At 67.7% G+C, this 57332-nt stretch carries 55 protein-coding genes (2 of these 55 cut by a window edge); 34 read left to right on the forward strand and 21 right to left on the reverse strand.

Going from position 1 to position 57332, the window contains the following annotated elements:
• Positions 1-439, forward strand: the 3' portion of a protein-coding gene (locus HDA44_RS02665) for a hypothetical protein (RefSeq protein WP_184831012.1). The gene continues 236 nt to the left of window position 1, outside the view; 439 of the gene's 675 nt are visible here — the last part of the coding sequence; its start codon lies off the left edge, out of view; the stop codon is at positions 437-439.
• Here the strand turns inward: HDA44_RS02665 and HDA44_RS02670 are convergent.
• Complete coding sequence (locus tag HDA44_RS02670) at positions 327-1274, reverse strand: EamA family transporter (protein WP_202887084.1); 948 nt, start codon at positions 1272-1274, stop codon at positions 327-329. The genes HDA44_RS02665 and HDA44_RS02670 overlap by 113 nt on opposite strands.
• 110 nt (positions 1275-1384) lie before the next feature.
• Between HDA44_RS02670 and HDA44_RS02675 the strand changes: the two genes are divergently transcribed.
• Positions 1385-2341 (forward strand): LysR substrate-binding domain-containing protein, encoded by a 957-nt coding sequence (locus HDA44_RS02675; protein WP_184831014.1) that lies wholly within the window; start codon positions 1385-1387, stop codon positions 2339-2341.
• 410 nt (positions 2342-2751) lie between these two features.
• Entirely contained in the window at positions 2752-4116 is a 1365-nt protein-coding gene (locus HDA44_RS02680; RefSeq protein WP_184831016.1) for an FAD-binding oxidoreductase, read from the forward strand.
• A 46-nt stretch (positions 4117-4162) separates the two neighbouring features.
• Here the strand turns inward: HDA44_RS02680 and HDA44_RS02685 are convergent, their stop codons facing one another.
• Complete coding sequence (locus HDA44_RS02685) at positions 4163-4702, reverse strand: dihydrofolate reductase family protein (RefSeq protein ID WP_184831018.1); 540 nt, start codon at positions 4700-4702, stop codon at positions 4163-4165.
• A 30-nt stretch (positions 4703-4732) separates the two neighbouring features.
• A complete protein-coding gene (locus HDA44_RS02690) occupies positions 4733-5299 on the reverse strand; it encodes an NADPH-dependent FMN reductase (RefSeq protein ID WP_184831019.1) in 567 nt (188 codons plus the stop codon).
• Positions 5300-5390: 91 nt separating this feature from the next.
• Here HDA44_RS02690 and HDA44_RS02695 point away from each other — a divergent pair, with 91 nt between their 5' ends.
• Both HDA44_RS02695 and HDA44_RS02700 read left to right on the forward strand, forming a co-directional pair.
• The gene (locus HDA44_RS02695; protein WP_184831021.1) at positions 5391-8390 is read left to right on the forward strand and encodes an AfsR/SARP family transcriptional regulator; all 3000 of its coding nucleotides are present in this window, start codon (positions 5391-5393) and stop codon (positions 8388-8390) included.
• Between the two features lie 137 nt (positions 8391-8527).
• Positions 8528-10036 carry an LLM class flavin-dependent oxidoreductase gene (locus tag HDA44_RS02700; protein ID WP_184831023.1) on the forward strand — a complete coding sequence of 503 codons (1509 nt, stop codon included), beginning with the start codon at positions 8528-8530 and terminating at the stop codon, positions 10034-10036.
• Between the two features lie 47 nt (positions 10037-10083).
• Here the strand turns inward: HDA44_RS02700 and HDA44_RS02705 are convergent, their stop codons facing one another.
• Complete coding sequence (locus HDA44_RS02705) at positions 10084-10710, reverse strand: DUF6308 family protein (RefSeq protein WP_184831025.1); 627 nt, start codon at positions 10708-10710, stop codon at positions 10084-10086.
• A gap of 358 nt (positions 10711-11068) precedes the next feature.
• Here HDA44_RS02705 and HDA44_RS02710 point away from each other — a divergent pair, with 358 nt between their 5' ends.
• Positions 11069-11800: a LysE family transporter gene (locus HDA44_RS02710; protein ID WP_337905600.1), complete on the forward strand. Its 732-nt coding sequence runs from the start codon at positions 11069-11071 to the stop codon at positions 11798-11800.
• A 33-nt stretch (positions 11801-11833) separates the two neighbouring features.
• Here HDA44_RS02710 and HDA44_RS02715 read toward each other — a convergent pair whose 3' ends face one another.
• Together HDA44_RS02715 and HDA44_RS02720 are read right to left on the reverse strand one after the other, a co-directional pair.
• Complete coding sequence (locus HDA44_RS02715; RefSeq protein WP_184831027.1) at positions 11834-15568, reverse strand: UvrD-helicase domain-containing protein; 3735 nt, start codon at positions 15566-15568, stop codon at positions 11834-11836.
• Positions 15561-18719 carry a PD-(D/E)XK nuclease family protein gene (locus tag HDA44_RS02720; RefSeq protein ID WP_184831028.1) on the reverse strand — a complete coding sequence of 1053 codons (3159 nt, stop codon included), beginning with the start codon at positions 18717-18719 and terminating at the stop codon, positions 15561-15563. The genes HDA44_RS02715 and HDA44_RS02720 overlap by 8 nt, the downstream gene beginning before the upstream one ends.
• 141 nt (positions 18720-18860) lie before the next feature.
• Here HDA44_RS02720 and HDA44_RS02725 point away from each other — a divergent pair, with 141 nt between their 5' ends.
• The 10 genes from HDA44_RS02725 (at position 18861) to HDA44_RS36895 (ending at position 27058) form a co-directional block, all read left to right on the forward strand.
• Positions 18861-19058 carry a hypothetical protein gene (locus HDA44_RS02725; RefSeq protein ID WP_184831029.1) on the forward strand — a complete coding sequence of 66 codons (198 nt, stop codon included), beginning with the start codon at positions 18861-18863 and terminating at the stop codon, positions 19056-19058.
• Positions 19059-19065: 7 nt separating this feature from the next.
• On the forward strand, positions 19066-19458 hold the full coding sequence (locus HDA44_RS02730) for a VOC family protein (protein ID WP_184831030.1): 393 nt from the start codon (positions 19066-19068) through the stop codon (positions 19456-19458).
• 128 nt (positions 19459-19586) lie between these two features.
• Positions 19587-22439, forward strand: coding sequence for an FtsK/SpoIIIE domain-containing protein (locus HDA44_RS02735; RefSeq protein ID WP_337905601.1), 2853 nt, complete (start codon positions 19587-19589; stop codon positions 22437-22439).
• A complete protein-coding gene (locus tag HDA44_RS02740) occupies positions 22436-23113 on the forward strand; it encodes a hypothetical protein (RefSeq protein WP_184831031.1) in 678 nt (225 codons plus the stop codon). The genes HDA44_RS02735 and HDA44_RS02740 overlap by 4 nt, the downstream gene beginning before the upstream one ends.
• Positions 23114-23130: 17 nt before the next feature.
• Positions 23131-23391 (forward strand): hypothetical protein, encoded by a 261-nt coding sequence (locus HDA44_RS02745; RefSeq protein ID WP_184831033.1) that lies wholly within the window; start codon positions 23131-23133, stop codon positions 23389-23391.
• Positions 23392-23437: 46 nt separating this feature from the next.
• On the forward strand, positions 23438-24724 hold the full coding sequence (locus HDA44_RS02750; protein ID WP_184831035.1) for a hypothetical protein: 1287 nt from the start codon (positions 23438-23440) through the stop codon (positions 24722-24724).
• A complete protein-coding gene (locus tag HDA44_RS02755) occupies positions 24724-25209 on the forward strand; it encodes a hypothetical protein (protein ID WP_184831037.1) in 486 nt (161 codons plus the stop codon). Before HDA44_RS02750 ends, HDA44_RS02755 begins: the two co-directional genes overlap by 1 nt.
• Positions 25210-25265: 56 nt before the next feature.
• Positions 25266-25727 (forward strand): hypothetical protein, encoded by a 462-nt coding sequence (locus HDA44_RS02760; RefSeq protein WP_184831039.1) that lies wholly within the window; start codon positions 25266-25268, stop codon positions 25725-25727.
• 471 nt (positions 25728-26198) lie between these two features.
• Positions 26199-26444 carry a hypothetical protein gene (locus HDA44_RS02765; protein ID WP_184831041.1) on the forward strand — a complete coding sequence of 82 codons (246 nt, stop codon included), beginning with the start codon at positions 26199-26201 and terminating at the stop codon, positions 26442-26444.
• The gene (locus HDA44_RS36895; RefSeq protein ID WP_238352343.1) at positions 26441-27058 is read left to right on the forward strand and encodes a hypothetical protein; all 618 of its coding nucleotides are present in this window, start codon (positions 26441-26443) and stop codon (positions 27056-27058) included. Before HDA44_RS02765 ends, HDA44_RS36895 begins: the two co-directional genes overlap by 4 nt.
• 137 nt (positions 27059-27195) lie before the next feature.
• Here the strand turns inward: HDA44_RS36895 and HDA44_RS02775 are convergent, their stop codons facing one another.
• A complete protein-coding gene (locus HDA44_RS02775) occupies positions 27196-27507 on the reverse strand; it encodes a hypothetical protein (RefSeq protein ID WP_184831043.1) in 312 nt (103 codons plus the stop codon).
• Positions 27508-27790: 283 nt separating this feature from the next.
• Here HDA44_RS02775 and HDA44_RS02780 point away from each other — a divergent pair, with 283 nt between their 5' ends.
• Complete coding sequence (locus HDA44_RS02780; RefSeq protein WP_184831045.1) at positions 27791-28780, forward strand: Rossmann-fold NAD(P)-binding domain-containing protein; 990 nt, start codon at positions 27791-27793, stop codon at positions 28778-28780.
• Positions 28781-28853: 73 nt separating this feature from the next.
• Entirely contained in the window at positions 28854-29345 is a 492-nt protein-coding gene (locus tag HDA44_RS02785; RefSeq protein ID WP_184831047.1) for a metallophosphoesterase family protein, read from the forward strand.
• 186 nt (positions 29346-29531) lie between these two features.
• On the opposite strand, the gene HDA44_RS02790 is transcribed toward HDA44_RS02785, so the two are convergent.
• Positions 29532-29687 carry a hypothetical protein gene (locus tag HDA44_RS02790; RefSeq protein WP_166677970.1) on the reverse strand — a complete coding sequence of 52 codons (156 nt, stop codon included), beginning with the start codon at positions 29685-29687 and terminating at the stop codon, positions 29532-29534.
• A gap of 18 nt (positions 29688-29705) precedes the next feature.
• Between HDA44_RS02790 and HDA44_RS02795 the strand changes: the two genes are divergently transcribed.
• Together HDA44_RS02795 and HDA44_RS02800 are read left to right on the forward strand one after the other, a co-directional pair.
• Positions 29706-30455 carry a hypothetical protein gene (locus tag HDA44_RS02795; protein WP_337905602.1) on the forward strand — a complete coding sequence of 250 codons (750 nt, stop codon included), beginning with the start codon at positions 29706-29708 and terminating at the stop codon, positions 30453-30455.
• A gap of 70 nt (positions 30456-30525) precedes the next feature.
• Complete coding sequence (locus HDA44_RS02800; protein ID WP_184831048.1) at positions 30526-31755, forward strand: exonuclease domain-containing protein; 1230 nt, start codon at positions 30526-30528, stop codon at positions 31753-31755.
• A gap of 178 nt (positions 31756-31933) precedes the next feature.
• On the opposite strand, the gene HDA44_RS02805 is transcribed toward HDA44_RS02800, so the two are convergent.
• The 5 genes from HDA44_RS02805 to HDA44_RS02825 all read right to left on the reverse strand — a co-directional run bounded on the left by HDA44_RS02805 (position 31934) and on the right by HDA44_RS02825 (position 36104).
• Entirely contained in the window at positions 31934-33268 is a 1335-nt protein-coding gene (locus tag HDA44_RS02805; protein ID WP_184831050.1) for a ferredoxin reductase domain-containing protein, read from the reverse strand.
• Between the two features lie 921 nt (positions 33269-34189).
• On the reverse strand, positions 34190-34723 hold the full coding sequence (locus HDA44_RS02810) for an orotate phosphoribosyltransferase (protein WP_337905603.1): 534 nt from the start codon (positions 34721-34723) through the stop codon (positions 34190-34192).
• A gap of 95 nt (positions 34724-34818) precedes the next feature.
• Positions 34819-35073 (reverse strand): hypothetical protein, encoded by a 255-nt coding sequence (locus tag HDA44_RS02815; protein WP_184831052.1) that lies wholly within the window; start codon positions 35071-35073, stop codon positions 34819-34821.
• A gap of 66 nt (positions 35074-35139) precedes the next feature.
• Positions 35140-35628, reverse strand: a complete 489-nt coding sequence (locus tag HDA44_RS02820; protein ID WP_184831054.1) for an FBP domain-containing protein — start codon at positions 35626-35628, stop codon at positions 35140-35142.
• 86 nt (positions 35629-35714) lie between these two features.
• On the reverse strand, positions 35715-36104 hold the full coding sequence (locus HDA44_RS02825; RefSeq protein WP_184831056.1) for a hypothetical protein: 390 nt from the start codon (positions 36102-36104) through the stop codon (positions 35715-35717).
• A 102-nt stretch (positions 36105-36206) separates the two neighbouring features.
• Between HDA44_RS02825 and HDA44_RS02830 the strand changes: the two genes are divergently transcribed.
• Positions 36207-36809, forward strand: coding sequence for a YceI family protein (locus HDA44_RS02830; protein WP_425557126.1), 603 nt, complete (start codon positions 36207-36209; stop codon positions 36807-36809).
• A gap of 51 nt (positions 36810-36860) precedes the next feature.
• Here HDA44_RS02830 and HDA44_RS02835 read toward each other — a convergent pair whose 3' ends face one another.
• A complete protein-coding gene (locus HDA44_RS02835) occupies positions 36861-37346 on the reverse strand; it encodes a hypothetical protein (RefSeq protein ID WP_184831058.1) in 486 nt (161 codons plus the stop codon).
• A 130-nt stretch (positions 37347-37476) separates the two neighbouring features.
• Entirely contained in the window at positions 37477-38007 is a 531-nt protein-coding gene (locus tag HDA44_RS02840; RefSeq protein WP_184831060.1) for a hypothetical protein, read from the reverse strand.
• Between the two features lie 252 nt (positions 38008-38259).
• On the opposite strand from HDA44_RS02840, the gene HDA44_RS02845 reads away from it, so the two are divergent.
• The 6 genes from HDA44_RS02845 to pgm are packed head-to-tail and all read left to right on the forward strand — an operon-like array spanning position 38260 to position 44201.
• The gene (locus HDA44_RS02845; protein WP_184831062.1) at positions 38260-38811 is read left to right on the forward strand and encodes a hypothetical protein; all 552 of its coding nucleotides are present in this window, start codon (positions 38260-38262) and stop codon (positions 38809-38811) included.
• Between the two features lie 16 nt (positions 38812-38827).
• Positions 38828-40036 (forward strand): sensor histidine kinase, encoded by a 1209-nt coding sequence (locus tag HDA44_RS38370; protein ID WP_184831065.1) that lies wholly within the window; start codon positions 38828-38830, stop codon positions 40034-40036.
• Positions 40011-40676 (forward strand): response regulator, encoded by a 666-nt coding sequence (locus tag HDA44_RS02855; protein WP_184831067.1) that lies wholly within the window; start codon positions 40011-40013, stop codon positions 40674-40676. Before HDA44_RS38370 ends, HDA44_RS02855 begins: the two co-directional genes overlap by 26 nt.
• A gap of 12 nt (positions 40677-40688) precedes the next feature.
• A complete protein-coding gene (locus tag HDA44_RS02860; protein WP_184831069.1) occupies positions 40689-41045 on the forward strand; it encodes an MmcQ/YjbR family DNA-binding protein in 357 nt (118 codons plus the stop codon).
• A gap of 34 nt (positions 41046-41079) precedes the next feature.
• On the forward strand, positions 41080-42555 hold the full coding sequence (locus HDA44_RS02865) for a fused MFS/spermidine synthase (protein WP_337905604.1): 1476 nt from the start codon (positions 41080-41082) through the stop codon (positions 42553-42555).
• Positions 42556-42578: 23 nt separating this feature from the next.
• Positions 42579-44201 (forward strand): phosphoglucomutase (alpha-D-glucose-1,6-bisphosphate-dependent), encoded by a 1623-nt coding sequence (gene pgm / locus HDA44_RS02870; protein WP_184831071.1) that lies wholly within the window; start codon positions 42579-42581, stop codon positions 44199-44201.
• On the opposite strand, the gene HDA44_RS02875 is transcribed toward pgm, so the two are convergent.
• Entirely contained in the window at positions 44198-44578 is a 381-nt protein-coding gene (locus tag HDA44_RS02875; protein WP_184831073.1) for a DUF3037 domain-containing protein, read from the reverse strand. The two genes, pgm and HDA44_RS02875, sit on opposite strands and share 4 nt — an antisense overlap.
• Complete coding sequence (locus tag HDA44_RS02880; protein ID WP_184831076.1) at positions 44575-45312, reverse strand: HipA family kinase; 738 nt, start codon at positions 45310-45312, stop codon at positions 44575-44577. The genes HDA44_RS02875 and HDA44_RS02880 overlap by 4 nt, the downstream gene beginning before the upstream one ends.
• A gap of 35 nt (positions 45313-45347) precedes the next feature.
• Between HDA44_RS02880 and HDA44_RS02885 the strand changes: the two genes are divergently transcribed.
• Positions 45348-46112: a glutamate-cysteine ligase family protein gene (locus HDA44_RS02885; protein ID WP_184831078.1), complete on the forward strand. Its 765-nt coding sequence runs from the start codon at positions 45348-45350 to the stop codon at positions 46110-46112.
• Here HDA44_RS02885 and HDA44_RS02890 read toward each other — a convergent pair.
• Together HDA44_RS02890 and HDA44_RS02895 are read right to left on the reverse strand one after the other, a co-directional pair.
• Positions 46109-47887: a glycerophosphodiester phosphodiesterase family protein gene (locus HDA44_RS02890; protein WP_184831079.1), complete on the reverse strand. Its 1779-nt coding sequence runs from the start codon at positions 47885-47887 to the stop codon at positions 46109-46111. The genes HDA44_RS02885 and HDA44_RS02890 overlap by 4 nt on opposite strands.
• A 327-nt stretch (positions 47888-48214) precedes the next feature.
• Complete coding sequence (locus tag HDA44_RS02895) at positions 48215-48856, reverse strand: hypothetical protein (protein WP_238352344.1); 642 nt, start codon at positions 48854-48856, stop codon at positions 48215-48217.
• A 56-nt stretch (positions 48857-48912) separates the two neighbouring features.
• Here HDA44_RS02895 and HDA44_RS02900 point away from each other — a divergent pair, with 56 nt between their 5' ends.
• The 5 genes from HDA44_RS02900 to HDA44_RS02920 all read left to right on the forward strand — a co-directional run bounded on the left by HDA44_RS02900 (position 48913) and on the right by HDA44_RS02920 (position 54270).
• Entirely contained in the window at positions 48913-49713 is an 801-nt protein-coding gene (locus HDA44_RS02900) for a GNAT family N-acetyltransferase (RefSeq protein WP_202887104.1), read from the forward strand.
• Positions 49714-49738: 25 nt separating this feature from the next.
• Positions 49739-50149, forward strand: a complete 411-nt coding sequence (locus tag HDA44_RS02905; protein WP_238352345.1) for a hypothetical protein — start codon at positions 49739-49741, stop codon at positions 50147-50149.
• Positions 50150-50230: 81 nt separating this feature from the next.
• Positions 50231-51361 carry a GNAT family N-acetyltransferase gene (locus tag HDA44_RS02910; RefSeq protein WP_202887106.1) on the forward strand — a complete coding sequence of 377 codons (1131 nt, stop codon included), beginning with the start codon at positions 50231-50233 and terminating at the stop codon, positions 51359-51361.
• The gene (locus tag HDA44_RS02915; RefSeq protein ID WP_202887113.1) at positions 51312-52262 is read left to right on the forward strand and encodes a potassium channel family protein; all 951 of its coding nucleotides are present in this window, start codon (positions 51312-51314) and stop codon (positions 52260-52262) included. Before HDA44_RS02910 ends, HDA44_RS02915 begins: the two co-directional genes overlap by 50 nt.
• Before the next feature lie 268 nt (positions 52263-52530).
• Entirely contained in the window at positions 52531-54270 is a 1740-nt protein-coding gene (locus HDA44_RS02920) for a hypothetical protein (protein ID WP_184831082.1), read from the forward strand.
• A gap of 71 nt (positions 54271-54341) precedes the next feature.
• Here the strand turns inward: HDA44_RS02920 and HDA44_RS02925 are convergent, their stop codons facing one another.
• Together HDA44_RS02925 and HDA44_RS02930 are read right to left on the reverse strand one after the other, a co-directional pair.
• Positions 54342-56132, reverse strand: coding sequence for a hypothetical protein (locus HDA44_RS02925; RefSeq protein ID WP_184831083.1), 1791 nt, complete (start codon positions 56130-56132; stop codon positions 54342-54344).
• On the reverse strand, positions 56129-56620 hold the full coding sequence (locus HDA44_RS02930) for a hypothetical protein (protein ID WP_184831084.1): 492 nt from the start codon (positions 56618-56620) through the stop codon (positions 56129-56131). Before HDA44_RS02930 ends, HDA44_RS02925 begins: the two co-directional genes overlap by 4 nt.
• A gap of 456 nt (positions 56621-57076) precedes the next feature.
• On the opposite strand from HDA44_RS02930, the gene HDA44_RS02935 reads away from it, so the two are divergent.
• Positions 57077-57332, forward strand: the beginning of a protein-coding gene (locus HDA44_RS02935; RefSeq protein WP_184831086.1) for a hypothetical protein. The gene runs 1121 nt beyond the window's last position; 256 of the gene's 1377 nt are visible here — the first part of the coding sequence; it begins with the start codon at positions 57077-57079; its stop codon lies off the right edge, out of view.

Consider the following 57332-nt stretch of genomic DNA (forward strand, 5'->3'; position numbering starts at 1 on the left):
TCGCCTGACCCGCCGCGGTACGCCCTGGCTCACCGGCATCGCGCTCTTCCTGATGGTCCCCGGCTACCTGTCCTTGCCGTGGACCGCGTCGAGCGATGTCCTCACCTGGTCGGCGGGTACCGTGGGGCTCGATCCGGCCATGATCACGAAGGCGGCCGAGGCCACGCATGGCTCGACCGACGTGGCCGGGCTGGTGTTCGTGGTCGGGCATGTGATCGGCACTGTCCTGCTCGGGATCGCGATCTGGCGTTCCCGGATCGTCGGCCGCTGGGCGGCGCTGGCGGTCGCGGTCTCGCAGCCGGTCCACTTCGTCGCCGCGGTCGTCGTCAGTAGTCACCTGCTGGACCTGATCGGCTGGGGACTGCAGGCTGTGGGGTTCGCCGCGGTGGGGTGGGCGATCCTCCGGATGCGCGACGACGAGTGGCAGCCGTCGTCCTGACCGACACGATCAGGACGGCGGACAGGACAAGCGCCCCACCGAGCCATTGCGGCCCGGTGAGGTGCTCGCCGAACACCACGGTCGCGGCGACCACCGTCACCACCGGTTCGAAGATCGACAGGATCGAGGTGACGGACGGTCCGACCCGGGCCATCCCGGCGAAAAACAACAGGATCGCGGCGACCGTACTGATCAACGCCACCCCGAGCAGCCACACCCAGCCGATCGGCGCGAAGCCGAAACTGGTGCCACCACGGACGAAACTCAGCAGTACGTACGTCCCGAACGCGCCGGTGCAGACCAATGCGGTGAGGGCCAGCGGCGGCAGCTTGAGTGAATCGCCGACGAGGATGTACGCGGTGTAAACGATTGGTGCACCCAACGCCAAAAGTACGCCCTGCAAGTCGAATCGCGCGCCGAGCGCTCCGCTGAGTACGAGACCGATGCCGAGCAACGCGGTCGCCAGCGCGAGCACTCGGCGGCGTGACGCGGTCTCGCGGCGGAGCAGGATAGCCGTACCCATGACGAGGATCGGGTACAGGTACAGGATCAGTGCGACGAGTGAAGCGTCGATTCGGGCGAGGGCGGAGAAGTACAGCGCGGACTGGGCGGCGTACCCGATCGCGCCCATGCCGATGCCGGTGAGTACTGCCCGGCGGGGCAGACCGCGCAGGGCGCCGCGGGCCAGCGCGATTGTCAGGAGGAGCGCGCCGGCCACGCCGAAGCGGACGAGTAACAGCGCGTCGACCGACACCCCCGCGTCGTACGCGAGTTTGCCGAAGACGGCCATCACCCCGAAGGCGGCGGCGGAGAACAGACAGAAGAGGCGTCCCACGAAATAGATGGTCGGACCAGTAGAACGTTCACGTCTATCGCAGCTTCTCGGACGATATTGTGAAGCTAAGCTGAACAACCAGCCGAACTGGAGCCGGGAGAGGTGCGGCGGTGATTGATCTGCATCGGTTGCGGTTGCTTCGGGAAGTGCACGGGCGTGGGACCGTGCATGGCGCGGCGCGGGCGCTCGGGTACTCGCCGAGTGCGATCTCGCAGCAGTTGGCCGTTCTCGAGCGGGAGGCTGGTACGCGGCTGCTGGAACGCGTTGGCCGGAATGTGCGGCTGACGGCGGCCGGTGAGGTGCTGGTACGGCATGCGAGCGTGCTCTTGGAGGGGGTTGAGGCGGCCGAGGCGGAGCTTGCCGCGGTGGCGGCGGGGCGGGTGGCGGGGGTGGTGCGGATCGCGTCGTTCCAGTCGGCGTTCATTCGGGTGGTCGCGCCGGCGATTCGTAGGTTGGCCGGTACGCATCCGGAGATCCGGGTCGAGGCGTCGGAGCTGGAGGTCGAGCAGGCGGCGCCGGCGTTGCGGTTGCAGCAGCTGGACGTGATGGTCGGCGACGAGTACGACGGGCAGCCGCGTGCTGTTCATGCGGATCTGCGGCGGGAACAACTGCTTCGGGAACAGATTCGGATCGTGCTGCCTGCGGATCATCCGGAGGCGACGGCGGAGCGGGTGCCGCTCGTGAACCTGCGTGAGCTTGCTTGGGCCGCGTGTCAGCCGGGGACGGGGCATCGTGAGATGACCGTGCGGGTGTGCCGGGAGCTCGGTGGTTTCGAGCCGGACGTGCGGTACAGCTCGGACGACTTCCTGATCCTGCTGGAGCTGGTGCGTACGACCGGCGCCGTTGCGCTGCTGCCGGATCTCGTTATCGGTGCCGGTGGTGAACGCGCGTCCGGGGCCAAGCAGGTGCGGCACGAGCCGGGCATCGCCGTACGCCGGCCGGCCGAAGGGGAGGTCGCCAGAGGAGTGTTCCTGCTGACCCGCCGAACCCGAACCCCAGCCGTCGCCGCGGTAGCCGACGCCCTGACCGCGGCCGCCCGGCCCGCACCACCAGAGCCGACGCCTTAACCACAGTGCACTGGCCAGACCACCAGAGCCGACGCGCTTGACCGAGTGCACTGGTCAGACCATGAGATCCGACGCGCTTGACTGCGGTGCACTGGTCAGACGGCCCAGGGCCCGCGCGCTTGACCGAGTGCACTGGTCGGACCACGGGAGCGGGCCGGCTTGGCCGCGGTGCACTGGTCGGACCCCCGGGTTGATGGGCGGGTCGCTCCTCGCCGGGGATTGACGAAAGGGGGTGGGCTTGGGAAGGTCAAGGTGAACGGGCGAGTCTGGGGGGAGGGCTGGGTGCCCGTCGGGGATTCAGACGCTCTGGGGTGACGTTTTCGCGCTGCACTCGACGGCGGTCACCGGTCTGCACGGCGTGCGGCGTACGCACGGCCGGTCTGCGACAGGCGACGGTTCGGGGAGCGGACATGAGCGCGATCGAGAGCCTCCGGGAACGGGTCCGGGGTCAGGTTCTGACGGTGGGTGACGAGGGGTACGACGTGGCGCGCCACGTCAACAACGCGATGCACGACAAGCGGCCGCAGGTGATCATCCGGTGCGAGAACGCCGGTGACGTGATGGCCGGGATCGACTACGCGCGGCAGCACGAGCTGGAGCTTGCGGTCCGTGGTGGCGGGCACAGCGTGCCCGGGTTCGGCACCGTCGACGACGGTCTGGTGATCGACCTGAGCGGGATGCGGTTCGTCCGCGTCGATCCGACCACCCGGACGGCACGGGCCGGCGGCGGCGCGACCTGGGGCGACTTCAACGCGGCGACGCATGCCTTCGGGCTGGCGACGACCGGCGGGATCATTTCGACCACCGGTGTCGGTGGGCTGACGCTGGGCGGCGGGATCGGCTACCTGGCCCGCGGGCTCGGGCTGTCCTGCGACAACCTGGTCTCCGCGGACGTGGTGACCGCGGACGGGAAGTTCGTGATCGCGAGCGAGAAGGAGCACGAGGACCTGTTCTGGGCCTTGCGCGGTGGCGGCGGCAACTTCGGCGTGGCGACCGCGCTGGAATTCCGGCTGGCGCCGTTGTCGATGGTGTACGGCGGGCCGATGTTCTTCGAGTTGTCCGACGCGACCGCCGTACTCACCGGGTTCCGGGAGTTGATCAAGGACGCGCCGGAGCAACTCGGCGGTTTCCCGGCGTTCCAGATCGCGCCGCCGCTGCCGTTCATTCCGGAGAATCGGCACGGTGAACCGTTCGTGGCGATCGTCGGTTGCTGGGCCGGTGATCTGGACGCGGGCGAGGCACAGCTGTCGAAGTTCCGGGAGTTCGCGCCGGTGGTCGCGGAGATGATCGGCCCGATGCCGTACCCGGCGATCAACTGTGCGTTCGACGCGCTCGTACCGCCTGGGCTGCAGCACTACTGGAAGGCGAACTTCGTCACCGAGCTGACCGACGACGCGATCCAGGCGCATCTGCGGCACGCGCCCGGCCTGCCGGCGGTGAACTCGACCGTGCACATCTACCCGATCAGCGGCGCCTGCCACCGGGTCACCGCCGACGGCACCGCGTTCGCGTACCGGGACGCGAACTTCGCGACCGTGATCGCCGGCATGTGGCCGGATCCGGCCGACAACGAGTCGGCGATCTCGTGGGTACGGTCGTACTACGACGACATCGCGCCGCACTCCGAGGCCGGTGGCTACATCAACTTCATGGCCGGTGACGATCAGGGCCGGATCCGGGACAACTACCGGCAGAACTACGACCGGCTGGCGGAGGTCAAGCGCCGGTACGACCCGGACAACCTGTTCCACCTGAACCAGAACATCGTGCCTTAGGCAACTACCTGTGCGGCCGGTACGACGTCGTACCGGCCGCGCCAGGTCATGCCTTCGGCGCGAGCTTGTGCACGACGATGCCGGACTTGAACGTCGTCGTTCCGAGCAGCTCGAGGTGGGTCGGTTCGATGCCGGAACCCTGCAGCATGGTCTCGCCGTCGGCGAGTACCGGAAAGATCCAGAAGTGGTACTCGTCGACCAGCTTGTGCTCCAGCAGCGTCTTGGAGAACTCGCCGGTGCCGTACTTGATCAGGTCGCCGCCGTCGGACGCCTTGAGCTTCCGGACCGCCTCGGCCGCGTCGCCTTCGAGCGGCTGCGCGTTCCACTTGAACTCGGTGAGCGTACGAGTGGCGACGTACTTGGGCATCGCGTTGAACTGGTCGGCGAACGGGTCACCGGCGCGGGAAAGCCAGGCGTCGGCGAATCCCTCGTAGGTGACCCGGCCGAGTACCTGTGCCTCGACGCCCTCCATCAGGGCGGCGTTGTAGGCCATGTGCTCGTCGTCCCAGTACGGCGGGCTCCAGTTCTGCGGTGCGTCGATGGCGCCGTTCAGGGTCATGAAGGTGGACTCGATCAGCTTCCTCATGGTGCTTTCCTCTCAGGTTTTTCTACGGCTTCAAGGTCGGTACGGGCGCCGGGTGCGGGCGTCCTGTAGTGCTGCCGCCCACCAGACGAGCTGGTCGAGCATGACTTTGGCTTCCGCCTCGTACCCGGCGGACGGTTTGGGCCAGCCGCCGTCGGCGGTGAACTGCTCCCAGTAGCAGGGCAGGGTCACGGTGTTCCGGATGGTGACGGCCTGGAGCTCGGTGAAGATCTGGCGCAGCTGGGCGGTGGCCAGGCAGCCGCCGCCTTCCCGGCCGTAGCTGATGATCGCGACCGGCTTGGCGTGCCACTCCTCGTAGTACCAGTCCAGTGCGGTCTTGAGCGCTGCCGGGAAGCTGCTGTTGATCTCCGGTGTGACCACGGCGAACGCGTCCGCCGCCGCCAGCCTCGGTGCAAGTAGCTCGACGCTGCGGGGCACCTCGTCGTCGGTGTCGGGCAGGGTGGCCGGGAGGCCTGCCGTGGCCAGGTCGACCAGGTCGACGTCGAACTGCTTCGCGGCCTGGTGTGCGAGCCAGTGCGCCACTGTCGGGCCGAACCGGCCACGCCGGGTGCTGCCGATGATCACTGCCAGTCGCATCATCCGTCCTCCTTCCGTCTGGTTCACACTCTGCCGGAGTGGGTTTACGGTTTCTTTCCGGTGCTTTGCCGTGCAGCCGGAATAGGGTGCGGGCATGCGTTTCGGGGTGCTGGGACCGGTGACGGCGTGGACGGACGCGGGCACGCCGGTAGTAGTGCAGGGGCTGAAGGTACGTGCGCTGCTGGCGGACCTGCTGGTGCACGAAGGGCAGCCGGTACCGGCGGACCGGCTGATCGACGACCTGTGGGGCTCCGACCTACCCGGAAACCCGGCTGGGACGCTGTCCGCGAAGGTGTCCCAGCTACGGCGTGCTTTCGAGGATGCCGAGCCAGGTAGTCGGGCCCTGGTGCAGTCTGGTCCGGCTGGGTACTCGCTGGCTGTTTCCAGTGCTGACTGTGACGCACTGCGGTTCAGCGAGCTGGTGACTGCGGGTGCGGTGGACGCGGCGCTCGCGTTGTGGCGCGGTCCGGCGTACGCGGACTTTGCTGACTACGCGTTCGTCGAGACGGCTGTGGCGCGGCTAACTGAACTGCGGCTCGCTGCGGTGGAGCGGGCGGACCTGCCAGTGGCTGAGCTTGGTGCGCTGGTCAAAGCGCATCCGTTGCGGGAAGGCATCCGCGCTTCGTACATGAGGGCGCTTTACCGGGCTGGTCGGCAGACGGAGGCTCTGGAGAGTTTTGACGAGCTGCGGGAGATGCTGCTGGCGGAGCTCGGCCTTGATCCCGGTCCGGCGCTGGTGGAGCTTCAGCAGTCGATTCTGACGCAGGAGCTGCCACAGGCGCGTAGCAACCTTCCGGCCCAGTTGACTGAGCTGGTTGGGCGTACTGACGCTCTGACTGAGATCGACGCCTGTCTGGTGTCTTCGCGACTGGTGACGCTCACTGGTCCAGGTGGTGTCGGCAAGACCCGCCTTGCGCTTGCCGCCGGCGCACTGGCCGCGGACCGGTTTGCTGACGGGGTTGTACTGGTCGAGCTGGCCGCAGTGACTCCGGACGCGCTATCGGTGCAGGATGCACTGACTGACGCGGTGCAGGTCGCTATGGAGCTCCGGGACGCTGGCAGTGCGCCCGTGGTCGACCGGCTGGCTGCAGTCATGGGTACTCGGCTGTTGGTGCTCGACAACTGTGAGCAGGTGATCGAGGACGTCGCTGCGCTCGCGGACCGGTTGCTGGCCGCTGCTCCGGGCCTGCGCGTACTGGCAACGAGCCGCGAGCCGTTAGGCCTGGCTGGTGAGGTCGTATGGTCTGTGCCGCCGCTTGACGTGCCTGCACCGACGCTGGAACCGGAGGCGGTGAGTGAGTGCAGTGCGGTGCAGTTGTTCGTCACGCGGGCTGCTGCGGCCTCGCGTGGCTTCGCACTGACCGCCGAGACCGTGGCTGACGTTGCGGTGCTGTGCAGGCGGCTGGACGGCATTCCGTTGGCGCTGGAGCTCGCGGCGACCCGCGTACGTGCGCTGGGCGTACGCGGGCTAGTCGCGCGACTGGATGACCGCTTCCGGTTACTGGCTACCGGGCATCGGGGCGCTGCACCACGACAGCAGACTCTGCACGCGATGATCGACTGGAGTTGGGAGCTGCTGTCGGCTGAAGAGCAGACAGTGCTGCGGCGCCTCGCCGTACACGCTGATGGATGTACGGCGGAGGCCGCGGCGGCAGTATGCGGTGAGCCCGACGTACTGGATGTGCTGGTGCGGTTGGTCGACCGGTCGCTCGTCGTACCGGTGGATGGGATGCGGTACCGGCTGTTGGAGTCAGTGGCGGCGTACTGCGTGGGGAAGCTGCGCGCGGCGGATGAGCTGGAGGAGGTACGCCAGCGACACCTGCTGTACTACGTCTCGCTAGCCGAGTCAGCCGAGCTGTACGGCGCTGAGCAAGGACGTTGGTTGCAGTTGCTCGATGAAGACGCGGCCAATCTGCGTACGGCATTGGACCGCGCTATCAGCACTGGGCAAACCGAGCTGGCCGCGCGACTGGTCGATGCACTGGCCTGGTACTGGTTCCTGCGTGGTCGTCAGTTGGAGGCAATGCGTGCACTAGAGGCGGTGCCACTGGGAGCGTGGCGCGTTGGGTTCATGTACTTGCTGGGGGACAGCCGTGCAGCCGCGGAGCGCGAGCGGTGGGTGGACTCGGCCGGCGCGCGTGGACTGTGGTGGATCGCGTACGCGGCGTCCGACGCGGGCGATCTGGCGATGTGCATGACGCTGCTAGAGCGTGCGTCGAACGACTTTGACGATGACCCATGGGGTGTCGCGGCGGTGTTGCTGGCGCGGGCGAAGCATGCGCACGTACGCGCTGATCTGCCGGCGCTGTTCGCGGACGCATCCGAGAGCGCGCGCCGGTTCCGTGAGTTGGGGGACCGGTGGGGTGTGTTGCAGGCGACGAGCTGGCTCGGTGCGCACGCGGAGCTGGTCGGTGACTTCGAGGAGGCGCTGCGACTGCATCAGGAGGGTGCGCAGCTGGCCGAGCAGCTTGGACTGTGGCCGGAGGTGGCCGGCGCACTGGGCATGCTGGGGTGGACGGCGATCCGGCAGGGGCAGTACGACGTGGCACGAACGAACGGCGAACGCGCGTACCGGCTGGCGACCGAGCAAGGGCAGCGGGCAACACAAGCACTGGCCGAGCTGGTATTGGGATTCGCGGCCCGGCGTACGGGTGCACTGGACGAGGCAGACGCACGGCTGCAGGCGATGATCGACTGGTCGCGCAAACAGGATGAGCCGGCGCTGTACCTGTCGTTGGTGCTCGTGGAGCTTGGGTTCGCTCGTGAGCTGCAAGGGCGGCCTGCTGAGGCGCTGGAGCTGCACCGGGAGTCCTACCGGGTCTCAGCGGAGTTCGAGTCGCTGCGGGGGATGTGCTGGGCGCTGGAGGGCATGGCGGCGAGCCTCCCGGACAAGGCGCTGGCCGCCCGGCTGCTTGGGTGCGCCGCTGCCACGCGGGCGACCGAGAACTACCTGATGGCGGCCAGCGAGACCTTCGACGTCGACCGGGCCGAGGTGGCGGCGCTGGCCGTGCTGGGTGCCGATGCGTACGCGGCGGCGCGTGCCGACGGGGCAGCGCTCAGCCCGGACGAAGCTTTCGATCTGGCCGAGACGTGACGAAGACCTGACGAAGCCCTGCCGAAGCTCTGCCGAAGCTCTGGCACTCAGCGACCCGAGATATTCTGCAGTTGAGATTATTTGTAGGGCGAAGTAGTTTTGTGGCCAAGCTGCCTCCGAACAGGTGAAGGTGAACCATGGACTACGGCCACGAGCTGGTCTTCGGCACGTTCCTGACCCCCGCGGCCGACGCCCCGGACCGGGTGATCGCGCTCGCGCGACTGACCGAGCAGGCCGGCCTCGACCTGGTCAGTTTCCAGGATCACCCGTACCAGCCGCGGCTGATGGACGCGTGGACCCTGCTCTCCGTCGTCGCCGCGCAGACCCAACGGGTCAAGGTCAGCACCAACGTGGCCAACCTGCCGCTGCGGCACCCGGTCGTGCTCGCCCGCAGCGTCGCCACCCTCGACCGGATCACCGGCGGGCGGGTCGAGCTCGGTCTGGGCTCCGGTGGATTCCTCGACGCGGTCGCGGCGAACGGCGGACCGCGGCTGACGACCGGGCAGAGCATCACCGCGCTGGAAGAAGCGATCGCGATCATCCGCGAGGTGTGGACGCCTGGCGGCGGTGGGATTCGGCTGGCGGGCAAGCATTACGAGCTCGCGGGGGCGAAGCGCGGTCCGGAGCCGGCGCACGACGTGTCGATCTGGCTCGGTGCGTACAAGCCGCGGATGCTCGCTGTCACCGGTCGCCTGGCGGACGGGTGGCTGCCCAGCAGTGGGTACGCGGGGCCGGAGCAGTTGGCCGCGATGAACAAGATCATCGACGAGGCAGCGGTAGAGGCCGGGCGCGATCCGGCTGCTGTGCGGCGGTTGTACAACATCGGCGGTCGGTTCGACGGTTCTGGTTTCTTGCAGGGGCCGGTGGAGTCGTGGATCGATCAGCTGACCGAGTTGACGCTCGCGGAGGGCGTGAGCACGTACATCCTGGCGTCTGATGATCCGGATGACATCCGCCGGTTCGCTGACGTGGCAGCGGGCGTGCGTGAGGCAGTACAGGCGGCCCGGTCTGGTGCTGTGGTGGCTTCTGTTGCGGCTCCGGTGCCTGCTGGTGGGTTCAGTGTGGTGCCGACACCGGCACCGGTAGTGCGGCGCAGTTCCGTACAGGTGCTGGATGAGGCTTCCCGGCCGACCGGTCCGGCTGCGGAGCCTCGGACGTACACGGCGCATCAGTTGCAGTCAGGGCAGCACCTAGTCGACGTACATGACCATCTGCGGGCTGAGTTGGAGCAGGTGCGCGATCTGGTGGAGCAGGTCGCCGCGGGGACGCTGGGGGTTGGCGCGGCGCGTTCGCACATCAACACGATGACCATGCGGCAGAACAACTGGACACTTGGTACGTACTGCGAGTCGTACTGCCGGCTGGTGACTACGCACCACTCGATTGAAGATGCTTCACTCTTCCCGCATCTGCGGCGGGCGGACCCCGCGCTCGCACCGGTGGTGGATCGGCTGCAGGAGGAGCACAAGGTCATCCACGACGTACTCGAAGGTGTGGACAAGGCGCTGGTCGACCTCGTCGGTGGTTCGGGTGACCTCGCCGGGTTGCGCGCCGCGGTTGACCTGCTGGACGACACGTTGCAGTCGCACCTGTCGTACGAGGAACGCGAACTGGTCGAACCGCTGGCCCGCCTCGGCGTCTTCTGATCCGCTACTTCACCTCCGGCGGGCGCTGGGGTCGTCTACCTGGCTGCCTATTTCGCCTCGCCCAGCAGGGAGGCGAGGATGTCGAGCAGGCGGAGCGTGGGCACCTCGCCGAGCAGGCGGGCGGCGCTGGTGGCCGGCTCCGCGATCAGCCGCACCTGCAGCAGCTTGAAGTCGCGTACGTTCGCCGGGTTGACCAGGTCGTCACGGACAGCCGACAGGAATTCCGCGCCGGCCGACGCGGTTCCGTACGTCATCCGGATGAAGCTGTCGGTCACCGGGTAGAGGTACGGCCGCTTCAGGTGCAGCAGCTTCGACTTCTTCGCGTGCCCGAAGCCGCGGTGCCCGGTGAACTTGTCGTCCAGCGCCATCGCCGCGCCGAACAACTCACTGCCCGGCGCCGCGTCCTCCAGCCGCGCGTCCACCGGGATCGCGGCCAGCTCCTTCTCGGCCTCGACCTCGAGCAGCCACGGGATGTCCATCGCGCGCAGGTCCGAGCCGATCACCATCGTCCGGCCCAGGTCCTCCAGGGTGATCCGGTTCGGGTCGGAGCCACCGACGGTGGTCAACCCCGGCAACCCGTCGTAGTACTGCAGCACGGCGCCGTTCGTTTCGGCGTACAGCCGCAACTGCGCGATCGCCTCGTCGACGACGATCTTCCGGGTACCGATGTTCATGAGCCACACCCTCACACTTGTGGTGGCAGATCCGCCGGTGGGGCGGACCATACTTCGAACGTTCCTCAGTCTGTTTCCGCAGATCGTAGCGACTCCCGGGGGACCTGTACGCCAGGGTCACTGCCCGTTATCCACAACCCGTAACCATCCGCTCCCAGGCACCCCGAAGTCGATAGACTCTGAGTAATTCTTCCACCACTGAGCGCAGTGCCCGAAATTCCGTTGAGTCCACCGATGCGCCTCGCCATCATGAGCCCATGACAACGACGCGTGGACTGTACTTGCCGGGATGCGGAGCCGAAACGGCCCGCGCCCAGCAGCAGACCACTGCCCACCGGAGGTCGATCCCCATCCCCACGTGACCGCCGTCGCCGCGGCTTTGGTCGCGGGGGCCTTGGCAGGGCTTGGGGTTGCGATGCCGGTCGGCCCGGTCGGGACCTACTTGGTTGGCCTGACCGCTCGTACGTCGTGGCGGATCGGCGTGTTCGCGGCACTCGGCGTCGCGACGGCCGACGGCGCGTACGCGGCAGTAGCCGCACTAGCCGGCTCAGCGCTCTCCCCGGTACTCGCACCGCTGCTCACGCCGCTGCGTTGGGCCTCGGCATTCGTACTCATCGCGCTCGCAACCACAACCACCTTCAAGGCAGTACGTACGTATCGCGCCCACCGCCTGACCACGATCGATCAACCCCCACCACCCAGCCCCCGAACCGCCTACCTCACCTTGCTCGGAATGACGCTCCTCAACCCCTGGACAGCCATCTACTTCGCCGCGCTGATCCTGGGCAACACCACCAACCCGAGCGGACACGGCGACGGCGGCTCCGGCTCCGCTGATGGCGGCGGTGCTGGTCTTGACGGCTTTGGTGGTGTTGACGGCTCTGGTGCTGGCAGCTTCATCGGTTCCGCCGCGGGGGAGCGGGTCGCCTTCGTGCTCGCGGCGTTCGTCGCCTCGGCTGCCTGGCAACTGCTTCTGGCCGGCGGCGGCGCCATCCTCGGCCGCCTGCTCACCGGCACCCGCGGCCGTCTCGCAACGGCTGTCGCCTCAAGCACCCTGATCACCATCCTCGCCGTCCGGCTACTCCAATAGCCGCGCGGCAGGGCGGGGTGGCGGCGCGGGTGGTCAGAGGGTGTGTTCCACGGCCGTGTCCGGAGTGAGGAACAGCAGGACGGGCGGCGCGGTGTTCGGGAGGATGCCGGCGTACGCCTGGAGCTGCGGCGCGTAGTGCGCTACTCGACTGGCCAGCGCCGCCGCGGGAATGGCATCGGTCTTGTAGTCGACGATCGTCAACCGCCCGTCATCCTCGCGATAGATCAGATCCACGAATCCTTCAAGCACGGTGCCATCGGGTTGGACAGTCCCCACGTACGACTCGCGCCAATGTTCCCGCGCGGCAGCTCGCCGAACCACCTCAGACGCCAAAGCGGATCGCACCAACGCGGTCACGACCTCCGCATAGTCGAGCACCCCTTCGGCCAGGCACTGCGTCGCGACCGCGGCTTCCAACCCGGCGCCGCTGGAGAGGTCGACCACTTGAAGTACGGCGTGGACCGCGCGGCCGATCGCCGTACCGTAACGGCCCTTCGACCAAGGTGGCAGTTCGAGGTCGCGGGCAGCCTTGGCCGTACCCGGGTCGATATCGGCGAGCGTCACCTCCGGCCCCGTACCTTCCAGACCGGACGCACTCTGCGCGGACCGGGCGCGGCTCGCGGCCTGAGCAGCACTCGACCGCGCCTCCCATTCGGTACGCGAGATGGGCGGTGTGACCTCCGCGCCGGCGGATGGCTCGCGATCAGGCACCGGCGGGCTGGTGAACAGGGTCGCGTACGGCGCCTCGACTCCACCCGCCGTCGCGAGCAGCTCGGCGTTGCTCGAATGGCGCCGGTTGCCCGAACGGTGCAGTGACACCACCAGGTGATCGCGCGCGCGGGTCGCGGCGACGTACAGGAGGCGGCGGCGTTCGTAGTCGTCCATCTGCTCGTCGACCGGCTGGACCAGGTCGAAGTCCTCGGTTTGTACGGATGACTTGAGCTTCACGGCGTACCCGCCGTCCGGCGGCCACAACACCTGTACGCCGCGCTGCCGGTTCGGGGCGGCGGTCATGCCGGACAGGATCACGATCGGGAACTCGAGACCTTTCGCCGCATGGATCGTCATCACCCGGACCGCGTCGGCGTCCGTTTCCGGCAGCACCGCCTCGGCGACGCGGGACGTTTCCTCGCCCTGGTGCGCGGCCCAGGCCAGGTACGAGCGCAGGCCGCCGTGTTCTACCTCGGACCAGGCACGGGCCTGATCGACCACGAACCGGATCCGGCGCCAGGCGTCGCGGGCACGAGGGCCGATCGCGGCGACCTCGAGCATCCGGCGATCGGCGACGATCTTCGCGAGCACCTCGCTGGGGGTGAGCCAGCGGGCCGCGTAATAGGTGCGGCGCAACCACTCCATCGCGACACCGACCGGGTGGGAGACGAGCTGGTCGGGGACCGGGGCGGTCAGGGTGAAGGCGCCGCCGGAGCGTTTCCAGGTGAACAGGTCGTCGTCACCGCAGCCGAACAGGGCGGAGCGCAACGTGGTGACGAGCGCGAGTTGATCGCTCGGGTCGCCGAGCGCGCGGGCGCAGGCGAGCAGGTCGCGGACCTCGGCGGTCTGGTACACGAGCGAACTGGCTTCGGCGCGGTACGGGATGTCGGCGCGGTCGAGCGCGTCTTCCAGGAACGGGAGCGACGTACGGGCCGGGACCAGCACCGCGATATCTCCGGCGGCGGCCGGTCGCCAGGTGTCCGCCCGATCGTCGTACACCAACCAGCCGTCCCGAAGCGCTTCTTCCACCACCGCCGCAACGTCCGCCGCCTCCCGCTCCCGCAGCACAGACGCCTGAGCCCGAGGCAGATCCTCATGCGGCACACCCCCCAACACAGTCACCGCCGGCCCCACCCCCAACTCAACCGCCCCGCCCGCTTCGGTCGCGTCAGCTGGTCGTGAGCCAGACGAACCACCTGCACCGGAAGAGCTCGCCTCGTCGGGGTGCACGGCTCCCGACACCACGTCACCTCGCCGACGGAAGGGCAGCACGGTCGCAAGATCCCCGACCAACTCGTCAGCATCCGCGGAACCAGAGCCTGCCCCCACACCAGAGCCGCCCGCGGAAGTGCTGCCTGTGGGGGAGCCGCCCACGCCGGAGCCGCCCTTGGATGAGCTGCCTGTGGAAGAACCGCCCGTGGAGGCGCTGCCTGTGGGGGAGTTGCCTGTGCTTGTGTTCTGCGTTGGTGGTGCAGCTCCGGTCGGCTCGGCCGGGGTGGGATCGGCGAAGAGGGTGGGGTCGTCGAACATGGACAGCTGGTCGCCTTCGACCGGGGTTGGGTCGGGGGCGGGAGCGCTCGGGCCGGGGAGTGCCGTGCTGGTGGGCCGCGGGGTTGGCGTGCTGCCGGCGCGGGTGGGGGTTGGTGCTTGGGTGGTGGGGTTCTGGCGGTGCGGGGTCAGCGGTTGGTACGCGGGCTGGGCGGCGTCCTGGGGCTGGATCAGCGTGGTGAAGACAGCGTTGATCCAGCTCAGGATCGGTGGAACGGTGCGGAAGTTGGTAGTGAGAGCGACCGTCTCGCCGAGCAGGCTCTGCGCGGTCAGGTACGTAGCGATGTTCGCCCGGCGGAACCGGTAAATGGACTGCTTCGGATCGCCGACCACGAACAGACGCCCTTCGGGGACCTCCACCTCTTGCCAGTCAGCGGCGTCCGCCTCGGCCCCGCCGGCGATGCGTACCGCGAGCTCGATCTGGATCGGGTCAGTGTCCTGGAACTCGTCCAGCAGCAGCCGCTCGAAGCGTTCCTGCAGGTCGGCGCGAACGCCGGCGTCGCGGCGGAGCAGGTCGCGGGCCAGCACCAGCAGGTCGTGGAACTCCAGCCGGCCCTCGGCGCGGCGTAACTCGGCCGACTCCAGCACGCGTACGGCGAGCCAATGTGAAAGGTGCCGAAGGCAAGCATCGAGCAGAAGCTCGACCAGCGAACCGGCTACCTCGACCACCTCGCCGCAGTCCGCTCGGACCTTGGCGATGTCCGGCCAGTTCTCCTTGCGCCCGATCCGGCCGACCTTCAGCCCGCGCAGTATCTGCAGGATCGCGAGCTGAGTCTCCTGATCGGACGCGGCGTCCAGCTGCAGACCGAGCTCGCGGATCTGCTGCACCTTCGGCAGCAACCGATCCTCGGCATCGAGGCAGGTGTCGACCGCCGCACCGATCTGGGCGGCCGCCGCGATCAGACCGGTCAGATCCGGCATCGCGACCAGCTCGGGCGGATCGACCAGGACCCGATCGGCGATCAGGTCCCAGTCGTTGCCGAACAGCCGGGCCAGCGAACGCAGATGTTTGAGTTCGACACCGACTGCCATCGCGAGCAGCAGTGGTTCGGCGATCGTGTCGTCGTCGAGCAGTTGCTGCTGCAGCTCGGCCCAGCGTTCTTCGAACGCGACCGACGATCCGACCTCGTCAAGTACGTCGATCAGCGGCGGAAGCCCCGCCTCGATCGGGTGTGCGAGCAGGATCTGCTGGGCGAACGCATGCAGCGTACCGATCGAGGCCGAGTCGAGATCGTCGAGCGCCGCGTCGGCGAGCGGCCGATCGTCACCCCGGCGCGCTTTCTCGAACTCCACCCGCAGCCGGTCGCGCAACTCCGCGCCGGCCTTCTCGGTGAAGGTGACGGCCGCGATCGTCCGCAGCGGTACGCCGTCGCGCAGCACCAAGGTGGTGACGCGATCGACGAGCGCGTGGGTCTTACCCGAGCCGGCGCCTGCCTCGACGAACAGGGTGGCGTCGGTGTCGGACCGAATCCGCTCCCGCGCCGAACCGTCGAGCAACACGTCACTCATCTTCGACTCCAAGAGCCGGCGCGGACACACCAGCAGACACAGTGGGCTCAGGTGACGACGGCTCATGCGACGACGGCTCAGGCGAAGGCGGCTCGGGCAGAGCGGTCGGGTCGATCAGCCGGACCAGTCGCTCCAGCACCGGATCATGACGTTTGCGATCCCATCGAGCGCGTACCTCGCTGTGCCCGATCCCGTCCGGATTGCAGTACGGACACTGCACCCACAGGAAATCAGGCACTTCCGGCGCCTTCGGCGGAAAATACCCGGCCGCGATCGACGACACGATCACATCAAGGGTGTCCACGTACCGCTCCTCCACCTCAGGAGTCAACGGCACCGGAATCCGCCGCCCGCCCTTCCGCACGAACCAGTACGAAGCCTCGACCGGCGTCGACGCCTCGCCGAGCCGAGCGCGCGCCGCGTACGCGTACACCGGCAACTGCAGTTTCGTACCACCCGCCACCGGGTCGGTCTCGATCCCCTCGTACCGCGAGAAGCCGCCGGTCTTGACGTCCGTGACGTAAATCGTCCCATCCGCGCCCAGATCCACCTTGTCCGCGGAACCACGCAGTAGCACCCGGCCGGACGGCACCGGAATCTCCACCGGCGGTTCACCGTCGAACCCAAAAGTGAGCTCGCTGGCAACCACCGACGCCCGCTTCGCCGCCCGCCAAGCTTCGTCGTCGTCAAGCAACCGCATCAGATCGAACAGAATCCGGCCCCGCTCGCGCTGCCACAACCGCGGATGCCCAGTCAGCCCCTCCGCCTCGAACCGATCGGCCAGCTCCGCACCGATCACCAGCAACAACTGTCGCTGGTCAGCGGTCCACGGTTCGCCGTACCCAGGCAGCGAGCCGGCCAGTCGAGTCACGAACGCATCCAGGCTGTGGTGGATCAGATTCCCGATCTGGATCGGTGAGATGACCAGCAGATCCTCAGGCGCTTCCAACGGTTCCACCTGAAGCAGTCGCTCGACGAAGTACGCATGCGGACACGTCGCGTACGACTCCAGCGACGTCGGCGACGCGATCCGATCCTGCACCGCGTACTCAGGTAATCCCGAAACCCCTGACAGATCGCCGTCGAAGCGAGTGAACGCGTTCGAACCACGCCCGCGCAGCAACTCACGAGCCTGCACGAGCACGCTGTCGTTCACCCACAACCGCGCCGCCGCGGCGCGGGTCTGCCACTCCTGCTCCGTCGCCGGCATGGTTGCCGTCGTCAACGATCCGGCGTACGAGGCGGAGGTGTGCAGCACTTCTTCGTAGCGATCCCACTGTGTCGCGGGCAGCGCGTGATCACCCGTCAGCTCACGCAACGAGCCCAGCAACCAGCGTGTCGGCAACCGCCGCGACGACCGCCGCAGGTCACCACGCGGGAACGACGCCACCACCCGCGCGCCCGCCGAGAACGCGACCAGCAGATGTCGTTGCTTCTCGTCCAACCGATCCCGGAAAGACGCCAGCTCCGGCGCCGCCGCCTCCCGAACTCGATGCGGCAGCAGCGCGTCCTCATGCACCCGCCCCGGATACAGATCCTCCGACAGCCCGACGACGTACACGAGGTCCGCCGACAACCCGACACTCGCCGACAACGGCGCCACCAGTACGCCCGTCCCGAACGTGCCGACCCGTGGCAGCGACTGTTGCAACTCGAGATCCAGCACGTCCCGCAGTACGGCGAGGGTCGCCGGTGTCCCGAGCTCGTCCAGCGTCGACAGCCCGGTCAACGAACCCTCGACCGCTGCCGCCGCGTACTGCTCCTCGGCCGGCAATGACGAGTAGTCCCCGAGCAAATCCTGGAACAACTGCAACACACCCGACGCCAGCGAAGCCCAACTCTCCAGCAAGGCAAGGGCGTTCAAGCGGCGCCGCAGCTCCGAAGCAAACGCATGCAGGCGCTCCGCGGTGGACGCGTTGTGCTGCGCCCGCCGCACCGCCGCGGGCCGGGGATCGTCGGCCGCCTCCTCCTGATCGGCCGTCCGTCGCTCCGCCTCCGCGTACCGAGCGAGCCGCGTGTCCCAGTCGCCGCCCCGCACCACGCCGGCTGCCCGGGACATCCGCTCCCACTGCGGCACCGGGATGCGCTCGCCGGTGAAGTCACGGGTCGGTGCGTTCGCCAGCGCGCGGAAAACATCGGCCCGGGGAAGATCCTGATCGACCAGCGCGAGCACTTCGAGCAGCGTCCGCGCGATTGCCCGCTCGTGCACCGGGCGCGTACCCGGCCCGTTGACCTGGATCTTCGCCGCGCCGAGGTGCTCGTGCAGCAACCGCGCGTACGGCGAGATCGCCGAGTACAGCACCGCGATCCGATGCGCCGGCGTGTGTTCAAGGGCGGCCACCACGTCCCGTACGACGCAACGCACTTCGTCATCGGCGTCGGACGCGTTCAGGATCTCGGTCGCGACCGGGTAGTTCTTCGAGATCGACGGTGGCAGGTCGATCCCGACCCGCTCCAGCGACCGCCGGACGGCGCGATCGGCGCGGCGTACGTCCGTGAGGCCGACGATCACGGTCAGATCGGCCGCCGCGTCGCCGAGCGCGGCAACGAACGCGGCCTCGGCCTGGGTCAGCTCCTGCGGTAGATAGAGGACGAGCGCGCCGAGCTCGCGCACGACCTCCGGCGACTCCGCGATCCGGAGCGCCGCGGCGCGGAGCAGATCGGTCGCGTCATACCAGTCCGTTGCCAGCTCGCCGGTGACATGCCGATGCAGGCGCACCAGATCGGGCCCGAGCGCCGACGCGTGCGCGACCTTGCCAAGGGCCGGCTCGGTCAGGTCGCGGAGCTCACGGTGAGCGGAGCCGAGCGCCTGGATGGTGGCCGGGTGGTCGGCGACCTCCTGGAAGATGCCCGGCGCCTTCGCCAGCGCCGCCCGCCAAGTGGCGGCAACGATCGGGCGCGTGGCCGGCCGGCGCGGTGACAGCAGGCTTGCTGCCACCTGCTCGGCGAGCCGTTCGAGTGTGGCCAGGTAGAGGCCCGCGACGGACGTCCGCGCGAGGTGCCGGCGGGCGATCACACCGGCCAGGTTGTTGGGCAGCAGCAGCGTGACAGGAGTCATCGGATCGTCGGCCTTGAGCCGCGCCACGACGGCCTGCAGGCGCTCCAGGGCCGCGGCGCCGTACGCCGTGCTCTCGATCCGGGTGGTACTCACCGCAACCCCCGTCCTTCGCCCGTTCTCGTTGGTCCTTCGACTGTCATCGCAGACGGTAGACCCTGCCACGGACAAAAAGATGACCGGGCGCGAAACGCCAAGGTTTCTGCGCGTCCGACGGACGGCTCGGACAATGAAGGAATGACCAGGGAGACGAGGATCGCGCGAGTGCTGCTCGTGCTTGTCTTCGCGCCCGCGGGCGGTCTGTTCGGCAAGGCCGTCGCCGAGGCCGCGCAGGTCCGGCCGTGGTGGCCGTGGCTGCTCGCGGCGGTGGTCTGGCTGCTGATTTCCGGCGCGATCTCGATGGCCGTGTCGAACCATTCCGACGAGCACAGATAATGCTCCGATGGCTGCCGCGGTGCATCACGTCGAGATCTGGGTTCCGGACCTGTCCCGGGCCGTCGCGAGTTGGGGCTGGGTACTCAACCGGATGGGCTGGAAGGACGGTGACGGCTGGCCCGGCGGGATGACCTGGACGGCGCCGGACGGCAGCTACCTGGTGGTCGAGCAGAGCCCGGCGATGTCGGCCGGCGAGCACGACCGGATGCGGCCGGGGATGAACCACCTCGCGCTGAACGCGGCGGACCGGGCCGAGCTGGACGGGATCGTCGCCGAGGCGGCCGGGCACGGCTGGACGCTGATGTTCGCCGACCGGCACCCGTACGCCGGCGGGCCGCAGCACTACGCCGCCTTCCTGCACGACAGCGACGGGTACGAGCTGGAGATCGTCGCCGAATAGGTCGTGAGACTACCGATGCCTGGAGTGACGGATGGGGCTCCTGGTGTGACATTGTTGGACAAGGCAGTTCGCTGGTGGTTCGCAGGCAATCGATACGGTCGCGGGGCAAGGGTGAAAGGGCGGTGCTCGTGACGGAGAAGCCTGACGGGGCAGGTATGCCCGGATCGGCTTCGCGCTCCGCGCGTGAGGGAGGCACAGCGCGCTCCGCGCGTGAGGGAGAGACAGCGCGCTCCGCGCCGAAGACAGCTGCCGACCCAGCCGCGGATCACAACGCCGGTGCCGCGCCGGAGGTGCTGGAAGCACGGATTCGCGGCCTGCAGCATGCCTTGGGACAACTGCTGGAGAACGCGCGCCGGCTGACGCACGGCGAGCACCAGCGCGCGGTCCAGCTGCACCGGCAGATGCAGGAGCAGACGGCGATCGCCCGCCGCGAGTCACGGGCGCTGGTCGACGCGAAGACGGCTGAGGCGATGTCCGAGGCGGAGCCGAAGGCGCGGTTGCTGGCCGATCGGCTCGCGCCTGGTCTGGCATCGATCCCGCCGAACGACGCGCGCTGGCGATCCCGGCAACTCGTCGGCGCGGGCGTCCCGGCGTACGTACGCGTCGGTGAACTGGACGCCGGTACGCCAGTGGTCGCGCCGCTGCTGCGGACGAACGGCTGGAAGGTCACCTCCAACCGCAACGAGTCCGCGCGCCTGCTGTTGCAGAGCGTCGCGCTGCGGCTGATCGCAGCTGCCGAACCGTTCCGGCTGCGGATCGACGCGTTCGATCCGCGACTGACCGGGATGATGGGGCTGCTCGGTCACCTGACCACGAAGTACCCGCAACTGGTGCCCAGGGCAACGCACACCGCGGAGCAGCTGCACACTGTGCTGTCCGGACTGGTTGATGTGTCGTCGCTGCGTGCCAGTCGGCAGGCGCAGCTGGGGCACGAGCGGTTCGAGGACCTACTGAAGGAGACCAGTCAGGTTACCGACCCGTACCGGCTGGTCATCTTGTTCGACTACCCGTTCGGCATCGACACGCTCGCCCAGCGGGACCTGCTCCGGCTCGCGGCGACCGCCGGTAAACGCGGTATCTGCTTCCTAGTGCACTACGACGCGTCGACTGCGGCTGAGCTGGATGTGGACTCCAAGCAGCTGCTGGAGCTGCTGGACGCGGTTGTCGTCAGCAATGACCGCGTGGAGATCGCGCAACTGCCACCGGCGAAGCTGGACCCGCCGTTCGACGCGACCGTTGCTACTGGCATTTGTGACGTGATCGCTGAGCAGGCAGAGCTCGCTGTACTCCCGACCGTCGACTTCGAACGTACGCTGCCGGACCGCTCTACCTGGTGGCGACCTGTCAAGGACGAGATCGGCACAGTGATCGGGTACGACGACCGTACGCCCGCGCTCGTCCGGCTGCGCAGCGGGAACCCGGCGCTGCCGCACGTGCTGGTCGGTGGTGCAGTAGGTCAGGGCAAGTCGAACCTACTACTGGTCCTGATCCACGGTCTGGCTGCGCGCTACGCGCCAAAGGACCTGGAGATGTACCTACTCGACTTCAAGCACGGAGTGGAGTTCTCAGCGCTCGGGCCGGGGCCGGAGCGGCCGCACTGGCTGCCACAGGTGCGGGTGCTTGGAGTACACAGCGACCGCGCGTTCGGTCTGGCAGTACTACGGCACCTGTCCGACGAGCTGGCGCGGCGCAGTGAGGTCTTCAAGTCGCATGGGAACGTCGCGGACATCGCGGAGCTTCCACCAGGTCCAGAGCGGCCGCCGCGGGTCCTGGTCGTACTGGATGAGTTCCAGGTGCTGCTGGAAGACGATGACGAGCTGGCGGACGAGGCCGCGAAGCTGTTGGAGCGGTTGGTACGACTGGGGCGTGCGTACGGCGTACACGTCGTGCTGGCGACGCAGACCATCGAGGGCGTGAAACGGCTGTCGACCCGGCGGGACGCGATCTTCGGACAGGTGCCGTACCGGATCGCGCTGAAGACGACACCGGCCGACTCACAGGCCATTCTGCGCAGTGGGAACACAGCGGCGGCCGAGCTGCAGTTCCGGGGCGAGGCAGTACTCAACGCGAACTTCGGTTCACCGGATGACAACCAGCACGTACTGGTGAGCTTCGCTGACAAGCCAGTGCTGGACTCGCTGCGACGGGAGCTGTGGGAGACAGCAGGCGACGTACGGCCGCCGCGCGTGTTCCATCTGGCCGAGCCGGCGCGGCTGACGGACACGGCGGCCGCGGTGCGGTCCGAGACTGGTCGGCCGTGGACCGGACTGCCGATCGCGGTGACCGAAGAGCCGGTGCAGATCGAGGTACGGCCGGAGCCCGGCGCCGGCGTGCTTGTGCTGGGCGACGGCCTGGTCGATGCGCTCGGCGTACTGACCGGGCTGGCTGTTTCGACAGCAGCTGCTGCGGTGGAGCCACCGCGGTTCGTGTTCATCGACGGGACCAACTCCGCGCCCGCGGTTGCTGAAGGCAAAGATGCGCTGGTGCAGGTGTTGCGGCAGTTGGGCTGTGAAGTCGAAACAGTGGACAAGCACGACGACATCGCGCCCCGGCTGTTCTCGCTGCGCGATGCACTTCGTACCGGACAGGCCGGGAACACTTACCTACTCGGGTTCGGCTTCCATGGCATACCGCGGATGCAGGTACACGCGGAGGGGTTCTTCGAGAGCCCGGCGAACGCGCTGCAGGAGATCGTCCGCGACGGTCCGGCCCAGGGGCTCATCACCTTCGGGTGGTGGAACCGGTTGCATGTCTGCACGGAACAGCTCGGGTACGGGCGCGCCAACGTCGCGACGCACTTGTTCCTACGGCATCCACAGGACGGCGTACGCGCAGTGGCCGGTCCGCTGGTGCGCTGGGCGTCGGAACCGCACCGGGGTCTGTTGTGGGACGGCCTGCATCCGGAAGCGCAGGTGGTTGTACCGTTCGCTGCGTTGCGGCCGGACGAGGTGGAGCGTGCGGTGGAGCTGGTACGGCGATGAAAACGGAAGAACAGCTGTGGAACGAGTACACGCGCGCTTTGCGTACCGTCGCGATGGCCAGAGCCGATGCGCAACAGACGCAGGACCGGTTGACCGCACACAAGACGAAGGCCGAGGCGACTGCAGCGGCCGAAGCTGATGCGATGGCGGAGCGCGGACAGAAGCTACAGACCCGGCTGAACGCACTGGCCGAGAAGGCCGCCGCCAGTCTGCAGCGAGCCGGACTGCCGGCTGACGGCAAGCGGGCCAACCACACGCTGCCGGAGATCCGGGCACTGAACGACATCGAGACCGTCGCCGCGCGGATCACCAAACAGCTGGCCGAAACAGTTGACCAGCTGGAACAGGTCCGGACGACTGCGCGGACCCTCCAAGAACAGCGGCAGCGGCGTACCATCAGCGCGGTCCTGGCGCTGGCCGGGTTCATTCTGGTGTGGGCGATCAGCAGGTCGTTCCTGGTCGCGGTCGAGGCCACGGCGATCGCGGCAGTGACGATGCTCGCCGCGTCGCGGGTGCTCGGCCTGCCGCGGCTGCCCGGCGCGCGCTGGTGGGGCTGGGGCGGTGCGGCGCTGGTGTTCGTCCTGATGGCCGCCGGTCTGCCGTGGTGGCTGGCCATCGCGGTACCGGTCGTGGTGGCGGGTACTGCAATCGTGCTGCCGAAGAAGCGCAACTAGTTTGGGAGTGGGTTGAGGTGTCCGACGTACAGCGGCTCAAGGAACAGCTGCACCAGGTCTCGATGGAGGCCAAGCAGGCAGCCGGTGGGCTGGCCGGGTTCAAACTCCGGTTCACCCAGCACAGCCAGCTGGTGGAGAGCCTGATCGCCGGCACCGCGACCGGCATCGACCGCGACATCACCGAGATCCTCGAAGCCGCCGGCAAAGCAGTCGAACAAGCCGCCGAGGCCCTGGAGATCGCCTCCGCCGGCTGCAAGAACTACGCCGACCAGATCTGACATGACGCCCTGGCCGGGTTTGCGCTGAGTACGCGGGGGTGTATTGATGCCGTCGGAGTTGCAGCGGGTCGCCCGCGGGTTGGTCGACTGTTTCGACGAGATCCCGCGCGTGGTCGAACACTTGCAGCGGACCGCCGTACGCTGCCGTGAAAACGCGCAACTCGCGCTGAGCGCGTCCCAGGGCCAGGCAACTGTCGCCGCCCAGCAACTCGACGCCGCCGCCCGCGCCTGCGAGGCCGCCGCGCACTACCTCTCGATGGCCCCACCCAAAGCCCGCGGCTGGGCCGAAGGCCTGGTCGGCGCCGCCGGCCCCGCCACAAACCGCCCCGCCGCCAACTCGGCCGACCGCAACAAAGCAACCGGCGGCACCGGCGACGCCCCCACCCGCGACTCCCAGGGCCGCACCAAGCGCCTCACCGCAACGTACGAGGACCTGGAACTCGAAGAAGACGACGAACCACCAGTCATCACCGTCGCCCGCAAAGCCTTCGAAAAATACCGCAAAGCCCACGAAAAAGACAACGAAGAAGACGACGACGACCGCCGCGAGAACGAAGACCTCCTCGAATTCGAAATAACCATCACCGAACACGACGAAATAAAATACGAGGAACGCAACCAAAAAGAAGAAGACCAACGCGAGTCCCGCCTCACCACCGACCACGCCCTCACCCCCGACCCAGCCCTCACCAAAGCTATCCAAACCCTCCTGGACTCAATGGCCAAAACCACCCCCGAACAATGGAACCAAGCCACCCTCACCATCACCCCCACCCACCTCCAAGCCACCTTCGACTACGCAGACAACCCCCCACTGGCCCCAATCACAACAGAAATCCACCCCTCGGACCTCAAGACACCAGAAGCCCTCGACTTCGACCCAGCCTTCGACTCACGTCCGCTGGAGCTCCGATTCAGCCCCGGGGTCTTCGACCCGGTCGGCTCCTTCAACCCTGAGGAGCGAGCGATTGCTGACCGACTTGCAGAGGAGGGCTGGCGCGTCGACGCGAGGCTTGCGGATCACAGTCAGGACAGGGTCGCGAATCCGGACAGCATGGTGCGGAAGGCCAGTGACGTGGCCGGTGTGGTGTTCGAGTTCAAGACGCCGAAGAGCGCTAGTTCAAACGCGATCAAAAGGAATATCCATGAGGCCACAGAACAGGCCGGCGAGCACAGCGAAATCCTGATCGACGGCAGGCCTGTCGGCCTGACCGAAGACGTCGCCTGGAGGTCATATCGCAGGGCCTGCGGCCAGCCGGGTGGAATAGTTGCCGACCATGTCCACGTCATCCTCGGTGACGGGCGCCTGATCACGTATACGAAGGAGCACTGATGGCGAACAGTGACACGATTTTTCTGGCTGGGCGTGAGTCGCTTGATGTGTTGGTGGGGTGGTTGGTGGGTGTCCTCGCGTTGGAGTCGGTGGATGATCCGGAGTTGCGGGCGGGGCAGTTCTTTTTGCGGGGGTCGGCTCGTACGGTCGATGGGCGGGTGTTGTTGGTGGTGGGGCCGAATGTTTATGGTGCGGAGGATCCGGAGCCGAGGGATGTTTCGGCGATCGATCGGTACTCGGGTGTGATTTCGGTGCGTGTCGCGGGTTCGAGGAATGAGGCGACGCAGGCGGGGGAGGCGCGGGCGATCTTCGATGAGCTGGTGGCATCAGAGCCGTCGGTTGCGCTTGTACTGGCGCAGGCGATGTCCTGGATCGTCGCGGCGTATCTCCCGGGCGCTGGGGCGCATGTCTTCCCTCCCGAAACCTCCCTCGACGTAGAGGACATCGAATCCTGGCGACCGTGGGTGCCGGACGAACACGTCTGATTACAGGGCAATGCAGCATTCGTCGATGCGAAAGCTCAGTGCATGAAGGAGTCGTGATGGCGGATAGTGATCAGGTGTTTGTGGTGTTGGAGGGGGGATTGGAGGTTGCGGCCGGGCGGGTGGCTGAGGTGCTTGGGCTGGAGTTGGTGGGTGATTTGAGGGATAAGACGGGGGAGTTGCAGTACAAGGGCCGGGCGCGGTCGTTCGATGGGGTTGTCGGGGTGTATGTGGGGTTGAACGAGTACTTGCCTGATGCGGGTGAGACGCAGGCGATGGATCGGTATCCGGTTGTTGTGGATGTGCAGTCGCGGGTGCGAAAGGACGCGCAGGCTGAGGAGGCTCGGCTGGCGTTCGAGGTACTGACGGATGCGCTCGCTGACGTACCGGCATTGTTGTCTCACAATGTCGAGTTCCTGGTCGCGGCGTACCTACCGGGTCGTGGTGCGCATACCTTCGAGGCCGATATCACCCTGGACGAGCCAGACCGCCCCACCTGGGAGCCATGGGTCGTCACCTAACGCTTCGCACTGGGCGTCTCGATCAAGGAGCAATGACGTCGACCGATGACAGTATTTTCCTCGCCGGCAGTGATGCGTTGGGGGAGGTGGCCGGGTGCGGCGCTGGGGTTGGAGCGCGTTGACGACCCGGAGTCGAAGGAAGGCGCGTTTCGCCGGTCACCCCGACGCGGAGGGTCTCGGCGGCTGGCGGCCCTGGGTGTGGACTCGCGGCGGCTGAGTGCGGGGCTGGTGGCGGTGGGGCAGGTTGTGTGGGCGCTGGCTGTTGTAGGGCGGTGGCGGGCTAAGGAGCCGTCAGGGGGCGGGTGGTTTACGGATTGTGAGGAAGTTTGGGAAACGGCGTCATGAAGACGGTTGGCGTGCGTCACTTCCTGTGAACCCATCCCCACAGGGAAGTGGAAGTGATTGACGTGAAGGGTTGTCTTGCGAGGTCGCTGATGGGAAACGGTGCGCTGCGGTTTCGGGTGCATTGAGATGGCCGACGGTGGTGATCCTGGGCCGGGCCTGGTCCGGGTTGAGCGTCGTCGGGTACGGGTCTGGTTCGGGGACCATCTGGTTGCCGATTACCGGGCCGAGGCTGAGTTGGCGGAGCGGTACGCGGCCGCCATGTCGCGCAGGTTTGCCGGGTTGCGGGTGACTACCGACCCGGTACCGGACCACGATCCGGGGCCCGAACGGGCGTTGCCGGGGGAGCGGTTGTGGGAGGTGGCGCCGAAATGAGTTCCCGTCGGTTTCGGTTGATCCGGCACCAGGACGTTTCCGGCGTCAGCGGTACGGGGCCGGTCGCGGAAGGGGTGCAGTTCAGCGACGGCGCGGTCGCGTTGCGCTGGTACGGGGACTATCCGACCACGACCGTGTGGGACGGCATCGAGTCGGTCGTCGCGATCCACGGGCACGGAGGGGCGACCGTGATCGAGTGGATGGACCCGGAGGCAGGCCCCGACCCGGACCTGGAGCTGCCGCCGCCGGAGTCCCTACCACCGAAGCCCTGGCCGGATCTGCACTCCTCCGAGCCACCTGACCCCGATCACCTGGGCGGATCGGCAGCACCGGACCGGACCGACTCACCAGGCCGGCACGCCAGATCCGAGGCACAGGATCACCAGAACAGCTCTGAGCCATCAGACCACCAGAACAGCTCTGAGCCACCAGGTCACCAGCACGGGCCGGCTCCCGACTCCACGCTTCCGACGAACCAGTCATCGGCACGCCTGTCCACCAGCAACTACGGCATCGCGCCGCAGGACCCCGACCCGTTGCACTCCGACGGGGAGGCAGGGGCGTACGGCGCGGCGCCGCCGTCCGGCTGGTCGTCGTACCGCGTGTTCCGTTGACCCCCTGATCCGGCGTACCGGTTCCGAACCCCCTCGCGGAGCCGGTGCGCCGACCACAGGTGCGGCGTACGCCTGGGCGAGCCGGTGTACGCCGCACCTGACCGCCGCGACCACACCAGCCCGTAGCTGATGGCTACTCAGGAGTAGTTCATCACCGCCACCAGGTCGAGGTTGTAGAAGGTCCCGGGCCCGTCGCACAGCTCCATCATCCGAGCCGAGAACTCACTCGTGTCGGACCGGCCGGAGTTCTCCATGGCCTCCTCGTACGACCCGAACTCGACGATCGCGAAGTACCTGCCGGGTACGTCCCGGTCGGCGCATGCGGTGGTACGAACCGGTGCAGGTCCGTCGTTCGCGGCCACCCGCTTCGCCCGGAACTCCTCCATCAGTGTCGCGATCTCGTCCGGTTTCGACGTCCGGTACTCGATGATCTGAACGAAACCAGTCATCTCTTCCCCCTGGGTTCACGGACGCCCGCTCTTGGCCGTGTCTGATAGACACCCCCAGGCATCCACTGCTTCGACAGTGCGCCCGGATCGCCTGCCTGACAAGGCCTCGGCCCCGGTGGTGACCGGGCGCGGGCACCGCTTCACCCGCCGTCGCCGCCGGTCCGCCGGCAGTCCGCCGAGATGGTTGCCGAGATGGCCGCCGAGGTGATCGCCGAGATGCTCGCTGTCTGCCCTCGGCAGAGGTGCTTGGGAATTGTCGGTGCGGCCTGATTGGCTTGCGGGCATGGAGATTCTGATCCTCGGTGGGACGGCGTGGCTCGGGCGCGAGATCGCGGCGCAGGCGCTGGCGCGTGGGCATTCGGTGACTTGTGTGGCGCGGGGCGAGAGCGGTGAGGTCGCGGCGGGCGCGACGCTGGTGGCCGCGGATCGCAGCCGGCCGGATGCGTACGATGCGGTGCCGGTCCGCGAGTGGGATGCGGTGTTCGAGGTGTCGTGGCAACCGGGGTTCGTGAAGGGCGCGCTGGCCGCGTTCGGCGCGCGGGCCAAGCACTGGACGTACGTGTCGTCGGGGAATGCGTACGAGAAGTTCGACACGCCGGGTGCGGACGAGTCCGCCGCGGTGCGTGAGCCGACCGATCAGGATGTGGCCGACAAGGAGCAGTACGGCGAGGCGAAGGTCGCTTGTGAGCTCGCGTCGCGTGAGGTGGTCGGGGATCGGCTGGTGATCGCTCGCGCCGGGCTGATCGGCGGGCCGGGGGATACGAGTGATCGGTCGGGCGCGTGGGTCGCGCGGGCGGCGCGGGCGCCGGAGGACCCGTTGCTCGTACCGGACACACCGGAGCTGGCGTCTTCGGTGATCGACGTACGAGATCTGGCTGCCTGGTTGCTGGACGGCGCGACCGAGGGACGGACCGGGACGTTCGACACGGTCGGTCCGGTGGTGCCGTTCGGTGAGTGGATCGAGTTGGCGCGTGAGGTGGGCGGTCATACCGGTCCGGTGGTGCGCGCGCCGCGGCAGTGGCTGGAGGAGCAGGAGATCAAGCAGTACATGGGTCCGGAATCGCTGGCGATGTGGATCACCGAGCCCGGGTACGAGGGCTGGTCGTCGCGGAGCGGTGCGGCGGCCGCGGCGGCGGGGCTCACGCATCGGCCGCGACGCGAGTTCCTGGCGGATGTGCTCGCGTGGGAGCGGGAGCTCGGGCTGGACCGCGAGCGCCGCGCCGGGCTGAGCGCGGAGAAGGAGAAGGAGTTGATCGAGTCGCTGGGGGCCTAAGGAAGAGTTGGTCGAGTCACTGAAGGCATGAGGAGGAGTTGATCGAGGCGCTGAACGCATAGACAGTGGGCGTATGCGCCTGGTGCTGATCTCGGATACTCATCTGCCGGTGCGGGCGAAGAGGTTGCCGGAGGCGGTTTGGGCTGCGATCGAGCAGGCCGACGTTGTCATCCATGCTGGGGATTGGGTGAGCGTCGCGCTGCTGGACGAGCTCGAGGCGCGGTCGCGGCGGCTGATCGGCTGCTGGGGCAACAACGATGGGGCCGAGCTGCGATCACGGCTGCCCGAAGTGGCGCGGGTGACGCTCGACGGGTTGTCGATCGCCGTCGTGCACGAGACGGGTACGGCGAAAGGCCGCGAAGAGCGCTGCGAGCGGGCGTACCCAGGTGTCGATGCGCTGGTGTTCGGGCACAGCCACATCCCGTGGGACACCACCAGCCCGGGCGGGCTGCGGTTGCTGAACCCAGGATCGCCGACGGATCGCCGCCGGCAGCCGTACTGCACCTACCAGACAGCGACGATCACCGCCGGCCGCCTCGAACAAGTTGCCTTGCACAACCTATAGACGGGTCGTTGCGTAATGCAACAACTGATCCGGCCACAACTGATTCAGCCACACAACTGATTCAGCCAGCCGCCGATTCGGCTGGCGAACTCCGGCTGGCTAACTGACCCGGCCAGGCGAGCGAGGGCAGCGCCGTCCCACCGAGTTACGGCGTGCCCTGCTCACCCGAACCGATCAGTGCCGGGGTCAGGCGTTCGCTGCTTCCTTGACCCGGGTCTTGAGGCGATCGCGGACCTCTTCCGGCGTGTACGCCCGGCGCTTCCGCTCGCCCCGTGCGACCACAACGCCCGTGGCAGCCACGCCGACGAGCCCCGCAAGCCCTACCACCTTCCATACCTTCATGACGACTAACCTAGCGACGTGAACACCCGGATTTCACTGGATGACGCTACGGATCTGACACGAACAGGTGACATTTGGCTGTTCCGGGGCGGTAGCGCGGCGGATCGCGCGATCCAGCTGACCACCAACAGCCCGGTCAACCACGTCGGTATGGCGGTCGTCGTGGAGGACCTCCCGCCGCTGATGTGGCACGCCGAGCTGGGGCGATCGCTGCCGGATATGTGGACAGGGACTCACCATCGCGGCGTACAGCTGCACGACCTGCGCGACGCGGTTCTGGTCTGGGGCCGCAAGTACGGTCAGCACGCGTGGATTCGGCAGCTCGATCACCCGGTCACACGGGAGATGGAGGACGCCGTGCTGCAGACGGTGGCGCGGCTGGACGGTACGCCGTTCCCTTCGACCGCGCGGCTCGCTTCGCGGTGGGTACGCGGCCGGGTGCCGGCGTTCCGGCAGGGCAACCGCGAACTGGAGCTCGAGTCCGCGTACTGCGCGGAGGTGGTCGCGGTGACGTACGAGGCGATGGGACTGCTGCGCGGACGGCGGCCGAACTGGTACGACCCCGGCAGGTTCTGGAGCGGCGACGAGCTTCAGCTGTCGCACGGCGCGCGACTGGGCGCGGAAATCGCGGTGGACCTCCCGCCGGAGACACCGGCCGAGACATCGCCTGGGACACCGCTTGGGGCACCGCCTAGGACTGTCGAGCGGTCGGTTGAGCCGACGGTCGAATCTGGTGGTGAGCAGACGAGCGGGCGGCCGGGCGACTGACGTGACGGAAAGTGTCGGTGGCGTGTGATTGGGTTGTTCCAGTCGGTCAGTAAAGCCGGAGGAGGCCCGGATGTACGCCGTCATCGACACCGAGACGACTGGTCTGTTGCCGAGCCATCGGCACCGGGTCATCGAGATCGCGGTCGTGCTGCTGGACGCACGCGGACAGGTCGAGCGTGAGTGGGTCACGTTGCTGAATCCGCAGCGCGATCTGGGACCGCAGCACATCCACGGCATTCTGACCGCTGACGTGCTGGCGGCGCCCGCGTTCGCCGATGTCGCCGCGCAGCTGGCGGAACTGCTCGCAGGGCGGATGGTTGTCGGGCACAACGTCGAGTTCGATCTCGGGTTCCTGCGGGCGGAGTTCGCGCGGCTCGGGGTGGTCGCGCCGTTGATCACCGAGCGGTCGATGTGCACGATGGCGCTGGCCGGCTACCTGTATCCCGGCGCCAAACGGACGCTGGGCGCGTGCTGCGCGGCGGCCGGGATCTCGATCGAGGGCTGGCATTCGGCGCTCGCCGACACCCGCGCCACGGCGGAGCTGTTCGGCTCGTACCTGAAGGCGTTTCCGTCACCTCCCCCTTGGCAATGGGCGTATGAAGAAGTGCGCCGACTACCCTGGCCAGCCTTGCCGCGTACTGACGTCGCGCCGACTGTCCGGCCGGTGCATGCGGGCGGGCGGCACGGATGGATGAGTCGACTCGTCGACCAGTTGCCGCGCGTACCCGAACCGCCGCAGGCCGACTCGTACTTGGTGTTGCTCGACACGATCCTGGCGAACCGGGAGATCACCGCCGCTGACGCCGACCAGCTGGTGCAGGTCGCGACCGACCTCGGGCTGACGCGATCACAGGTGGAGAGTCTGCACCGGTGGTACGTGTCCGCGCTGGCGACCGCCTCGTACGCGGATGGGACCGTCACGCCGGATCAGCGCAGTGACCTCGACCAGGTCGCGGTGATGCTTGGGCGTGGCGCGGCGGATGTCGACGATGCGCTGATGCGGGTGAGCGGCGGGAAGTACGTCGTACCGGATCGTCCTGGGGCGCGGGGGTTTCCGCCGGGGAGCACGCTGGTGTTCACCGGCGACATGGTCGAGCCGCGCGAGGTGTGGTGGGACCGCGCGGTGGCGGCGGGTTTCGTACCCCAGGAGGCGGTGCGTTCGGAGACCACGTTCGTGGTTGCCGCCGACGTCGACAGCCTGTCGGTCAAGGCTCGAGCGGCGCGGGAGCTCGGTGTCCCGATCATCTCCACTGACGACTTCCGCCGACTACTCCCCGCCCCCGAACGCAAAGCCGGCTGAGGAATGGTTCTTCCAAGGTCGACCGATGTCCACCAAGGTGCCGCCGACGAAGGGCCCGACCGCCGCCGCGATCCCATGTTCCCGCGGCGAGCTGGCGGGTGCCGGCCGGCACCCGCGGCGAGCTGGCGGGTGCCGGCCGGCGCGCGGATCGGTGTGCATCGCGCCGGCCGGGTTGCGATCAGGAGTCCCAGATCGGGCCCAGTGCCGGAATTCCCCGGCTCTCCAGGCCGTGGACGACCGACCAGGTCACCTTCTTGTTCGACACGCAGATCACGGCTTCGGAACCCGACGACCGGTACGCCGAGTAGGCGAGTTCCACCATGTCCGGCTTGCCGTTGGCGTCGGTGTCCCAGATCAGGGTCCCGGGCGCTGCCGTCAGGATCTCGTCGACCAGCTCCTGACCGTAGGTCTTGACCGGGTCACGGGTCACCCAGACCAGCTGGTGCGGTACTCGGGCGGCGAGGACATGTGCCAGTACGGGGCCGATGCCGCTGCCGGTCACGATGTAGACGACCTTCCGGAAGACCGTGCCGTAGTTCGCCATCCCGGCGGTCGGGACGCCGCGGACCCACAGGTGCGAAGGTGGGTTGTCGATGAACTCGGCGGTCCAGTCGCCGGCCCGGGACACTGCCATCCGGAAACCCGGCGCGTTCGGGGTCGGGACCACCGCGAAGCTGTGCCATTGCCGCAGCGGATGCCGCGATACCGAGCGGGTCGTTCCGGCCATCGGCCGCCGCCCGGCGGCCTTGACCAGCGCCACGTGTGACGACGGACGGGTGATCTCGACCGGAATCCGGCGCAGCAGCAGCCACGGCAGCAGCGAGCTGGCGGTAGTCACCACGAGTACCCAGATCGTCGGCGTCCTGATGATTGCCTCCGGCAATGAGTCGCCGTCGGCGCCCTCGTCGGCGAGCAGCACCGCCCCGCTCCAGAACAGCGTCGACAACGTCCACCCGCCGAACCGGTGCATCCGCTCGAACAGGTCGTGCCGCTTGGCCCGGAACTTCGGTCGCGAGGTGAACACGATCGCCAGCAGCAGGGCGGCCTGGGCGTAGTAGATCACCAGTACCGGAACGCCTACGCGGCCGGTGGCAATGACGGTCAGGCCCAGGAACCACAACGTCCCGCAGATCGCGCCGCCGACATGCAATCCACCCAGGTGGTACCCCTTGGCCAGCGCCCAGCGCAGCCGCAGCGGCCAGGACTTGGGTACGGTCATCACCACCCGCGAGAGCGCGTTCACCAAGAATTGCTGGCGAACGAGCACCCCGACAGCGAAGTTCAGCTGAGCCACCAGGGCGACGTTCGCGACCGTTGCCCACCAGTGCTGCGTCAGTCCGTAGCCGAAGACCACCAAGTTGATCAGCAGGACCGTCAGGATCAGCCGGTTGCTCTGCATCAGCCGGGGGTGCTTCCAAGCTCGCCGCCAGCGTGGCAGTGGCGCAGGCAGTACGGCGGCCGGTGCCGGCGGTGCCTGGCGCTGCGCGGCTGCCGTGTCCCTGTTTGAGGTCACGGCGACCGGCGTCCGCAGGCTCTCCGGCGCTAGCGTGGCGCCTCGCAGCCTGGTACGCCCGAGGGGTTCCTGTGGTCGTGTCCGGGCGATCGGTCGACCGGTAGGGTCCAGCCGGCGTCCGGTACGGCACTCCACTTTGCCGCCCGCCGCGTGATTGCTCTTGTTGTTGCCACTGTTGCGCCGAACCGGCGCGTCCGCACGTGCCTCACCCATGACGAATTCCCCCTGAGAATGTGTGAATGCGCCGGGCCTCATCCCCGACGCGGTCGGCGCTGCTGTCAAGCGCCGATGAGCGGCTACCTCTGGTGAACGGGCTGCGCTCCCCGCGCCGGCGCCGTGCATCCGTTTGCCGCCTGTTGAGACGTCGCGTCAACTGTTCCGGGTTGACCGGTCACCGTGTGTTGGTACTCACTGCAACCAAACGCCTGACTCAGGGGTCTGCCCGGCCGCGCCGCCGCAGGGCGCACATCACTGCGGGGCGAGTTCATCGCGCGCGTCGCCGCGAGCGGCTCGCGGGGGACTGAGTCAGAAGGGCGGGGGTTGGACGCCGACGGGGGTCAGGACGGCGCGGTGAGTCAGGTTGGAGTTCGCTGCGCGGCGGAGGGGCAGGTTGGGGGAGGCCGGCTGGCGTCCGGGGGTGCGGAGGGTCAGGTTGGAGGTTGGGGGGGCGGTCGGGGTCAGCGAGGCGTGGAGGGGTCAGGTTGGGGGGGGGAGGCCGGCTGGCGTCTGGGCGTGCGGAGGGGCTGGGTTGGAGGGCGGTGGGGTTAGCAGGGCGTGGAGGGGTCGGGTTGAGGGTTGGAGGGCGGTGGGGGTTGGCAGGGCGTGGAGGGGTCGGGTTGGGGTCGGTGGGGGTTAGCAAGGTGTGGAGGGGTCAGGTTTCGGGATTTGGAGGTTGGTGGGGGTTAGCAGGGCGTGCAGGAGTCAGGCGGGGGGTTGGAGGTTGGCGGGGGTTAGCAGGGGGTGGAGGGTTAGGCCGGCTTCGGTTAGGGCGGTGGGGGTGGTGGGGTTGCGGTTGATGACGCAGAGGGCGTCGGTGATGGTGGCGCCGAGGGCTCGGAGGTCGGTGGTGGAGAGGACGACCTGGCCGCCGGTGGTGATGACGTCCTCGACGATCGTGACCCGGCGGCCCGCGGTTTCGGCGCCTTCGGCGAGGCGGGCGGTGCCGTACGGTTTGGCCTGCTTGCGGACGAACGCGCAGGGGAGACCGGTGTGCCGGCTGAGCGCGGTCACGACCGGGATGCCGCCCATCTCCAACCCGGCCAGCACCTCGGTGCCTGCCGGTACCAACGGGACCATCGCCGCGGCGACCTCGTCCAGGAGTACGGGGTCGGCCTCGAAGCGATACTTGTCGAAGTAGTGCGAGGTCGTCTGCCCGGACCGGAGCAGGAACTCCCCAGTCAGATACGACGTCGCGTAAATCCGCTGCCCCAACTCACCAAGCTCCACGCCCAGCACCCTACCCACCTCCCGGCGCGGACCTCGGCGTAGTCGCGGACCCGGCGGCCGAGCAGTTCGGGCGTGGGGCGGCGGGTGAGAGGACTGGGAGGGGGTCAGGCTTCTTCCGGGGCGGGTTCTACTTCGAAGCGGAGTTGTTTGCCGGAGCGGATGCGTTCGATGGCGGCCAGGCAGGCGGGTTCGCTCATTTGGACGCCGATCTCGCCGAGTTTGTGGCGGAGGATGCGGGCCGCGTCCTCGGCGGAGCGGGCGCTGGACTCGTTGATTGCCTCGATCGTGGTCGCGGTCAGCTTCTCGCGGATGTCCGGGTGGGCCTGGTGGATCTCGTGCGTGATCTGGAACTCGGTCATCGCGACTCGCTCTCCCTTGTCATCCGCGGGCCGGTGGATGACACCAGCCTATGGCGTACCCGGGGCTCAGTTGAGTACGCGCTGCACGAATGTTTCGAGCCGGGTCGCGAGCCGTTCGGCGCGGACCTCGGGCGTCGCGGTGTCTCCCTGCGGTACGTCGAGCTCCTTCAGTCCGCGGATGTACAACGAGCAGGCGAGATCGGCGCAGATGTAGGTACCGACAGTGTTGCCCTCCCGGCCGGCCTTGCCCGCGCGGCGCGCGACGAACAGCGCGATGTCGCTGACGTGGTGCGCGGTGTTGCACAGGTCGCACAGGCCGGCGAACCGGCGGGCCGCGCCGGTGGACTGGGTGCTGACCGCGACACCGGTCACGCCGCCCTCGCGCCGGACCACCAGGTAGCCACGGTTGGGCGCCTTCGGGTCGCGCCAGCCGAGGAAGTCCAGTGACTCCCAGGGCAGTTCCGCGTACCCGATGGGCAGCGTCAGCGCCTTGACCTGACTCTTGGACGAGTTGACGATCGAGCGCCTGATCTCGTCAGCGCTGAGCGGTTCCACGACGGTCCTCCGATTCTTCGAAGACTCATCACACCTGCTGCCGTACCGTCCGCGCAAGCGATTAACTCGGTTGCTGTCGGCAACGGTCAGCTGTCGGCGTACGCGTGGGTGCGGGTGCCGTCGTGGTTGCGCAGGTCGACGCCGAAGTCGACCAGCGCCTTCAGCCGGAGCAGCAGCGCGACCACCTCGACGCAGTCGGCCGGGTCGTCGGACTCGAGCGTCAGGTCGGTGCCGCCGCCTTCGCCGGGCGTGAGGGTGAAGCTGAGCGTGCGGCCGAAGTACCGGAGCTGGTACCGCCGGTCCTGGACGGCGTCGTCGATCCGGCTCTCGTCGGTCCGCCCGTCGGCGAGCCGGAATGCGATCACGCCGTTCGCCTCGGGCGCCGCGTCGGCCCAGAACCGCTCCCGCCCGTTCGCCGTACTCACCGCCCGGTACACGTCACTCGGCGCCGACGCGCAGAACACCTTTCGCTGCACAGCCCCCACCCTCCTGGAAACCCAAGCTCCGGACCATTCTCCGGGCTGGAGAGGTTCATCGTTGGAACACGCCGCGGGCGGGTGGACATCCAGGGCAGAAAGGTGAAATCTGTACTGTGGAAACTTCAACTAATCACGCTGGAGGAATTGGCGATGGCCAACGAGTACGCCGCACTGTCCGGTGACTACACGCTCGACCCCGCCCACACCCGGGTCGGGTTCGTCGCGCGGCACGCGATGGTGACGAAGGTGCGGGGCGCGTTCGACGAGTTCGAGGGCTCGTTCCACGTCGACGGGGAGAACCCGGCGAACTCGTCCGGCCGGGTGACGATCCAGGCGAAGAGCATCAACACCCGCAACAGCCAGCGCGACGACCACCTGCGCAGCAACGACTTCCTGTCGATGAACGAGCACCCGGAAATCACTTTCGTGTCGACCGCGGTCAAGCAGACCGGGGACGCGGAGTTCGTGGTCAGTGGTGAGCTGACGATTCGTGGCGTGACGAAGCCGGTCGAGGTCGGGTTCGAGTACACCGGCACGGCGACCGACCCGTTCGGCAACCAGCGGCTCGGGCTGGAGGGTTCGGTGGTGATCAACCGCAAGGACTTCGGCGTCAGCTGGAACGCGGCGCTCGAGGGCGGCGGCGTACTCGTCAGCGAGAAGGTCACGCTCGAGCTCGAGGTCTCGGCGATCAAGTCTGCCTGAACGGGCACCCGGGACTGCCCGTGCCGACCGGGGGATCGGGCGGTCCCGGGGTCAGGCGTGACGAGTGGTTTGGTGCAGGAGGGCCTCGACGGCCTGGTGCAGTTCTTGGTCGTGGTGCGGGCCGGACCAGACCACGATTCGGCCGCGGTCGCCGAGTTTGGTACTGATCAGGTCGCGGGCCGGGGCCGGATCGCCCTGGTTGACGAGTACGACCAGACGGCGGCCGTCTCGTTGCAGCCGGTCCAGGAGCGGCGGCAGGGTCGAGCCACGGAACAGGCCGGGATCGCTCTTCACCTTCGTCTCGATCATCACGCCCCGGCCGCGTACGACCAGCAGGAAGTCGGCGCGATCGCGGGTGAACTCGCGGTCGTGGTAGATCCGCGCCTTCGGCCAGAGCCGTTGCAGCGCCGCGTCGACCTCCGCGTCGTACCGCGCGGCCAATCTGCTGACGCGTGAGCTGGTGGCGCGAAACGGTTGCGGCGTACGCCGGCCACCGATCCACGTCGGCAACCAGCGGCGGACACTCGTGTCGATCATCGTCGGACCCCTCGACCTAGCCGGCACTCATCGAGAGTGTCCCCGCGGTCGTGAGCTGAAACCCGCCACGCGCGCAATCGTGATCGCACCGCCACAAATCTGATAGCGGCACAAAGCTGATGGAGGTCAGTCAGCAGTCGGCCGGGGTAGTGGTGCCGCCGTCGACGATCCAGTGCGATTGCTGGGGGAGGACGCGCATCTGGTCCAGCCAGCGGGTCGGGGTGGTGTTCGGGAGGACGGAGCGGCCGCGGCTGTTCACGGTGCGGGCGGCGGAGGTGTCGTAGCAGGCGCTGACGAGGACGCCGTTAGACGCGAGGGTGCGCTTCGCCCAGATCACCTTGGTGGTGCCGGTGTTGTGCAGCTTCTTGGTCCGGAAGTACCTGGCCTGCGCGCTGATCGCCTGGTACATCTTCGGCGTCATCGCTGGCTCCAGCTGCCGCGTACGGCTGCCGCCGCTGCGCATCATCACGTCCAGTGCGATCCGGTACGTGTAGTACGCGTGCACCACCGGATCGTCGGTGGCGGCCTCCTCGGCCAGCGTGGCGGGCTTGGCGGCCCGGTGCGCGGCGGGTGCCGCCGCGGCGACGCCGTCGGTGCCGCAGCCGGTCAGCATCGTGATCGGGAGTAGCGTGGCGGTCAGCGCCAGGTTCCGCATGCGCATGGTGTCTGAGCCTCCTGTTGACGCGGCCGTGCCGCTCGCGCCGCCGGCACCCACAGGATGTTTCCGCGAGCCGTGCACACCGTCCGGCACTGACCGTGTAACGTCGGCCGACGCATCGTGGTCACTGTGACCTGGATCACAGTCACCCCCTACCGGGGTATCGGGTCGAGGTTGGCTCCGCGGCTGGAGGTGCCGGCGGCGCCCGATTCCTAGTCTCGAAGTCTCAGGACTTGAGACTCGGAGGAGACCACGATGACGTACACGCTCACTGACCGCCGGACGCAGGCGAACGCGCGCGGCGGCTGGGGCCGATCACTGGCGTACGCGGCGCTGCTGACTCCGGTGAGCCTGCAAACCATGCTCGGCCGGCCAGCAGACGCAGGACGACGCTGGCAGCACCTGGCCCGCGCCGAACCATCCGAAACGACAGCGGCGGTCAGCCGGGCCAAGGTGTACGGGTACGGCGCGATCAGCGCACTACTCGGCCTCACCAGCTGGTTCCTGCTGTTCCTCATTGGACTGGCAGTAGTACGCGGACCGTTCTGGGGCTTCGTAGAGCATGGTGTGGTCGAGCCAGGGACGTGGGGTGGACCATCGCGCACCGGCGCCTGGGCAGTACATGGCGCGGTTGCCGTACCGGCAATCCTGCTCTTCCTGGGCGTGCTACGCGGGCTCAGCGCACTGCAACAGCTTCTGGTCCGCCCGCTGTACGGGAGGCAGGCGCGCTGGTGGGTGCTCCCGGCAACGATTCTGCTGGCCACCGGCAGCGCACTGTTCTTCTGGTCCTGGCTCCAGCAGCTGTGACCACTAGGGTCCAACTGTGACCACTGAACAGCCAGCACCGCACAATTGGCCGCGCGGGCGCTGGGCGTGGCTCGCCGGGCTGGGTGTCGCGGCGCTGCTCGTACTGACCGTGCTTGATCTAGCTCAGCACTACGAAGTGCAGTTAGGTGCTGTACTGGCGCTGGCGATCGCACGAGCACTCGCACTGTCACTGGCCTGGCTGCAGCCGCGAACCGCCGTCGTCGTATCTCTGATCGCCACTGCAGTCACCGCCGCGGTCACGACTCCGGTCAGTACGAGCGAGCCGTGGCCGTGGGGTACGACGGCAGCGTTCGGCCACTCGATCGTGCTGGCGATCGCGGCTGCGCGCGGACTGGGACGCCGCGAGCTGATCGGCTGGTGGATCGCCACGCAGGCGCTAGGCGTAGTCGCGACGGCAGCCGCGCCCGACAAGGGCAGCTGGCGCGGCCTGGTCACCATGGCGGTGCTGTCCGCCGTCGCGGTCGTGGTGGGTGAGCTGATCCACTCCCGTACCGAAACGAACCAGCGGCTGGCCGAACAGGAGACGATCAGCAAGGCCGAGCGTGCCGAGCGGGAGCGCCTGCAGGAGCGGGCCCGGATAGCGCGTGAGCTGCATGACGTCGTGGCACACCACCTGTCTGTCGTGGTGGTCCGTGCAGACAGCGCGCCACACCGGCTGACCGACGTACCGGATGCTGTTCGCGCGGAGTTCACTGGCATCGCCGACGAGGCCAGGGCGTCGCTGACCGAGATGCGGCGCGTACTGCGACTGCTACGCGAGCCGGTTCAGCAACCGAGTCTGGGGCCACAACCAGGACTGGACCAGCTGGTTGAGCTGGTGGAGGGCACTCGGCGCGCCGGAGCAGACGTACGGCTGGTAGGTGACGTGCCGGATGGCTTCGACCAGTCCATCGAGCTGACCGCGTACCGAGTGGTGCAGGAAGGTCTCAGCAACGCCGTACGCCATGCACTGCACTCGGTCGTCGACGTGTCGATCCGGCAGGTCGGTGATCAGCTGGAGGTGACAGTACGCAACGGAAAGCCGCCGCGGCCTGTCGCACCTGCGCCTGGGAGCGGGCAGGGTCTGGTGGGGATGCGGGAGCGAGTAGCAATGGTCGACGGGACGGTAAGCGCCGGGCCGACCCCTGAAGGTGGCTACCTGATTCAGGTATACCTACCGGTCACGGAGGAGGTGGCGAGTGGCGATCACGGTCATGGTGGTTGACGACCAGGAGATGGTGCGTGCCGGGTTCACTGCGCTGCTCGACGCGCAGCCGGACCTGGAGGTGGTCGGACAGGCCGGTGACGGCGCGCAGGCGGTAGAGCTGGCGGCCGCGCTGAAGCCGGACGTGATCCTCATGGACGTACGGATGCCCGTGCTGGACGGAATGGCCGCGACCAAACGCATCCTGGCCGGTACGCGACCAGGCGAGCCGCCGCGGATCGTGATGCTGACTACGTTCGACCTGGACGACTACGTGTACGCGGCTCTCCGTGCTGGTGCGAGTGGCTTCCTGCTGAAGCACTCCACTCCAGACGAACTGGCCGCTGCGGTACGGGTCGTTGCGGCAGGCGATGCACTGCTAGCACCATCAGTCACCCGTCGGCTGATAGAGGACCTCGCCCGGTCGCAGCCTGTCGTACCGATCACTCCGGCGCAGCTGACGCCACGGGAGACCGACGTACTGCGGCTGGTGGCCCGTGGTCTGTCCAACCGCCAGATCGCGGCCGAGCTCGTACTGGCGGAGCAGACCGTGAAGACGCACGTGAGCAACATCCTCACCAAGCTGGAGCTGCGTGATCGCGCACAGGCGGTCGTGTACGCGTACGAGGCCGGCGTAGTGGTGCCTGGACCGCGGCACTGACACAGTAGGCGGATGGACGTTCTGGAGCGCGTACGTAGCCTGTGCCTTGAACTGCCCGAGGTGACCGAACGGCTGAGTCACGGTGAACCCACGTGGTTCATCCGGGACAAGAAGACGTTCGTGATGTACGCCAACCAGCACCACGACGATCGGCTCGGCGTGTGGATGGCCGCGCTGCCCGGCCTGCAGGAGTCGCTGGTCGCCGACGACCCGGAGCACTTCTACCGGCCGCCGTACGTCGGCCACCGCGGCTGGCTCGGCGTGTACCTGGATGTCGACGTGGACTGGGGACATTTCGAGGACCTGGTCGAGGGCGCCTACCGCCAGATCGCTCCGAAGACGTTGATCGCCCGGTTGGACGAGTCCTGACGGCTGGTTGGGACAGCCCTTATAGGGTGACGCCGTGCTCAAGGGTGAAGGTGGACCGGTCGGTCAGCGGCTGGCGATCGCGCTGGCATTCGGGAGTTCGGCTGCTGTCATGGTGCTGGAGCTCGTGTCGCTCCGGTTGGTGGCGCCGTACATCGGTCTGACGCTGGAGACGAACACCGCGGTCATCGGTGTCGCTCTGGCGGCGATCGCAACCGGAGCGGCGCTTGGTGGGAAGTTCGCGGACGTGATGCCGCCGGAGCGGTCGCTCGGTCCGTTGATGCTGTTCAGCGGCGCGCTGGTGATGGTCATCCTCCCAGTGGTCCGCTGGAGCGGTGAAGCGTTCCGTGGCGGTGCGAACGAGCTGATCTTCCTCGTACTCGCAATCACTCTGTTCGCACCAGCGGCGCTCCTGGCCGCGGTCACGCCGATGGTGACGAAGCTCCGGCTGGCATCGCTCGCCAAGACAGGCACAGTGGTCGGCAGACTGTCCGCGTACGCGACTGTCGGCGGCATTGTCGGCACTGTGCTCACCGGCTTCGTTTTCGTTGCCACTGTGCCGATCAGCACGATCATCCTCACTCTGGGCGCCGTACTGGTGGTAGTAGGTGCCGCGCTGACGTTTCTGTTGCGCGGTGTGCAGGCAGCGGTCAAGCCGGTTGCCCTGGCCGTTATCGGTGCGACGCTGACGCTGGTGGCGCCCCGGCCGTGTGAAGTCGAGACGGCGTACCACTGTGCCCGGGTGGTAGCTGACCCGAACCGGGACGGAGGCCGGACGCTCTACCTCGACCAGGCGCGGCATTCGTACGTTGACCTGAACGACCCGACCCACTTGGAGTTCGAGTACATCAAGAGCTTCGCTGCCGCGATCAACGGCAACTGGCCGAAGGGGCAGCGGCTGGATGCGCTGCACGTCGGTGGTGGCGGTCTGACCATGCCGCGGTACCTGACCGCGACCAGACCGGGTACGAAGAACCAGGTGTACGAGATCGACCCGGCAGTGGTCGACATCGACAAGCGTGAGCTCGGCGTCAAGACCGGACCGGATCTGGCCGTGACCGTCCAGGACGGGCGGCTCGGCGTACGATCCGAGGCGACGGACAGCAGCGACCTGGTCATCATGGATGCCTTCAGTGGTCTGTCCGTGCCGTGGCATCTGACGACCCGTGAGCTGGTCAGTGATGTACGCCGCGTACTCCGCCCGGACGGTCTCTACCTGATCAACGTGATCGACCATGGGCAGGCGGCCTTCGCGAAGGCGGAGATCAGGACCGTACAGGCCGTCTTCCCGTACGTCGCGGTGATCGCGCGCAAGGACGAGCTGTCCGGCCGGACCGGCGGCAACTTCGTCGTACTGGCGTCCGACCAGCCGATCAAGGTACCTGAGATCTCGGCACTGCTGGAGCCGAAGATGGCGCTCCAGGACCAGCTGGCCGGGTTCGTCGGGGACGCACCGATCCTGACCGACGACTACGCCCCGGTTGACCAGCTGCTGACTCCGTACAGCGACTGACGCTCTTGTGGTTGCATGTGGGCATGCATCCACGCGCAGGCCAGCCCGCACAGCCCGAGGACCTCGTTGACGTCGACGCGCTGCTCAAGGCGTACGACGAGCTCACCCCGGACGTCACGAACCCGGCCCAGAAGGTCGTCTTCGGTACGTCCGGGCATCGTGGTTCGAGTCTCGACGCCGCGTTCAACGAGGCGCACATCCTGGGCATCACACAGGCGATCTGCGAGTACCGCGCCGGTCAGGGTACGTCCGGGCCGCTGCTGGTCGGCCGGGACAGCCACGGCCTGTCGGAGCCGGCCTGGCGCACTGTACTGGAGGTGCTGGCGGGTAACGGTGTCGAGACGCTGGTGGACAGCGCCGACCGGTTGACGCCGACCCCGGCGGTGTCCCACGCGATCCTGCGGCTGAACCGGGGTGCCGGCGCGGATGCGGACGGCATCGTGATCACACCGTCGCACAACCCGCCGCGGGACGGCGGGATCAAGTACAACCCGCCGCACGGCGGCCCGGCCGACTCGGACGCGACCAGCTGGATCGCGAACCGCGCCAACGAGCTGATCGCGGCCGGCAACCGCGACGTACGCCGGACGCCGTTCGAGCAGGCTCGCCGGAGCGCGGAGGGGTACGACTTCGTCGGCCACTACGTAGACGATCTGCCGTCGGTGCTGAACCTGGCCGCGATCCGCGACGCCGGCGTGAAGATCGGAGCCGACCCGCTGGGCGGTGCGAGCGTGGACTACTGGTCAGCGATCGCCGAGCGGCACGGCCTGGACCTGACCGTGGTGAACCCGCGGATCGACCCGGCCTGGTCGTTCATGACGCTGGACCACGACGGCAAGATCCGGATGGACTGCTCCTCGCCGTACGCGATGGCGTCGCTGGTCGCGCAGCGGGACAAGTACGACGTGGCGACCGGGAACGACGCGGACTCGGACCGGCATGGCATCGTCACACCGGATGCCGGACTGATGAACCCGAACCACTACCTGGCGGTAGCGATCTCCTACCTGTTCAGCAACCGTCAGTGGGGTGCTGACGTGGCAGTTGGCAAGACACTGGTGTCGTCGTCGCTGATCGACCGGGTGGTAGCTGACCTGGGACGCCGGCTCTGGGAGGTGCCGGTCGGGTTCAAGTGGTTCGTACCGGGTCTGGTGGATGGCTCCGTCGGGTTTGGTGGTGAGGAGTCGGCCGGTGCGAGTTTCCTGCGCTTCGACGGCACCGTGTGGACAACTGACAAGGACGGCATCTTGCTGGCGTTGCTGGCGAGTGAGATCACCGCAGTGACGGGGGAGACGCCGTCGAAGGCACACGCGAAGCTGGTGGAGCGGTTCGGCGCCTCCGCGTACTCGCGGGTGGACGCGCCCGCGACTCGTGAGCAGAAGGCGAAGCTGTCGGCGCTGTCCGCGGATGCGGTCACCGCGACCGAGCTGGCCGGGGAGCCGATCGTGGACCGGCTGACCACGGCACCGGGCAACGGTGCCGCGATCGGTGGCCTGAAGGTCGCTACGGAGTCGGCGTGGTTCGCTGCCCGGCCGTCCGGCACCGAAGACCTCTACAAGATCTACGGCGAGTCGTTCAAGGGCGCCGAGCACCTGGAGCAGGTCTTCGAGCAGGCCCGCGAGGTCGTCTCCGCGGCACTCGCCTAACGGACGAACGAGTCGAGCAACCGGTCCAGGTCCGCAGCGGGGTCGCTGGTGATCCCGCTGTGGATCGGTCCGGGGTGTACGACGGTGCTGCGCGGCGCAGCGAGCCACCGGAAGCGCTCACTGATCGTTGTAGCTGCTGCTGGTCCACCAGCAGGGTCACCGCTGCAGATAGCGCGGATCTGGTCCAGTGAAGCGCAGACGACGTCAACATCGACTGCTGGGTCCAGGGCCTTCAACCGTTCGGGCTGCACGTCCCACTCGGCGCCGAGGAAGTCCAGGGCCCGGCAGTAGAGCACTGCACCCACGTTGATGAACTCACCGCGCTGGATGCGCGGAGCGGCCCGCAGGATCACATAGTCGAACGGCACCAGACTCACCGCGCACCTCCCGGCAGCCAAGCCGGCCGGTTCTCCAGCCGCGCCAGTAAGTGCCCTAGGTACCTGTCACGATCTCCGTCGCCCAACCACTCGTCCGGCACGAGTGCGATCACTTCCGTCAGTAGCTCCGGAGTGATCGCGGCAGCCAGCTCGGCATCCACCTTCGGTACGCCCGGAGCGGCCACCGAGAACACGTGATCCGACGCGTCGTACGGCAAGCCGGCGAACTTCTCGGCGGGCATCCACGAGTGGTGGAAGTACAGCGCGGCACCGTGGTCGATCAGCCAGAGGTTCTTGTGCCACACCAGCAGATTGGTGTTGCGCCAGGAGCGGTCCACGTTGGCGACGAACGCGTCCAGCCAAAGTACCCGCGCCATCCCGTCGTCGCCCGGGTTGCCGGCGGAGCCGTCGTACCCGAACGAGCCCGGCAGGAAGTCGACCGCCAGATTCAGTCCGGCGCTGCGGATCAGCAGCTCCTGGATCTCGAAGTCCGGTTCGGACTTCCCGATCGCCGGGTCCAGTTCGATCAGCTTCAGCTCCGGCACCCGCATCCCGAGCCGCCGGAACAGCTCCCCGACGATCACCTCCGCGACCAGCGCCTTCGGCCCCTGACCGGCACCGTGGAACTTGATCACGTACGTACCCAGGTCGTTGCCCTCGACAACACCAGGCAACGATCCACCCTCCCGCAACGGCAACACGTAACGGGTAGCGGTAACCACCGGCAGACTCACGCCGCAGAGCCTAACCGGTTAGCGTCCGGGTACTAGTGCAGGGTGAGGTTTACCGCAGATGGGAGATCAACAGTCCGGTCTGCTCGACAGCTGATGAACTGCACGCAGCGTTGACCAGCATGCGCTCCGCGCTGGCCAGTGCGGCCGCCGAGGAGGGTGGACGGCTGCTGGCGATCGCAGTACCTCCCCGTGGGCGTCCTGCACAGCTTGTGACCAGGAAACGCCGTTACCAACAGCTGGCGGCTCGGTACGGCCAGCTGGCGCTTGAGCAGGGCGTGTGCGGTTGTCACGTACACGTGGACGTACCGGACAGGGAGACTGCCGTCCGTGTGTCCAACTACCTGCGGCCGCTGATGGGCGAGCAGATGGTCTATTGGGACGTACGGCCGTCCTCACACCTAGCCACCGTGGAGGTGCGGGTCAGCGACATACCACTGACGGTTGACGAGACAGTAGTACTGGCGACGCTGGTACGCGCGCTGGTGATGACTGCGCTCGAAGCCGGCGGTGTTGGCGCGGCTGTGGACGACGAGGTGCTGCACGCCGCGTACTGGCTGGCCGCGCGGGACGGACTGCTCGGGGACGGGCTGGACGTACTAGCTGCCGAGAGCATGCCGATGAGCGAGCTGGTCGAGCGGATGCGCCGGGAGGTGGAGCCGGCGCTGGAGGAGCTCGGTGAGGTGGAGCTGGTACGGGACGGGATCGCGCGGGTGCTCCGGGACGGCAACGGCGCGGTGAAGCAGCGGCGGGCCTTCCGTGAGGGCGACGACGTGCTCGCCCTCACGGAAGTGAAGCCCTAGCCGCGGAGGAAGTCCTCCAGGCCGTGTAGGTCGTCGGTGTTGAGGTAGTCGACGCCGGCCGTGGTCAGCTCGCGCCACAGCGCCTCACGGGCCGCACCGGGTACATCAGGAGTAGCCCAGAAGCGGACCTTGTAACCGGCGTGGTGGGCCTTGACGACGATGTCGTGCAGCTTGGTCTTCTCCGCCGCGGGCATCGGGCCAATGCCCTGCCAGGTGAACGCGTTGGTCCAGTTGTCGCTGACCAGCGGCATGAGCGACGCCGGCATACCGGATTGCAGGTCGCTGAGCCGTCCGTCGTAACCCGCGTACCGGACCTTCTGGGCCTTCAGCACGTCCAGTGGGCGGTTACCACTGATCACCGAGGTGACAGCGCCCTTGAACACGCGTCCGTTGGCGAAGACCGTGCTGATGCCACGGTACTTCGCCAGTGCCTTGTCGACCGCCGCGTACGTCGACGGTCCGTCGCTCTTGATGTCGATCAACAGCTGGAAGTCCCGTCCGTGCTTGTACACCTGACCGTGGTTCGCACGCACCCGGTCCGCCAGCGGCTTCAGGTACAGGCTCTCCAGCGTGCGACCCGGTTTGGCGTCGGCCAGGTCATGTGCCACGCGCAACTCACCGTCCACCAGCCACACATCCGCTTCGACACTGTTGAACCCACGGTCCAGTGCGTCCTGCAGGGGCCGCCGGTGCTCGTAGTCGTTGTGGGCGTGCGCTGACGACAGGGCACGGACAGCAGGCGCCTCGTACGCCTTCGGGAGCCGGAAGCCGTTTTCGCGGACGACGTCCCGCAGCCGATCCGGGTAGTCGGTGATCAGTCCGTCGACGCCCTTGTCGATCAGCGACTGCATGGTCGCCGGGTCATCGACGGTCCACGGGATGACCTTCATACCGGCCTGGTGCGCCGACTTGACCATGTCAGCGGTGACGTACGGCCGGTACGCCGGGTCGGTCACCTTGCCGTCCTGCGGGAAGCCATGGACGGGTGAGATCGCCGACGCGCCGAACGACTTGGTCGCCTTGACCAGGTCACCGCCGAAGTCGTCGATGTCGATCCCGCCCAGCCAGGGCGACTTGCCCGGCCGGCCGACCTGCAGGAAGTCGTAGTTGGTCAGCGCGACCAGTGGCAGCTCCGGCATCACCTGGCGCATCCGCATCAGCGAACCCCAGTCGAAGCTCTGGATCGTCACCTGCCGGGCGATCTTCGCCTTGCGGATCTCGCTCGCGACCACCTGGACGAACTGCTCGCGCGGCGCGGTCTCGGCCGGCGCGCCGGCCTCGACCTTGGTCTCCACGTTCAGCTTCACGCCGTACGCGTGGTAGCGGTGCACGAGCGCGAAAATGTCCCGCAGCTCGGGCATCCGGGCGCCCGGGTCAGGCTGCTGACCAGGGAAGTTCGCCTGCGGCAGGGACCCGCAGTCCAGCTGCTTGACCTGCTTCAGCGAGAGCGTGTTGAGATACTTGCCGACGTACGGGTACTCGGGGTCGTTCGGCGTGTACGGCGCGGTGTCGCGGCACTTCTTGCCGTCGACCTTGCGATCGTGGGTCACCACGGCGTACCCGTCCTGGGTGATCTGGACGTCGAGCTCCAGCGTGCTGACGCCGAGCTGCAAACCGTGCGAGAACGACGCGATCGTGCTCTCCACGGTCAGCCCGAGACCACCGCGGTGGCCCTGGATGTCGAAGTCGCCGCGGGCGGCGGCGGCCGGGGCGGCCGGAAGCAGCAGTCCGGCGATCAGCGCGCACGGGAGGAGTGCGCGGGGAAGGCGGCGCATCAGGAAGTCCCTTCCGGAGGGGTTTGTGGGCGGACGCCCCTGAGGCTGGCCGCCACAGGAGTACCCCCGTCCTCGTGAAGGTAGCCGAGAAGCAGCCGCCGGGTGACCACCGCGTGTCGCGGCCAGCGGGGGAAGCTCCGGAGGGAGAAGTAGTGGTGCCGGACCGGGAAGCGCCTCACGGCGCGTGGCCGCTCGTAGCGGCTAATTTTGGGACCCGGGGCTTGCACCGGCCCGACACCTCGAACAGTGTAGCGGCTGCTCAAACCCCTTGTCCCGTTGAGATCTCGGGCCGCGAGACGCAATAACATCCGATCGCGAGGTGCGCAACTACCAGAGGTGTCCGGCGCGTTCGGCCCGGGCCGCGGTCTGCAGCTGGTCAGCGGTCTCGACCAGTTTGGACGCGGACAGGACCCGGTCGTGCCCGTCCTCGGCCAGGTGCGCGCGGCCGGTGGCGACGATCCGGGCGAACGCGGCCGCCCGGTCCAGCGTGGTGGCGAAGTCGCCGGTCGCGACTCCGCGCAGTACGGCGTCGACCATGTCCCGTACCTCGGTCGGACCCGGCGGTTCGGCTACGCCCGCGACGACGGCGTGCACCTCTGCGTACTCGCGCCCGGTGGCGAACTCACGCGCCACCTCCGCCGCGTTGGAGTGCACCCAGGAGCGCAGTAGGTACAACCGCCAGAGCGCTCCGGGCAGTGAGTCGGCCGGGGAATCCGACCACAGCTCCGCCAGCTCGTCCAAACCGTACTCGTCGGCGAGCTTGACCACCCGCGCGTGGACCTCCTCGTCGGCCGACTCACGCACGCCACGGACCAGCAGCTCGGCCGTCCGGTGCGCCGCCTCGGTCACGGTGGCCGGGTCGGCGGCACCGGGCAGCGACTCGAACAGCTTGTTGCCGGGCATGATCGGACGGCGCGGATCGGGGGAGTTCACGGCCTCCATGGTGCACGACGTGACGTACGCCCGCATGCCGACGCGACTGTCACACTGGAAAACCGGTTGCGACCGCTGTTCTACTGATGGGCGTGATTCCATTGGACAGCTCGCCCGAGGCACTCGCGCTACGGGCCACGTACGACCAGCAGATCCGTAGCCGTGCAGGTGCCGCCGGGACGACCGACCGGATCGGCGCACTGATCCGTACGATCGGTCTGGAAGGTGACGGCTTCCTCCAGTACCAGGGTGGAGCCGACGGCGCTGAGTTGGACCAGCAGATCGCTGACCAGGTCGCGTACTTCGCTGAGCTCGGTGTGAAGGTCGAGTGGAAGTACTACTCCCATGATCTGCCGGCCGACTTGCCGGAGCGGCTGACCAAGGCCGGGTTCGTACCGGATGAGGAGGAGTGCCTGCTGATCGGTGCCCTGGCTGACCTGCCGACTGAGGTCGAGCTACCCGAGGGTATCCAGCTGCGGGAGATCACCTCGCGGGAGGACCTGGAGCGGATGCAGGCGATGGAGGAGGAGGTCTGGGGCTTCTCGCACGACTGGCTCCCGGACGCCCTGTCCGCGGCCATCGTGGGCGACGAGCCGACAGTGGTAGTCGTCGCAGAGACCACAGGCGACGAGCCGAAGGTGGTCTCAGGCTCATGGATCCGGTTCCACACCGGTACTGACTTCGCCTCGTTGTGGGGTGGGTCCACGCTGCCGGAGTGGCGTGGCCGTGGCATCTACCGCGCCCAGGTCGCGTACCGGCGCAACCTGGCGGCTCAGCGCGGCTACCAGTACGTGCAGGTAGACGCGTCGCCGGACAGCCGCGGCATCCTGGCGCGGCTCGGGCTGAGACCGGTGTCCGTCACGGTGCCGTACATCTGGAAGCCCACCAGCTGACCGGACCGGTCAGTACGCTCGACGTATGGCGGGTGGAGCTGCGGGCGCTGGGAAGAACAGCAAGCTGGCGAAGAATCTGGTCAAGTACGGCGTGCGGTACGGACCGCTCGTCGTCGAGGCAGTGCGGCACGGGCGGGAGCCCGCGCAGCAGGCGGTCCAGGCCGCCTGGGCGAAACGGACGGCCCGGCGCAAGGGCGTCGAGCACGCGCTGACCGTACGCGACGGGTCCTTGCTGAAGGTGATCAAGGACGGTCAGGCGATCTTCTTCGTGTTCTCCGGAGACGCGATCGTGACGACGTACCCAGCCGTACCGCAGGCCACCTACCCGGAGCTGCTCCGGCACGCCGACCTGGACAAACGCGAGCCGGCGGTAGTACTGGCCGCGCGGAAGCGACGGATCAACCCGCACCTGCCGAGGGTCCGCCGCAAACGTTGACGCACGCGTAACCTCACGGACCCACCGGAGCAACAGCCCAAACCCACAGTGGAACCACGTTTCCACGAGGGGAGAGCACCCATGCTCTGGAAGATCAGAACCGAACTGGCCGACCGCCCGGGCGCGCTGGCGGAACTTGCCGCACGATGTGGTGCGGACGACATCAACATCCTCAGCCTGGAGGTCTTCACCGCGGAGAGCGGGGCTGTCGACGAGTTGGTGGTCTCCACCAGTCCCAGCTGGTCGGCCGACGACCTGGCCGCGCTGGCGGCCGAGGCGGGTTGTCTCAACACGATCGTCCGCGCCTGCCAGGCGGATGTGCTCAGTGACGCGCCTACGCGGTACCTGCGGGCCGTGCTGCGGCTCCTCGACGACCCACTGTCGGTGGACGACGAACTGGGTGAACTGCAGGGGTTCGACGAGTACACACCGGCCGAGTGGGCCAGGGCGGACGTACTGGCTGAGATCGCCGGCAAGTTGGCTGACCGGCTTGAGAGTCCGGAGGGACCACGGCCTGGTAGCGGCGTACCGGAACTCCGCCAGGCGACAGTAGCTGATGCCGAGGCGGTGGTGGCTATGCACGAGCGGTGCTCGTACGAGACGCGCGCTCGGCGGTACCACGTGCCGATGCCGCGGCTGACCGCTCGTACGGCACGGCACCTGTCCGCGCCTGCCGGTGGCATGTCGGTCGTGGCTTGCGTGGACGACGCGGTGGTTGGGATGGCCACCGTGGCGCCCTGGGAGGAGCTGGGCAGTACGACGATGGAGATCGCCGTACTGGTCGAGGACGGCTGGCAGCGGCAGGGGATCGGGCTGCGGCTACTGCGGCAGGCAGTAGGGGAGGCCCGGCTCCTCGGTGCCGACCGGGTGGTGTGTCTGGTGCAGCCGCGGAACGATGCCATGCTGCGGACACTGCATCGGTTGCGGATGCGTTCCAGAGTGGTCCAGGACGGTGACAGCCTGATGGTGAGTGTCGCGCTGTCCAGCCAGAGCCTGTCGCATGCGGTGGATCGGCCGCCGGTGCAATATCGTCTAAGCCGTGCCACCCCTTCCCACCGGCCGGAACCCACACGGTCTCCTGGTCAACCTGCCCGCGAGCACTCGCTCGCCACTGTTTCAGCTGTTCAGCCGCTTCCTGGTCGCGCTGGGGCTGCTGACCGTGATGGTGCTGATCGTGGTGGTCGACCGGGACGGGTACCGGGACAGCTATGACGGCAAGGTCAACGTCATCGACAGCATCTACTACGCGACCGTCACGCTGACCACGACCGGGTACGGCGACATCACCCCGGTGTCGCCCGCCGCCCGGCTGGTGAACGCCTTCATCGTGACGCCGCTGCGGATCGCGTTCCTGGTGGTTCTGGTCGGTACGACACTGGAAGTGCTGGCCAACGAGGGTCGCCGGATCATGCGCGACACGCGCTGGAGGAAACGGATGAAGGACCACACCATCGTCGTCGGGTACGGCACCAAGGGCCGGTCCGCGGTCCAGACCCTGATCAGCAACGGCGTCCGGCGCGACAACATCGTGGTGATCGACCCGCGGGCGCAGGCGATCGGTGACGCGGGCAACGATCAGATGGCCGCTTTTCACGGCGACGCGACGAACCGGACCGTGCTGCGCCGGGCCGAGGTGATGACCGCGCGCGAGGTGATCGTGACCACCGACCGGGACGACTCGGCCGTACTGGTCACGCTGGCGGTGCGGCAGCTGAACGCGGACGCCCACATCGTGGTCGCGGTCCGCGAGGAGGACAACGTGCCACTGCTGCGGCAGAGCGGCGCGGACGCCGTGGTCACGTCGTCGGAGGCGGTCGGCCGGCTGCTCGGTCTGTCAGCGGTCAGCCCGAACCTCGGCGAGGTGATGGAGGACCTGCTCACCTACGGCGAAGGTCTCGAGGTCGCCGAGCGGCCGGTGCTCGGGCGCGAGGTGGGCAAGCCGCCGTCGTCCGTACCGGACCGGGTGGTGTCGGTGGTCCGGGACGGGAAAGTCCACCGGTACTACGATTCGAACGTCTCGGTGCTTGCCGCCGGCGACAAACTGATCGTCGTCCGCCCGGCCAAGGAGACCCCGTGGGCCGAGCGCCCCGGCGCCGACGAGCAGGAAGACTGACGGCCGGCGAGCCGGAAGCTGAGCCCGGCGAGCCGGAATGCTGAGCGCCCGCTGAGAGCTGTCACCACCTATTGACAGTCGGTGATGACGAGGCATAAGCCTGGGCTGGTTGCACCGACGGCGGCCCGCAAGGGGGGCCCTGAGCCGTCGCCGGCCCAGCCCAGGGGCCCCTTCTCTGCGGGGTGGAGGCACGCCGATGCGCGGATCCAGTTATCGGTGGAGAAATCGGTGGGGAATAGGGGCCGCCGTCATCACACTCGCGATCGCGATGATGCCGGCTCTGGGATGGCAGGCAACTGCCGCGGCGCCGGCTCCGGTCAAGCCGAACGCGATCGGTGGGATGGACTGCAACGGGTTCAGCCCGCTGTACAAGTCGGTCAAGCATGGATTGGGCGGGTTGTGTACGGACCCGGTCAAGATCGACAAAAACGGGGTGCCCTGGCGGTTCGAGGACAACGAGCACTACATCGGCCACGACGAGCCGTCGGTCAAGTTCATCTCGAGCCGGCCGGGCAGCGCGAACGACATCACGTACTTCATGCGGCTGTCGAAGGACCCGGCCGCCAAACCGACGGTGAGCAGTCCGGCGGTCAGCAAGTACGCGGAACTCAGTCCGGCGCCGTGGTTCGGTCTGCCGCTGTGCGACCCGAAGTCGTACCCGCAGAACTCGTGTACGCCGAACAGTGACAGCAACGGTTCCGCCATCAGCGATCCGAACGCGGCCGGTTCCGCGTTCATGGAACTGCAGTTCTATCCGCCTGGCTTCGGGCCGTTCCTGGACGGGCCGAGTTGCGACGCCGGCCGCTGGTGCGCGGCGCTGACGATCGACAGTCTTGCTTGCACGTTCGGTTTCGCGACCTGCAACAACAACTGCATCGAACCGGTGAACTTCTCGTACCTGCAGACCGACGGCGTCCCGGCCGGTCCGCCGAGCCCGCAGCTCACCGACGTGTCGACGCTGTCGCCGAACAAGAAGACGCTGGAAATGCGGCAGGGTGACGTCCTCCGGGTGGTGATGCGCGACACCGCGCACGGCCTACTCGCGAGGGTCGACGATCTGAGTACCGGACAGTCCGGATCGATGGTCGCGTCCGCGGCGAACGGGTTCATGAACACGAACATCGCCGACTGCACCGGAACCCCGTTCGACTTCCACCCCGAGTACAGCAGCGCCCAGCAGCAGAACCAGGTCCCGTGGGCAGCGCTCGAGGGTGGCGTGCTGATGCAGGACGAGCTCGGTCACTTCGAGGCCTGCTCCAGCGTGTCCAGCCGGCTGCCGGTCAGCCAGTCGTACCCGAACGGGCAGAGCTTCTCCGACCCGAACGTCTACCAGGTCTGCAACGGTGGTGCCGAAGGCAACGGTTCCGGTGAAGGGCCGTGCAACCCGGCGACCGGGATCTGCCAGAACGCGACTACCGAAACCGGAGCCGCGTGTCCGACCAATGATTCCGCCAGTGGCGTCAACTGTGAGTTCTCCGGCGCGAACTGCATGATCGCCGGTCCGCGGACCACGATGGTGAACGGCAAGGCGGTGGTCGAACGCTGGCCGATTGCCGGCTGCCAGGAGAACGTCTTCCAGAACGGTGACCTCGACTTCGACGGCTCCTCGTACCAGGCCGACTGGCCGGACGGGTCACGTGGTCATCCGACCTCGTTCGAGTACATCGGACCGTTCACCGGCGGAGCGCATCCGTACCCGAACATCCAGTTCGAGACGAACGTGGCGGCGTCGGAGATCCTCTGCAACACGATCACCGGAGCCGGCTGCACCGCCGTACCACAGGGTGCCGCGTTCTACCCGTTCTGGAGCCTCGGCTCGACCAGCGCCCTCCAGGCGACCCCGTCCCTGGGCCGCCTGTGCGTATGGAACTTCGGCAACGTGATCAACCACCGAACGGTCCAAACCTTCGGCAAGACCACCCAGTACGGCACCCCCGACCTGACCCGCTTCGGCGGAACCCTCACCAGCGCCGTACTCCCCAACCCCCAACTGACCACCCGCTGCTGACAAGGTAAGCAGCTGACCCTGGGCGGAGACAGCCACCTGGTCTCCGCCCACGCGGTTGGCCAGGCATCAGTTCACGGAGCGGCCGGGGTGTTCGGCTGCGGCGGTTGGCTCGGTGGCTTGCCCTGTTTGAACCAGGTCTCCACCGCGCCGGCGAGCGACTTGGCGTTGGCAAGCATGTCTTTCGGCGCCGTGCTCAGGCCCGCGTAGGTTTGTGATCTGAAGCCGAGGTAGAAGGCCGTGAACACCCCGAAGAACAACGGAACCCACCCTGCACGCCAGCTTTCGCTGTACCAGACCGACAGGCCTGACAGGCTGACCAGCGCGCAGCCGACGACCACTCCGGTGAGCGTCTTGCGAATTCCGAAGCCGATCAGGAGCAGAGTGGCAGCCGCGGTGACGGCGAGCATCGCGATGACAAGCCACGACCAATCACGCCGTACGACCTCGGTTCCGAGCAGCGTACCGAGAACACAAGCCGTGAACTGCGCGAGGTTGGGCACTGCCACGGGGCGCATCCGGCGTGCCAGCGGAGGGCCGGCGGTCGGACCTGGGCCTAGGCCGGCATTGCGCCACAGGAACTCGAGGTGCCTCGACCTGCTTGCCTGCGGGGTTGCCTCGGCTTCGAGTGCCCATGTCAGTCCGACCGTGCTCCACCCGACCGCGGCGAAGGCCACCGCGCCGATGGCTGCCACCACGAGACCGCCGTCGGCCCAGTCGAAACCGGCGATGGCGAGGCCGAGACAGAACCGGAGCGGGTAGCCGATGGCAACGAGAATGATGACTCCGGCAACTGAATCGTCGGCCCGTGCCTTCTCGTACAACACGGCCAGTACGAAGATCGCGACCAGCCCAACCAGCAAAGCGGTTCGGGTCCCGGCCGGAGCGCCGAGCGCGAGCACGAGCGCCGCACCCACCCGGGCAAGCGCGACCTGCGCGGACTGACGGATCGGGTCGCCTCCCGAGTCCGGCAGCCGCTTTCGCGCCGTTGCCATCGGATGAGTGGCTTCGCCCGCGAATCCACGGATGTCGTTCCACTGGTACCTGGCCTGGTAGGCAAGGAACTCCAGCACGACCCACCCCCAGATGAGCGCGAGCAGGTGCAGCCCGAACGTACGGTCGGCCGCGCCGTACGTGAGCGCGACCAGGAATCCGGCGAGGTAGTACAGCCCTTTCTGGAGATCGACCGGGCGCGGCAGCGCGAGGTACTTGACCAGCTGCCCGTCCGGGCCGGTCGCGCCGCTGGTGTGGATCTGGAGGCGTTCGCGGGCGCTGTTGTAGAACGTCAGCCCCGCGGCCGTCGTCGACCACGTCAGGTGCACCAGGAGCAAGATCGTGAACGAGTAACTGACCGTCATCAGGGCGGCCCACGGCCCCGGTACGTTGATGGCGATCAGGATCAGGATGACGATGAACGCGGACATCGCGATCGTGATGAGCATGACGGTGATCGCCCGGTAGATCGCATGTCCGTGCTTGAGGCCGACCAGCGCGCCGACGATCCGAATGAACGAAGGGCTGGGGGTTGCCGCGGGATCGGCGGTCGGCTGCGCCAGTTGCTGCTCGAGGTCGCGAAGATAGTGCGTTCGCAGGGTCGCCTGCGCGCCGGCTTGAACGAACATCCCGAACAGCGCCAGCGGAACCATCGGCGCGAGTACGAGGAGCCCTGGCGGGATGTCGTTCTGGTGGCTGTTCGGCAGCACGTACCGGCCGACGAGACCGGCGAGCAGGCCGAGTGTGGTCAGGGCGAGCGAAGCGAGAGCCACCTGGGTCGTCTGAAACGAACGTTCGTCCTCTCTCGACGCGATGTAGTCGGCGAGGAGGGTGTCCCGGTCGATCGGGGGCGGGGGCGGTGAGACGCTCATCCGCGCCATCCCGGGAACTGCCGGGAACCGACGACCAGCGCGAGCAGCCGGCCGCAGCGGTTCTGCAGCCTGGCCAGCGGTGGTGGGTCCTCGGCCTGCACATGAACGAAGGTGAACCCGAGGCGGGTGGCGAGCAAGCCGTCCGTCAGCGACACGTCACCGCAGACGACGCCGCTCCCGGCGGCCGCGGACAGCCCGAGCGTACGCCGGGTGGTCCATGGTTTCCGGGCCCGGCGAACGAGCCGGACCGATGTCCCGCGGTCCGGGAGCGGTTGAATCAAGCCGGACAAATCCCGTCGTGAGTTCGTCACGACGACTACCGCGCCGACGCCCTGGTCGACGGCGCGGCTCAACACTTCGTGCCAGCGAGAGTTCCAGGCCCCGTCCGGAGCCGACCAGTCGATCAGCAGTGGCTCGGCGTCGAGGATCAGCACCGCCGGCCGGAGCCCCAGACAGGTCGAGATGGCGTCCTCCGTGGAGGACCGCACATACCGAGGATGCTCGACCACGGCTCCAGGTCCCTTCCGCACGGCGGTGAGGTCGAGCATATGCCGCCGGTGGGACCGCGGTACCTGAGCTGACTGAGACATGGAACGGCCCTTCGAACGTTCTCAGATTGACATCACCCGAACAATGCGCAACCTGTCGTCACGGATCTACCATCAATTCACTGTGCCAAGACGTCTGCAATTCTCCTTGCCACAGTCCGGGGGGCGTGCTAGCGGTTGGGGGATCGAGGGGATGTGCGAGATACCAGTGCAACGTGGGGCCGGCCGATCCGGGAGCTGACTCCGCAAGCTCGTACCGCTTGGTTGTTGCGGGTCAGTCGATTGCTTGCGGCCGATGGTGCTTATGTTTCGCAGGCGAGATTGGCGCGGGCTTTTCCCGACGAGTCGCATCAGTTGGTGACACCGGCAACCATTTCGCGCTGGGAGTCGGGGAAGGTGCCCGTCCCGCGGTGGGGCGCGGAGCGCTACGAGCAGTTGCTCGGGCTGCCTTCGGGACAGCTTGTCGCGGTCATCGAAACCATGCACCGCTACGCGCGCGGTGCGCCGCCGCGGAACTGGACCGCGGCACGTGACCGCACGCCCGCGGACGATGTCCGGATCCAGAACCTGCTGGACCGCGCGCTCTCCGAAGGCGTGATGTCCGGTCCGCGATGGGATCGGCTCACCTGGCATCTGGTCACTGATCACGTGC

Origin of the sequence: Kribbella solani, assembly GCF_014205295.1 — a bacterium.
GTDB classification, from domain to species: Bacteria; Actinomycetota; Actinomycetes; order Propionibacteriales; family Kribbellaceae; genus Kribbella; species Kribbella solani.

Bases quoted from the DNA above. Each gene is read 5' to 3' on its own strand.
- HDA44_RS02740 (WP_184831031.1), top strand. From the start codon at position 22,436: ATGAAAACGGAAGAACAGCTGTGGAACGAGTACACGCGCGCTTTGCGT.
- HDA44_RS02840 (WP_184831060.1), bottom strand. From the start codon at position 38,007: ATGCGCATGCGGAACCTGGCGCTGACCGCCACGCTACTCCCGATCACG.
- HDA44_RS02785 (WP_184831047.1), top strand. From the start codon at position 28,854: ATGCGCCTGGTGCTGATCTCGGATACTCATCTGCCGGTGCGGGCGAAG.
- HDA44_RS36895 (WP_238352343.1), top strand. From the start codon at position 26,441: ATGAGTTCCCGTCGGTTTCGGTTGATCCGGCACCAGGACGTTTCCGGC.
- HDA44_RS02725 (WP_184831029.1), top strand. From the start codon at position 18,861: ATGACCAGGGAGACGAGGATCGCGCGAGTGCTGCTCGTGCTTGTCTTC.
- HDA44_RS02715 (WP_184831027.1), bottom strand. From the start codon at position 15,568: ATGAGTGACGTGTTGCTCGACGGTTCGGCGCGGGAGCGGATTCGGTCC.
- HDA44_RS02915 (WP_202887113.1), top strand. From the start codon at position 51,312: ATGGTGCTGATCGTGGTGGTCGACCGGGACGGGTACCGGGACAGCTAT.
- HDA44_RS02835 (WP_184831058.1), bottom strand. From the start codon at position 37,346: ATGATCGACACGAGTGTCCGCCGCTGGTTGCCGACGTGGATCGGTGGC.
- HDA44_RS02920 (WP_184831082.1), top strand. From the start codon at position 52,531: ATGATGCCGGCTCTGGGATGGCAGGCAACTGCCGCGGCGCCGGCTCCG.
- HDA44_RS02905 (WP_238352345.1), top strand. From the start codon at position 49,739: ATGGCGGGTGGAGCTGCGGGCGCTGGGAAGAACAGCAAGCTGGCGAAG.
- HDA44_RS02685 (WP_184831018.1), bottom strand. From the start codon at position 4,702: ATGAGGAAGCTGATCGAGTCCACCTTCATGACCCTGAACGGCGCCATC.
- HDA44_RS02765 (WP_184831041.1), top strand. From the start codon at position 26,199: ATGGCCGACGGTGGTGATCCTGGGCCGGGCCTGGTCCGGGTTGAGCGT.
- HDA44_RS02860 (WP_184831069.1), top strand. From the start codon at position 40,689: ATGGACGTTCTGGAGCGCGTACGTAGCCTGTGCCTTGAACTGCCCGAG.
- HDA44_RS02705 (WP_184831025.1), bottom strand. From the start codon at position 10,710: ATGAACATCGGTACCCGGAAGATCGTCGTCGACGAGGCGATCGCGCAG.
- HDA44_RS02690 (WP_184831019.1), bottom strand. From the start codon at position 5,299: ATGATGCGACTGGCAGTGATCATCGGCAGCACCCGGCGTGGCCGGTTC.
- HDA44_RS02910 (WP_202887106.1), top strand. From the start codon at position 50,231: ATGCTCTGGAAGATCAGAACCGAACTGGCCGACCGCCCGGGCGCGCTG.
- pgm (WP_184831071.1), top strand. From the start codon at position 42,579: ATGCATCCACGCGCAGGCCAGCCCGCACAGCCCGAGGACCTCGTTGAC.
- HDA44_RS02925 (WP_184831083.1), bottom strand. From the start codon at position 56,132: ATGAGCGTCTCACCGCCCCCGCCCCCGATCGACCGGGACACCCTCCTC.
- HDA44_RS02775 (WP_184831043.1), bottom strand. From the start codon at position 27,507: ATGACTGGTTTCGTTCAGATCATCGAGTACCGGACGTCGAAACCGGAC.
- HDA44_RS02730 (WP_184831030.1), top strand. From the start codon at position 19,066: ATGGCTGCCGCGGTGCATCACGTCGAGATCTGGGTTCCGGACCTGTCC.
- HDA44_RS02695 (WP_184831021.1), top strand. From the start codon at position 5,391: ATGCGTTTCGGGGTGCTGGGACCGGTGACGGCGTGGACGGACGCGGGC.
- HDA44_RS02780 (WP_184831045.1), top strand. From the start codon at position 27,791: ATGGAGATTCTGATCCTCGGTGGGACGGCGTGGCTCGGGCGCGAGATC.
- HDA44_RS02895 (WP_238352344.1), bottom strand. From the start codon at position 48,856: ATGCGGGCGTACGTCACGTCGTGCACCATGGAGGCCGTGAACTCCCCC.
- HDA44_RS02815 (WP_184831052.1), bottom strand. From the start codon at position 35,073: ATGACCGAGTTCCAGATCACGCACGAGATCCACCAGGCCCACCCGGAC.
- HDA44_RS02760 (WP_184831039.1), top strand. From the start codon at position 25,266: ATGGCGGATAGTGATCAGGTGTTTGTGGTGTTGGAGGGGGGATTGGAG.
- HDA44_RS02680 (WP_184831016.1), top strand. From the start codon at position 2,752: ATGAGCGCGATCGAGAGCCTCCGGGAACGGGTCCGGGGTCAGGTTCTG.
- HDA44_RS02750 (WP_184831035.1), top strand. From the start codon at position 23,438: ATGCCGTCGGAGTTGCAGCGGGTCGCCCGCGGGTTGGTCGACTGTTTC.
- HDA44_RS02845 (WP_184831062.1), top strand. From the start codon at position 38,260: ATGACGTACACGCTCACTGACCGCCGGACGCAGGCGAACGCGCGCGGC.
- HDA44_RS02790 (WP_166677970.1), bottom strand. From the start codon at position 29,687: ATGAAGGTATGGAAGGTGGTAGGGCTTGCGGGGCTCGTCGGCGTGGCT.
- HDA44_RS02890 (WP_184831079.1), bottom strand. From the start codon at position 47,887: ATGCGCCGCCTTCCCCGCGCACTCCTCCCGTGCGCGCTGATCGCCGGA.
- HDA44_RS02700 (WP_184831023.1), top strand. From the start codon at position 8,528: ATGGACTACGGCCACGAGCTGGTCTTCGGCACGTTCCTGACCCCCGCG.
- HDA44_RS02800 (WP_184831048.1), top strand. From the start codon at position 30,526: ATGTACGCCGTCATCGACACCGAGACGACTGGTCTGTTGCCGAGCCAT.
- HDA44_RS02755 (WP_184831037.1), top strand. From the start codon at position 24,724: ATGGCGAACAGTGACACGATTTTTCTGGCTGGGCGTGAGTCGCTTGAT.